Source organism: Ruegeria sp. AH12, assembly GCF_056541465.1.
Map to the genome: position 1 here is coordinate 113,524 of NZ_JBQFYL010000006.1, position 55,158 is coordinate 168,681.

The 55,158-nt window shown below is 57.8% G+C and carries 59 protein-coding genes (2 of these 59 cut by a window edge); 34 read left to right on the forward strand and 25 right to left on the reverse strand.

The genetic code is table 11. The features are described from left to right. The 3 genes in view from ACR0EL_RS11795 to ACR0EL_RS11805 are tightly spaced (at most 58 nt apart) and all read left to right on the forward strand, a layout consistent with a single transcriptional unit that may run on beyond the window. Nucleotides 1-449 carry the 3' portion of a histidine phosphatase family protein gene (locus tag ACR0EL_RS11795; RefSeq protein WP_480500074.1) on the forward strand. It extends 130 nt beyond the left edge of the window, so 449 of the gene's 579 nt are visible here — the last part of the coding sequence; the start codon falls outside the window, past its left edge; the stop codon is at nucleotides 447-449. Nucleotides 450-507: 58 nt separating this feature from the next. Next, on the forward strand, nucleotides 508-1,392 hold the full coding sequence (locus ACR0EL_RS11800) for a glutathione S-transferase (protein ID WP_480500075.1): 885 nt from the start codon (nucleotides 508-510) through the stop codon (nucleotides 1,390-1,392). Nucleotides 1,393-1,439: 47 nt separating this feature from the next. Continuing rightward, a complete protein-coding gene (locus ACR0EL_RS11805; RefSeq protein WP_480500076.1) occupies nucleotides 1,440-2,954 on the forward strand; it encodes a YifB family Mg chelatase-like AAA ATPase in 1,515 nt (504 codons plus the stop codon). On the opposite strand, the gene gshB is transcribed toward ACR0EL_RS11805, so the two are convergent. The 3 genes from gshB to rsmI form a co-directional block, all read right to left on the reverse strand. Further along, nucleotides 2,951-3,883 carry a glutathione synthase gene (gene gshB / locus ACR0EL_RS11810; RefSeq protein ID WP_480500077.1) on the reverse strand — a complete coding sequence of 311 codons (933 nt, stop codon included), beginning with the start codon at nucleotides 3,881-3,883 and terminating at the stop codon, nucleotides 2,951-2,953. The two genes, ACR0EL_RS11805 and gshB, sit on opposite strands and share 4 nt — an antisense overlap. 61 nt (nucleotides 3,884-3,944) lie before the next feature. Then, a complete protein-coding gene (locus ACR0EL_RS11815) occupies nucleotides 3,945-4,316 on the reverse strand; it encodes a YraN family protein (RefSeq protein WP_480500078.1) in 372 nt (123 codons plus the stop codon). Between the two features lies 1 nt (nucleotide 4,317). Further along, nucleotides 4,318-5,175 carry a 16S rRNA (cytidine(1402)-2'-O)-methyltransferase gene (gene rsmI / locus ACR0EL_RS11820; protein WP_480500079.1) on the reverse strand — a complete coding sequence of 286 codons (858 nt, stop codon included), beginning with the start codon at nucleotides 5,173-5,175 and terminating at the stop codon, nucleotides 4,318-4,320. 88 nt (nucleotides 5,176-5,263) lie between these two features. Between rsmI and ACR0EL_RS11825 the strand changes: the two genes are divergently transcribed. Genes ACR0EL_RS11825 through murJ form a run of 3 tightly spaced genes read left to right on the forward strand, consistent with a single transcriptional unit; the run spans nucleotide 5,264 to nucleotide 10,753 of the window. After that, nucleotides 5,264-6,436, forward strand: coding sequence for a penicillin-binding protein activator (locus tag ACR0EL_RS11825; RefSeq protein ID WP_480500080.1), 1,173 nt, complete (start codon nucleotides 5,264-5,266; stop codon nucleotides 6,434-6,436). Then, nucleotides 6,396-9,215, forward strand: coding sequence for a [protein-PII] uridylyltransferase (locus ACR0EL_RS11830; protein ID WP_480500081.1), 2,820 nt, complete (start codon nucleotides 6,396-6,398; stop codon nucleotides 9,213-9,215). The genes ACR0EL_RS11825 and ACR0EL_RS11830 overlap by 41 nt, the downstream gene beginning before the upstream one ends. Then, entirely contained in the window at nucleotides 9,212-10,753 is a 1,542-nt protein-coding gene (gene murJ / locus ACR0EL_RS11835; RefSeq protein ID WP_480500082.1) for a murein biosynthesis integral membrane protein MurJ, read from the forward strand. Before ACR0EL_RS11830 ends, murJ begins: the two co-directional genes overlap by 4 nt. Here murJ and ACR0EL_RS11840 read toward each other — a convergent pair whose 3' ends face one another. Further along, a complete protein-coding gene (locus ACR0EL_RS11840; RefSeq protein ID WP_480500083.1) occupies nucleotides 10,754-11,440 on the reverse strand; it encodes a rhomboid family intramembrane serine protease in 687 nt (228 codons plus the stop codon). It abuts the gene before it with no gap. Between the two features lie 86 nt (nucleotides 11,441-11,526). On the opposite strand from ACR0EL_RS11840, the gene trpS reads away from it, so the two are divergent. From trpS to ACR0EL_RS11905, 13 genes are all read left to right on the forward strand, one after another. Further along, complete coding sequence (gene trpS / locus ACR0EL_RS11845; RefSeq protein WP_353011910.1) at nucleotides 11,527-12,555, forward strand: tryptophan--tRNA ligase; 1,029 nt, start codon at nucleotides 11,527-11,529, stop codon at nucleotides 12,553-12,555. A gap of 58 nt (nucleotides 12,556-12,613) precedes the next feature. Then, nucleotides 12,614-13,477, forward strand: a complete 864-nt coding sequence (locus ACR0EL_RS11850; RefSeq protein ID WP_480500084.1) for a branched-chain amino acid aminotransferase — start codon at nucleotides 12,614-12,616, stop codon at nucleotides 13,475-13,477. A gap of 76 nt (nucleotides 13,478-13,553) precedes the next feature. After that, nucleotides 13,554-14,009, forward strand: coding sequence for a universal stress protein (locus tag ACR0EL_RS11855; RefSeq protein ID WP_170535882.1), 456 nt, complete (start codon nucleotides 13,554-13,556; stop codon nucleotides 14,007-14,009). Then, nucleotides 13,993-14,604: a DsbA family protein gene (locus tag ACR0EL_RS11860; RefSeq protein ID WP_480500085.1), complete on the forward strand. Its 612-nt coding sequence runs from the start codon at nucleotides 13,993-13,995 to the stop codon at nucleotides 14,602-14,604. Before ACR0EL_RS11855 ends, ACR0EL_RS11860 begins: the two co-directional genes overlap by 17 nt. Before the next feature lie 69 nt (nucleotides 14,605-14,673). After that, nucleotides 14,674-15,237, forward strand: a complete 564-nt coding sequence (locus ACR0EL_RS11865; protein WP_170535878.1) for a NifU family protein — start codon at nucleotides 14,674-14,676, stop codon at nucleotides 15,235-15,237. Further along, nucleotides 15,227-15,817: a tRNA (adenosine(37)-N6)-threonylcarbamoyltransferase complex dimerization subunit type 1 TsaB gene (tsaB, locus tag ACR0EL_RS11870; protein WP_480500086.1), complete on the forward strand. Its 591-nt coding sequence runs from the start codon at nucleotides 15,227-15,229 to the stop codon at nucleotides 15,815-15,817. The genes ACR0EL_RS11865 and tsaB overlap by 11 nt, the downstream gene beginning before the upstream one ends. After that, on the forward strand, nucleotides 15,814-16,233 hold the full coding sequence (locus ACR0EL_RS11875) for a GNAT family N-acetyltransferase (protein ID WP_480500087.1): 420 nt from the start codon (nucleotides 15,814-15,816) through the stop codon (nucleotides 16,231-16,233). The genes tsaB and ACR0EL_RS11875 overlap by 4 nt, the downstream gene beginning before the upstream one ends. A 152-nt stretch (nucleotides 16,234-16,385) precedes the next feature. Next, the gene (locus ACR0EL_RS11880; protein ID WP_480500089.1) at nucleotides 16,386-17,384 is read left to right on the forward strand and encodes a BMP family lipoprotein; all 999 of its coding nucleotides are present in this window, start codon (nucleotides 16,386-16,388) and stop codon (nucleotides 17,382-17,384) included. 91 nt (nucleotides 17,385-17,475) lie between these two features. Further along, nucleotides 17,476-19,005 (forward strand): ABC transporter ATP-binding protein, encoded by a 1,530-nt coding sequence (locus ACR0EL_RS11885; protein WP_480500090.1) that lies wholly within the window; start codon nucleotides 17,476-17,478, stop codon nucleotides 19,003-19,005. 3 nt (nucleotides 19,006-19,008) lie between these two features. Then, a complete protein-coding gene (locus tag ACR0EL_RS11890) occupies nucleotides 19,009-20,103 on the forward strand; it encodes an ABC transporter permease (protein ID WP_480500091.1) in 1,095 nt (364 codons plus the stop codon). Next, a complete protein-coding gene (locus tag ACR0EL_RS11895; RefSeq protein WP_170535868.1) occupies nucleotides 20,103-21,071 on the forward strand; it encodes an ABC transporter permease in 969 nt (322 codons plus the stop codon). Before ACR0EL_RS11890 ends, ACR0EL_RS11895 begins: the two co-directional genes overlap by 1 nt. A 256-nt stretch (nucleotides 21,072-21,327) precedes the next feature. Then, the gene (locus ACR0EL_RS11900; protein WP_170535866.1) at nucleotides 21,328-22,248 is read left to right on the forward strand and encodes a sulfite exporter TauE/SafE family protein; all 921 of its coding nucleotides are present in this window, start codon (nucleotides 21,328-21,330) and stop codon (nucleotides 22,246-22,248) included. A gap of 2 nt (nucleotides 22,249-22,250) precedes the next feature. Then, complete coding sequence (locus ACR0EL_RS11905; RefSeq protein WP_480500152.1) at nucleotides 22,251-23,018, forward strand: TIGR02186 family protein; 768 nt, start codon at nucleotides 22,251-22,253, stop codon at nucleotides 23,016-23,018. Nucleotides 23,019-23,023: 5 nt separating this feature from the next. On the opposite strand, the gene ACR0EL_RS11910 is transcribed toward ACR0EL_RS11905, so the two are convergent. From ACR0EL_RS11910 to ACR0EL_RS11940, 7 genes are all read right to left on the reverse strand, one after another. Continuing rightward, nucleotides 23,024-23,752 carry an SDR family oxidoreductase gene (locus ACR0EL_RS11910; protein ID WP_480500092.1) on the reverse strand — a complete coding sequence of 243 codons (729 nt, stop codon included), beginning with the start codon at nucleotides 23,750-23,752 and terminating at the stop codon, nucleotides 23,024-23,026. Then, complete coding sequence (locus ACR0EL_RS11915) at nucleotides 23,749-25,281, reverse strand: ATP-dependent DNA helicase (protein ID WP_480500093.1); 1,533 nt, start codon at nucleotides 25,279-25,281, stop codon at nucleotides 23,749-23,751. The genes ACR0EL_RS11910 and ACR0EL_RS11915 overlap by 4 nt, the downstream gene beginning before the upstream one ends. Nucleotides 25,282-25,342: 61 nt before the next feature. After that, a complete protein-coding gene (locus tag ACR0EL_RS11920) occupies nucleotides 25,343-25,981 on the reverse strand; it encodes an acyl-homoserine-lactone synthase (protein WP_353011941.1) in 639 nt (212 codons plus the stop codon). Between the two features lie 83 nt (nucleotides 25,982-26,064). Beyond that, a complete protein-coding gene (locus tag ACR0EL_RS11925) occupies nucleotides 26,065-26,784 on the reverse strand; it encodes a helix-turn-helix transcriptional regulator (RefSeq protein WP_480500094.1) in 720 nt (239 codons plus the stop codon). Continuing rightward, a complete protein-coding gene (locus ACR0EL_RS11930) occupies nucleotides 26,723-26,941 on the reverse strand; it encodes a hypothetical protein (protein WP_170535599.1) in 219 nt (72 codons plus the stop codon). Before ACR0EL_RS11930 ends, ACR0EL_RS11925 begins: the two co-directional genes overlap by 62 nt. Nucleotides 26,942-27,147: 206 nt before the next feature. Beyond that, nucleotides 27,148-28,434 (reverse strand): crotonyl-CoA carboxylase/reductase, encoded by a 1,287-nt coding sequence (gene ccrA, locus ACR0EL_RS11935; protein WP_480500096.1) that lies wholly within the window; start codon nucleotides 28,432-28,434, stop codon nucleotides 27,148-27,150. Between the two features lie 113 nt (nucleotides 28,435-28,547). Further along, nucleotides 28,548-29,936, reverse strand: a complete 1,389-nt coding sequence (locus tag ACR0EL_RS11940) for a 1-acyl-sn-glycerol-3-phosphate acyltransferase (RefSeq protein ID WP_480500097.1) — start codon at nucleotides 29,934-29,936, stop codon at nucleotides 28,548-28,550. A gap of 114 nt (nucleotides 29,937-30,050) precedes the next feature. On the opposite strand from ACR0EL_RS11940, the gene ACR0EL_RS11945 reads away from it, so the two are divergent. The 3 genes from ACR0EL_RS11945 (at nucleotide 30,051) to deoD (ending at nucleotide 33,219) form a co-directional block, all read left to right on the forward strand. Beyond that, nucleotides 30,051-32,048: a protein meaA gene (locus ACR0EL_RS11945; protein ID WP_480500098.1), complete on the forward strand. Its 1,998-nt coding sequence runs from the start codon at nucleotides 30,051-30,053 to the stop codon at nucleotides 32,046-32,048. A gap of 122 nt (nucleotides 32,049-32,170) precedes the next feature. Continuing rightward, nucleotides 32,171-32,488, forward strand: coding sequence for an H-NS histone family protein (locus ACR0EL_RS11950; protein ID WP_480500099.1), 318 nt, complete (start codon nucleotides 32,171-32,173; stop codon nucleotides 32,486-32,488). A gap of 17 nt (nucleotides 32,489-32,505) precedes the next feature. After that, nucleotides 32,506-33,219 (forward strand): purine-nucleoside phosphorylase, encoded by a 714-nt coding sequence (gene deoD / locus ACR0EL_RS11955; RefSeq protein WP_480500100.1) that lies wholly within the window; start codon nucleotides 32,506-32,508, stop codon nucleotides 33,217-33,219. A gap of 271 nt (nucleotides 33,220-33,490) precedes the next feature. Here deoD and ACR0EL_RS11960 read toward each other — a convergent pair whose 3' ends face one another. The 11 genes from ACR0EL_RS11960 to ACR0EL_RS12010 all read right to left on the reverse strand — a co-directional run bounded on the left by ACR0EL_RS11960 (nucleotide 33,491) and on the right by ACR0EL_RS12010 (nucleotide 41,464). Next, nucleotides 33,491-33,634, reverse strand: a complete 144-nt coding sequence (locus tag ACR0EL_RS11960) for a hypothetical protein (RefSeq protein WP_353011959.1) — start codon at nucleotides 33,632-33,634, stop codon at nucleotides 33,491-33,493. A 130-nt stretch (nucleotides 33,635-33,764) separates the two neighbouring features. After that, nucleotides 33,765-34,544 carry a succinate dehydrogenase iron-sulfur subunit gene (locus ACR0EL_RS11965; protein ID WP_480500101.1) on the reverse strand — a complete coding sequence of 260 codons (780 nt, stop codon included), beginning with the start codon at nucleotides 34,542-34,544 and terminating at the stop codon, nucleotides 33,765-33,767. A gap of 13 nt (nucleotides 34,545-34,557) precedes the next feature. After that, entirely contained in the window at nucleotides 34,558-35,184 is a 627-nt protein-coding gene (locus tag ACR0EL_RS11970; RefSeq protein ID WP_480500102.1) for a sulfotransferase, read from the reverse strand. Nucleotides 35,185-35,283: 99 nt separating this feature from the next. Next, nucleotides 35,284-37,092, reverse strand: a complete 1,809-nt coding sequence (gene sdhA, locus ACR0EL_RS11975) for a succinate dehydrogenase flavoprotein subunit (protein ID WP_480500103.1) — start codon at nucleotides 37,090-37,092, stop codon at nucleotides 35,284-35,286. A gap of 25 nt (nucleotides 37,093-37,117) precedes the next feature. Then, a complete protein-coding gene (locus ACR0EL_RS11980; protein ID WP_480500104.1) occupies nucleotides 37,118-37,489 on the reverse strand; it encodes a succinate dehydrogenase, hydrophobic membrane anchor protein in 372 nt (123 codons plus the stop codon). Nucleotides 37,490-37,500: 11 nt separating this feature from the next. After that, nucleotides 37,501-37,884, reverse strand: coding sequence for a succinate dehydrogenase, cytochrome b556 subunit (gene sdhC / locus ACR0EL_RS11985; RefSeq protein WP_480500105.1), 384 nt, complete (start codon nucleotides 37,882-37,884; stop codon nucleotides 37,501-37,503). 213 nt (nucleotides 37,885-38,097) lie between these two features. Continuing rightward, on the reverse strand, nucleotides 38,098-38,760 hold the full coding sequence (locus tag ACR0EL_RS11990) for a DUF1194 domain-containing protein (protein ID WP_480500107.1): 663 nt from the start codon (nucleotides 38,758-38,760) through the stop codon (nucleotides 38,098-38,100). 38 nt (nucleotides 38,761-38,798) lie between these two features. Then, entirely contained in the window at nucleotides 38,799-39,827 is a 1,029-nt protein-coding gene (locus tag ACR0EL_RS11995) for a MaoC family dehydratase (RefSeq protein WP_480500108.1), read from the reverse strand. Further along, on the reverse strand, nucleotides 39,827-40,033 hold the full coding sequence (locus ACR0EL_RS12000; RefSeq protein WP_353011982.1) for a DUF1737 domain-containing protein: 207 nt from the start codon (nucleotides 40,031-40,033) through the stop codon (nucleotides 39,827-39,829). Before ACR0EL_RS12000 ends, ACR0EL_RS11995 begins: the two co-directional genes overlap by 1 nt. 12 nt (nucleotides 40,034-40,045) lie before the next feature. Beyond that, nucleotides 40,046-40,600 carry an NnrU family protein gene (locus tag ACR0EL_RS12005; protein ID WP_353011985.1) on the reverse strand — a complete coding sequence of 185 codons (555 nt, stop codon included), beginning with the start codon at nucleotides 40,598-40,600 and terminating at the stop codon, nucleotides 40,046-40,048. A 6-nt stretch (nucleotides 40,601-40,606) separates the two neighbouring features. Further along, nucleotides 40,607-41,464 (reverse strand): HpcH/HpaI aldolase/citrate lyase family protein, encoded by an 858-nt coding sequence (locus tag ACR0EL_RS12010; RefSeq protein WP_480500109.1) that lies wholly within the window; start codon nucleotides 41,462-41,464, stop codon nucleotides 40,607-40,609. A gap of 179 nt (nucleotides 41,465-41,643) precedes the next feature. On the opposite strand from ACR0EL_RS12010, the gene ACR0EL_RS12015 reads away from it, so the two are divergent. Further along, entirely contained in the window at nucleotides 41,644-41,949 is a 306-nt protein-coding gene (locus ACR0EL_RS12015) for a hypothetical protein (protein WP_480500110.1), read from the forward strand. On the opposite strand, the gene ACR0EL_RS12020 is transcribed toward ACR0EL_RS12015, so the two are convergent. Beyond that, nucleotides 41,946-42,701: a sulfite exporter TauE/SafE family protein gene (locus tag ACR0EL_RS12020; RefSeq protein ID WP_480500111.1), complete on the reverse strand. Its 756-nt coding sequence runs from the start codon at nucleotides 42,699-42,701 to the stop codon at nucleotides 41,946-41,948. The genes ACR0EL_RS12015 and ACR0EL_RS12020 overlap by 4 nt on opposite strands. Before the next feature lie 161 nt (nucleotides 42,702-42,862). On the opposite strand from ACR0EL_RS12020, the gene mdh reads away from it, so the two are divergent. The 4 genes from mdh to sucD all read left to right on the forward strand — a co-directional run bounded on the left by mdh (nucleotide 42,863) and on the right by sucD (nucleotide 46,704). Beyond that, the gene (gene mdh, locus ACR0EL_RS12025; RefSeq protein WP_480500113.1) at nucleotides 42,863-43,825 is read left to right on the forward strand and encodes a malate dehydrogenase; all 963 of its coding nucleotides are present in this window, start codon (nucleotides 42,863-42,865) and stop codon (nucleotides 43,823-43,825) included. 307 nt (nucleotides 43,826-44,132) lie between these two features. Continuing rightward, nucleotides 44,133-45,326, forward strand: a complete 1,194-nt coding sequence (gene sucC / locus ACR0EL_RS12030; RefSeq protein ID WP_480500114.1) for an ADP-forming succinate--CoA ligase subunit beta — start codon at nucleotides 44,133-44,135, stop codon at nucleotides 45,324-45,326. An 81-nt stretch (nucleotides 45,327-45,407) separates the two neighbouring features. After that, nucleotides 45,408-45,809, forward strand: a complete 402-nt coding sequence (locus ACR0EL_RS12035; RefSeq protein ID WP_480500115.1) for a hypothetical protein — start codon at nucleotides 45,408-45,410, stop codon at nucleotides 45,807-45,809. Nucleotides 45,810-45,822: 13 nt separating this feature from the next. After that, nucleotides 45,823-46,704: a succinate--CoA ligase subunit alpha gene (gene sucD, locus ACR0EL_RS12040; protein WP_480500116.1), complete on the forward strand. Its 882-nt coding sequence runs from the start codon at nucleotides 45,823-45,825 to the stop codon at nucleotides 46,702-46,704. Between the two features lie 129 nt (nucleotides 46,705-46,833). On the opposite strand, the gene ACR0EL_RS12045 is transcribed toward sucD, so the two are convergent. After that, nucleotides 46,834-47,175 (reverse strand): hypothetical protein, encoded by a 342-nt coding sequence (locus tag ACR0EL_RS12045; protein WP_480500117.1) that lies wholly within the window; start codon nucleotides 47,173-47,175, stop codon nucleotides 46,834-46,836. Here ACR0EL_RS12045 and ACR0EL_RS12050 point away from each other — a divergent pair. The 6 genes from ACR0EL_RS12050 to lpdA all read left to right on the forward strand — a co-directional run bounded on the left by ACR0EL_RS12050 (nucleotide 47,156) and on the right by lpdA (nucleotide 54,382). Continuing rightward, complete coding sequence (locus tag ACR0EL_RS12050) at nucleotides 47,156-47,698, forward strand: DUF805 domain-containing protein (protein ID WP_480500118.1); 543 nt, start codon at nucleotides 47,156-47,158, stop codon at nucleotides 47,696-47,698. The two genes, ACR0EL_RS12045 and ACR0EL_RS12050, sit on opposite strands and share 20 nt — an antisense overlap. Beyond that, the gene (locus tag ACR0EL_RS12055; protein ID WP_480500119.1) at nucleotides 47,695-50,652 is read left to right on the forward strand and encodes a 2-oxoglutarate dehydrogenase E1 component; all 2,958 of its coding nucleotides are present in this window, start codon (nucleotides 47,695-47,697) and stop codon (nucleotides 50,650-50,652) included. The genes ACR0EL_RS12050 and ACR0EL_RS12055 overlap by 4 nt, the downstream gene beginning before the upstream one ends. Before the next feature lie 3 nt (nucleotides 50,653-50,655). After that, nucleotides 50,656-52,161: a 2-oxoglutarate dehydrogenase complex dihydrolipoyllysine-residue succinyltransferase gene (gene odhB / locus ACR0EL_RS12060; protein WP_480500121.1), complete on the forward strand. Its 1,506-nt coding sequence runs from the start codon at nucleotides 50,656-50,658 to the stop codon at nucleotides 52,159-52,161. A 2-nt stretch (nucleotides 52,162-52,163) separates the two neighbouring features. Next, nucleotides 52,164-52,433: a hypothetical protein gene (locus ACR0EL_RS12065; RefSeq protein WP_170535808.1), complete on the forward strand. Its 270-nt coding sequence runs from the start codon at nucleotides 52,164-52,166 to the stop codon at nucleotides 52,431-52,433. Nucleotides 52,434-52,513: 80 nt separating this feature from the next. Continuing rightward, a complete protein-coding gene (locus ACR0EL_RS12070; RefSeq protein ID WP_480500122.1) occupies nucleotides 52,514-52,924 on the forward strand; it encodes an MAPEG family protein in 411 nt (136 codons plus the stop codon). Between the two features lie 69 nt (nucleotides 52,925-52,993). Next, on the forward strand, nucleotides 52,994-54,382 hold the full coding sequence (lpdA, locus tag ACR0EL_RS12075) for a dihydrolipoyl dehydrogenase (protein ID WP_480500123.1): 1,389 nt from the start codon (nucleotides 52,994-52,996) through the stop codon (nucleotides 54,380-54,382). 21 nt (nucleotides 54,383-54,403) lie between these two features. Here the strand turns inward: lpdA and ACR0EL_RS12080 are convergent, their stop codons facing one another. Beyond that, entirely contained in the window at nucleotides 54,404-54,982 is a 579-nt protein-coding gene (locus tag ACR0EL_RS12080; protein ID WP_480500125.1) for a TetR/AcrR family transcriptional regulator, read from the reverse strand. Between the two features lie 102 nt (nucleotides 54,983-55,084). Here ACR0EL_RS12080 and ACR0EL_RS12085 point away from each other — a divergent pair, with 102 nt between their 5' ends. Beyond that, a protein-coding gene (locus tag ACR0EL_RS12085; RefSeq protein WP_353012031.1) for an NAD(P)H-dependent oxidoreductase crosses the window boundary here: on the forward strand, nucleotides 55,085-55,158 show its 5' portion. Its footprint extends 520 nt past the window's final position; only the first 74 of its 594 coding nucleotides appear in the window; its start codon is at nucleotides 55,085-55,087; its stop codon lies off the right edge, out of view.

Genomic DNA, 55,158 nt, shown 5'->3' on the forward strand with positions numbered 1-55,158 from the left:
CCGTCGTTGTCTCATCAGACCTATCGCGCGCCGTTGATACCGCATCCGCTATTCAAGGCGCACGCACACGCTTGCCGCATCATCGTGATTTGCGAGAGATCAATTTCGGAGCATGGGAACTGCGTGGTTTCAAGGAGATCGAGGCAGAAGACGCCGAACTGGCCTTTGCCTATTGGGACAATCCCGGTGACGTGCGCCCACCAGACGGGGAAAGCTGGAACCAGGTGCGCGCGCGCGTCGATCGCGCCGTTGACGCCCTCATCGCGGATCATCATGGCCGCGATATTGTGATCGTCGCCCATTTCGGGGTGATCCTGACGCAGGTTCAGCGGGCACTTGATCTGGACGGACAAGAGACCTTTGCCCATCGTATCGACAACCTGTCGGTCACCCAAGTGACCTTTGAGGGAACGGGCTGGTCCGCAGGGGCGATCAATCACCGTCCGTGATCCTACTGCGCACAAATCACTGATTTACCAATTGCCAACCCGTCGCCATCGTGGGCCCATGACCTATGATCTCTTTATCGGTGACAGGCTGTTTTCCAGCTGGTCCTTGCGCGGTTGGCTGATGCTAGAAAAGTTTGGCCTGCCCTATCGAAACCATATGATCGGGCTGTATTCCGGCACGATGGCGCAGGATATGCAAACCCTCGCACCCGCGCGGCTAGTGCCTGCCTTGCGCATGCCCGACGGAACGGTCGTGGGTGAAAGCCTGGCGATGGCCGAGACGCTCGCTGAATGCCATCCCGATGCCGGGCTTTGGCCAAAAGATGCGGCAGCACGGGCAACGGCCCGTTGGCTCTGCGCCGAGATGACCGCCGGCTTCAGCGCCTTGCGCGAAGATTGCCCCATGCAGTTGAAACACGCCTGGCAAGACTTCAACCCATCACAGGATACGCTGGCCGATCTGGCGCGTGTTGAAACGCTGTGGGCCCATGCCCGCCAGATATCCGGGGCTACAGATGGCCCGTTGTTCGGAGCCTATTCGCTTGCGGATGTGTTTTACACCCCGGTCGCAGCAAGGATTGTGGGCTATGGTCTGCCGGTGTCTGGTGCCAATCGCGACTATTGCCATTTTCTACTTGGGGAAAAATCGGTACGGCAATGGCGAGCCATGGGACTGACGGTTGAGTATGATCCATTTCCCTACAATCATGGCTCCGTTTCTTCACCCTGGCCAATTGGTGGTGTTTCAACTGCCAAAACTGTCGAAACCGGCCCTTCCTTGAATGCGCGCTGCCCGTATTCCGAGGAACCAGTGACGAATTTTCTGGAGCTCGATGGGCAATGCTGGGGTTTCTGCAACGCATTCTGCCGCGACAAAACTGCCGCAGACCCCGAGGCCTGGCCAAAATTCATCGCCATGCAAGACGCCGTTAACGATTCCTAAACCGCAACCATGGCAGCAACGTCCTGTTAACCAAGAACAGGATTGCCATGGTCGCCCGCGCCCATACTGTTGCGTTTCAAGGGGTTGATGCCCGCCCGGTTGAGGTGCAATGCGCCGTTTCGCCCGGACTGCCTGCATTTTCCATCGTGGGCCTGCCCGACAAGGCCGTCTCAGAAGCCCGCGACCGGGTGCGTAGCGCGCTAAGCGCCATGGCCATCGCGCTGCCTTCGAAACGGATCACCATCAACCTGTCCCCAGCTGATCTGCCGAAAGAAGGCAGCCATTTCGACCTACCCATCGCGGTTGCATTGCTGTCAGCGCTTGAGATTATCCCTGCCGACGCGGCAGAAGGAACGGTCGCTTTGGGTGAATTGTCGCTGGATGGGTCACTGGTTCCTGTTGTCGGGGCCCTGCCTGCCGCGATGACCGCCGCGTCCGAAGATCGCGCCTTGCTGTGCCCCCGCGCCTCCAGCGCCGAGGCGGCTTGGGTCGATGCAACCCAGGTGATCGGGGCTGGTTCATTGGGCGATGTTGTGCGCCACTTTTCGGGCCAGACGCCACTTGCTGCCGCAAAACCGGGCGAGGTGACCCTTGCAACCAGCCCACGTGATCTGCGCGATGTAAAGGGTCAGGAACGGGCCAAGCGCGCGTTGGAGATTGCGGCCGCCGGGCGGCACCATCTGATCATGATCGGCACGCCCGGATCGGGGAAGTCTATGCTAGCGGCCCGCCTGCCCGGGATTCTGCCCCCTTTGACCCCAGTCGAGGCTTTGGAAACGTCAATGATCCAATCTCTCTGCGGTTTATTGGACGAAGGCGGGATCAGCCGCGCCAGGCCTTTTCGGGAACCACATCACACGGCTTCAATGGCGGCGATTGTCGGCGGCGGTAAAGGCGCGAAGCCAGGTGAGATTTCCCTGGCCCATAATGGCGTGCTGTTCATGGATGAGTTCCCCGAATTCCCCCGTGCAGTGCTGGAGACCCTGCGCCAGCCGATTGAAACCGGCGAAGTCATGGTCGCCCGCGCCAATGCCCATATAAAATATCCCTGCCGCTTTATGCTGATCGCAGCAGCAAACCCTTGCAAATGCGGGTACTTGACCGACCCGTCCCGCGCCTGCTCGCGTGCACCCGGTTGCGGTGAGGACTACTTAAACCGCATTTCCGGCCCGCTGATGGACAGGTTTGACCTGCGGATCGAGGTGCCTCCGGTCGCGTTCACCGATCTCGATCTGCCGCCCTCGGGCGACAGTTCAGCCACCGTCGCCGCGCGCGTCGAACAAGCACGGGCGGTGCAGGCCGCCCGGTTCGAGGGCCACAATTCGGTACGTCAGAACGCCGACGTAGAAGGCAAGCTGTTGGAAGAAGTTGCGGCGCCCGATGCCGAAGGGAAAGAGCTGTTGCTTAAGGCCGCCGACCGCTTTGGCCTGTCAGCCCGCGCGTTTCACCGCATTCTTAGGGTCGCGCGCACCATCGCAGACCTTGAAGGTGCTCCCAATATTCGACGCCCTCACGTGGCCGAAGCGCTGAGCTTTCGCATCAGCGCCAAGGTGATGGCTTAAACTTTGGCCTCAATCGCCTGCCAGATCTTTTCGGCAATGTTTTCGCCATTGAACCGCTCAAGCTCTTGTATCCCGGTCGGGGAAGTGACGTTGATCTCGGTCAGATAATCTCCGATCACGTCGATGCCGACAAAAATCTGACCCTTTTCTTTCAGAAGCGGGCCGATTGCAGCGCAGATTTCCAGATCACGTTCAGACAGTCCGATTTTCTCGGGCCGACCACCCACATGCATGTTCGATCTGGTCTCACCTTCGGCCGGAACACGGTTGATGGCGCCGACGGCCTCTCCGTCCACAAGGATCACACGCTTGTCGCCATTTCTTACGTCAGGCAGGAATTTCTGCACAATCAACGGCTCAGGCGAAAAGCCGGTAAACAACTCATGCAGAGAGGTCAGGTTACGATCACCCGCATCCAAGCGGAACACGCCTGCGCCGCCATTGCCATAAAGCGGCTTCAAGATGATGTCCTGATGCTTTTCCTTGAACGCTTTGATGGTTTGCAAATCCCGCGCAATCGTGGTGGGCGGTGTCAATTCCGGGAAATCCAACACCAGCAGTTTTTCAGGATAATTGCGCACCCAAAACGGATCGTTCACCACCAGGGTCTGACCCTTGAGCCGGTCCAGCAGGTGTGTCGACGTGATATAGTGCATATCGAACGGAGGGTCCTGACGCAGCCAGACGACATCAAAATCGGCCAGATCAACTTCGCGCTCTGGCCCAAGTATCGCCGGGTCGCCGGGGACGCGCTGAACCGTCATATCCTGACCCCATGCCGTGATCCTGCCTTCTTGATAGGCCAATTGGTCCGGGCCGTAGAAGAACAGCTCATGACCCCTGGCCTGCGCCTCTTCCGCCAGGCGGAAAGAGCTGTCGGCATTGATGTCCACGTCCCCGATTGGGTCCATTTGAAAGGCGGTTTTCATGGCATGTCCCTCAACTTCATGCCAGATACATGGCCCAGCCGGCCAAGGGGTTCAATGGGGCTTAGGCCTGACCAAAGGCGTTTTCGATGATTTGAACAGCCCCCGAGTGATCAACCAGGGCGGCATCAAACCGGACATTTGTCAGTTGCCCGCCTGGTTCGTTTTCCAGAAACTGCGCGGCAGAGGCGCAAATTCGTTCCGTTTGCCGCCGCGTGATCCGGGCAGCGGCCCTGTCAAAACTGCTGCTTTTCTTCACTTCGATGAACACCAGCCCATCCGCATTACGTGCGATCAAATCAATCTCTCCACCTGCGCCGCGCCAGCGTCGATGCGCGATCGAGTATCCGCGGCGTTCATAGTCCATCGCCACCTGCAGTTCAGCGGCCTGACCTGAGTGATAAGAAACCGATCCCTGATCCGAGTGCTGCGCCATCTTAACCCTTTCCCAGTTTCAGAGCCTTTTGATAGATCGGGCGGCGCGGCAGTTCGTACATTTGCGACACCAGATCCGCCGCATCCCGTACCGAATGGGTTTGCAAGGCCTGTATCAATGCCTCTTCTACGTCAGACTCGTTAACGGTTTGCGAATGGCTTCGATCCACCAGTAGAACAACTTCACCTTTGACGGATTGGCCCTCATAGGCTTCCGAAAGCTCGCCCAAGCTGCCGCGCCGCACCTCTTCGAACTTTTTCGTCAATTCGCGGCAAAGCGCGGCTTGGCGGTCCGGTCCCAGAACGTCTGCCAGATCAGACAGACACGCCGCCACACGCTTTGGCGATTCGTAAAAAACAAGCGTGCCTGGGATATCACGCAGCGATTCGATGCGGCTGCGGCGCGCGCCAGACGCATTTGGCAAAAATCCCGCAAAAAAGAAGGCATCCGTAGGCAATCCGGCCAGCGTGAGCGCGGTTAAAACCGCCGACGGGCCGGGCGCGCAGGTCACGGTATAGCCGGCTTCGGATGCCTGCCGCCCCAGATCATAGCCGGGGTCCGCAATCAGTGGCATTCCAGCCTCGGACGCATAGGCCACTGAAAGCCCTCGTTCCAGCGCATCCATGATCTTGCCGCGCGCTCCTGCACCGCTGTGATCGTGATAGGCCTGAATACGCCGCCCCTCCAGTGGAACGCCATGAATCTCCATCAGTCTGCGCAGACTGCGGGTGTCTTCGGCTGCGATCATGTCGGCAGAGGCCAAGACGTCCAAAGCCCTGAGCGTAATGTCGCGCGCGGTTCCGACGGGTGTGGCAACAAAATACAGGCCCGCAGCCAATCTGGTCTTTTGGAAATTCAAAGCTGGACCCTCACCGCGTGACGTCTATTATCTCGGATCGACAGAACAGCGGCGTCGCGCGCTGCCGGATCAGGGAGTTTTCTTTTAGATGTTTACTGTTTGCAAGCCCGTAAGCAAACTGGCGAAAGCCGCAGCCGCGCTGGCCACCGCAGCATTTCTGGCGGCCTGTGAGCCCGGCGGCCTTGGCGGAGGTCCATCAATCGATACATCCGATCCCGTTCCCGTCGCCCTATTGGTGCCGCGCGGTTCAGGTCAGGCCGGTGACGCCGCATTGGCACAAAGCCTCGAAAATGCCGCTCGGCTTGCCATGTCTGATCTGCCCAACGTGAAAGTCGACCTTCGGGTCTATGACACGGCCGGAAATGCGAGCACCGCATCGACAGTCGCGCAACAGGCTGTGGCAGATGGTGCAAAGATCATTATTGGCCCGGTTTACGCGCAGGCCGCAAATGCCGCTGGCTTGGCCGTGTTGAACAAAAACGTCAATGTCCTGTCTTTCTCGAACAATACCAGCATCGCCGGAGGCAATGTCTTTGTTCTGGGACCCACCTTCCAGAACACAGCGAACCGGCTGGTGAACTATTCGGCCGCTCAAGGCAAAACCGGAACCGTGATCGTCTACAGCAACGACGCAGCCGGCCAGTTGGGGCAATCTGCAATTGCCTCTGCCTTAGGCAGCAGCCCGGTCAACAATGCGGGCACCGTTTCCTATGACCGCTCGCAACAAGGGGTGATTACCGCGGTGCCGACCATCAAGGCGACCGTCGATTCTTCCGGAGCGGACTCGGTCTTCTTGACAGCGACAACAGCCGGGGCGTTGCCTTTGCTGACACAGCTTTTGCCCGAAGCGGGCGTGTCCCCTGCTAAAACGCAGTTCATCGGCCTGACGCGTTGGGATATCCCGCCTCAAACACTTGAACTTCCAGGGGTTCAGGGGGGCTGGTTTGCCCTGCCCGACCCATCCAAGGCGCAATCCTATCGTCAGCGCTATAACGCGACCTATGGCGAAGCACCGCATCCGATCAGCGGCCTGGCCTATGACGGGATCGCCGCGATTGGCGCGCTGGTTGCACAAGGCAAATCCAATGCACTGACCGGAGCAGCCCTGACCCAGAGCGCCGGATTCCAGGGCGTGGGTGGCATTTTCCGCCTGCGTCCGAACGGCACCAATGAACGCGGTCTGGCCGTGGCCACGATCCAGAACAAACAGGTGGTTGTGATTGACCCTGCCCCACAAAGCTTCGCTGGCGCCGGTTTCTGACCGCCCCGGCCTGATCACAGCGCCTGATGCTGAACTGATCTGCCCCGCCAACGACATTTTCGACAGCGCCAATGTCACGGAACACTTGGCTGCTGCTTTTGAGACCTGCGCGGACAATACCGCCATGCGGGCAGAAACGGTGCGTATCCTGCGGGAGGCTCAAAAAGCAGGGCGCAAAGCGATTGCCGATGCCTTTGCAACGCGCCCATTTGAGGCGCGCCCCTTGACGCGTTCGTATACCTACCTAACCGATCAGTTGGTGGGCACAGCAATGCGCGTGTCCAGCGAACGGCTGCACCCGCTTGCCACACCCACGCAAGGCGAGCGGATCGCCGTTCTGGCGGTTGGTGGCTATGGGCGGGGCGAAATGGCACCCGCATCCGACGTGGATCTGCTGTTCCTGACGCCCTACAAGATCACCGCCTGGGCCGAGAGCGTGATCGAATCCATGCTCTATATCCTGTGGGACCTGCGGTTAAAGGTCGGGAACTCCTCTCGCACGATCAAAGACTGCCTGCGCCTCGGGACTGAGGACTTCACCATCCGCACAGCTATGCTGGAGCAACGCTATCTGGCGGGTGACAAGGCGCTGGCGGATGAGTTGGACAAACGGCTTAAATCTGAGCTGTTCAAAGGAACCGAGCGCGAGTTTATCGAAGCCAAGCTGCAAGAACGCGACGCCCGGCACCTGAAGCAGGGCCAGCGCTATATGGTCGAGCCCAATGTGAAAGAGGGCAAAGGCGGATTGCGCGACCTGCAATCGCTGTATTGGATCGCCAAATATATCTACGGTGTCCAGGACGTGGCCGAACTGGTGCCTTTGGGGTTGTTCACACCCGAGGAGTTCCAAACATTTGTCGAGGCCGAGGATTTCCTGTGGGCCGTTCGATCTCATCTGCATCTGGTGACCGGCCGGGCAACGGAACAGCTGACCTTTGACCTGCAAGTCGAAGTGGCCGAGCGCTTGGGATACAAAGACCGTGCCGGGCGACGCGCGGTTGAAGTTTTCATGCAGAGGTATTTCCGCGAAGCGACCCGCGTGGGTGAACTGACGCGAATCTTCCTGACCAAGCTGGAAGCGGCGCATGTGAAAGGTGCCCCGCTGCTGGAACGGATTTTCCGTCGACGCCCACGGGTCAAAGACGGTTACAAGGTTGTGCATGGGCGGCTGGACATTGCCGACCCAAATGCGTTTCTGTCTGACAAGGTCAACTTACTGCGCCTGTTTGAAGAAGGGCTGCGGACTGGTATGTTGATCCATCCCGACGCTATGCGCCTTGCCACCGCGAATTTGCACTTGATCGACGAAGACATGCGCAACGATAAAGAAGCGCAGCGCATCTTCCTGGACCTGATGCTCAAACACGGCAACCCCGAACGCGCCCTAAGGCGCATGAACGAACTTGGCGTGCTATCGGCCTTTCTGCCCGAGTTCGAGCCCATCGTGGCGATGATGCAATTCAATATGTATCACAGCTACACGGTGGACGAGCATACCATCCAGTGCATTACGAACCTGGCTCAGATTGAACGTGGCGAATTGGTTGAAGCTTTGCCATTGGCCTCATCGATTTTGGAAGGCGGCGTCAATCGCAAGGTTCTGTATGTGGCGCTGTTGCTGCATGATATTGCCAAAGGGCGACCCGAAGATCATTCGATCCTTGGGGCGCAAATCGCCCGCAAAGTGGCCCCTCGTCTTGGGTTGAACAAGACCGAATGCGAAACCGTCGAATGGCTTGTGCGGTATCACCTGCTGATGTCAGACATGGCACAAAAACGAGACGTCTCGGACCCGCGCACGGTGCGCGACTTTGCCAAGGCGGTGCAGACGGTCAAGCGGCTGGACCTGCTGACTGTGCTGACGGTGTGTGACATTCGCGGCGTCGGGCCAACCACCTGGAACAACTGGAAAGCCACTCTGCTGCGTGCGCTGCATGCTGAAACCAAACGCGCACTGGACACCGGACTGGAGGTCCTGAACCGCGCCAATCGTGGAGCCGAGGCGAAAAAGGCATTGCGGGCCAAACTGGCCGACTGGACCAAGACAGACCTCAAGACAGAAACCGGTCGTCACTATGCGCCTTACTGGCAGGGTCTGCCTCTGTCGGCTCATGTCGAATTTGCCGAGATGTTGCGCGCGCTGGAGATCAGTGGGGATCCAGGGGCAATGGAAATCCGCCTGCACCCAGACGAGGACCGCGATGCCACCCGTGCCTGTTTTGCGATGGGCGATCACCCCGGCATTTTCGCACGGATCGCAGGTGCGCTGGCATTGGTCGGTGCCAATGTCGTGGACGCGCGCAGCTACACCACCAAGGACGGCTATGTCACCGATGCGTTCTGGATACAGGATGCCGAGGGTCACCCATTCGAAGCCTCGCGCCTGCCGCGCCTGACGCAGATGATCCAGAAGACGCTCAAAGGTGAGGTGGTCGCCGGTGAAGCACTGAAATCCCGCGACAAGATCAAGAAGCGCGAACGCGCCTTCAACGTGCCGACCCATATCACCTTCGACAATGAGGGGTCCGAAATTTACACGATCATCGAGGTAGATACCCGTGATCGGACAGGGCTTTTGTATGATCTGACCCGTACGCTTGCATCCTCGAACGTCTATATCGCCAATGCGGTGATCGCGACCTATGGCGAACAGGTTGTAGATGCTTTCTATGTGAAAGATATGTTTGGCCTGAAGTACCACTCGGAAAGCAAGCAACGCGGGCTTGAGGCAAAGCTGCGTAAAGCCATCACCGAAGGCGCCGAGCGCGCGGTCTCATGAAGAAAATCCGGTTGTTTTCGGGCCTGTTCACGGTTGGGTTCTGGACCCTGGCCAGCCGTATCCTCGGGTTTCTACGAGAGATTCTGCTGACCGCCTACATAGGTCCCGGACCGGTTATGGATGCCTTTGTCGCCGCGTTCCGCCTGCCCAATATGTTCCGCCGGTTCTTCGCCGAAGGCGCGTTCAATGCAGCTTTTGTGCCGATGTTTTCGAAACGGTTGGAAGGCGATGAAAACGCCGAAGGGTTCGCACAGGATGCCTTCAACCTGCTGGGTGCTGCCGTATTGGCGCTGGTTGGCCTGGCGATGGTGTTCATGCCCGGTCTTGTCTGGCTGACGGCCGAAGGGTTTTATGGCGATGAACGGTTCGATCTGGCCGTCGATTATGGTTATGTCGTCTTCCCCTACATCCTGTTTATGTCCCTTGCGGCGTTGTTTTCTGGCGTTCTCAATGCAACCGGACGCTTTGCCGCCGCCGCTGCCGCCCCCGTTTTGCTGAACATTTTTGCGTGCACGGCCCTGATTTTCGGCGCGCTGTCCGGGGGTGAGATCATTCGCTGGCTGATCGCAGTGATCCCGATCGCCGGCATCGCGCAATTGGCGCTGGTCTGGGTGGCGACGGAACGAGCCGGCATCCGCATTCGCCCCGGCGTGCCCCGGCTCAGCCCCGAGATGCGCAACATGGTTCGCATCGCCATACCGGCGGCTTTGGCCATGGGTGTCACACAAGTCAATCTGGTGGTTGGACAACTGGTTGCTTCGAAAACCGAGAAAGCTGTCAGTTGGCTTTTTGCGGCGGATCGGCTGTATCAACTTCCCTTGGGCGTTGTTGGAATTGCTATCGGTATCGTCCTGCTGCCTGATCTGTCCCGCCGCCTGCGCGCGGATGACAAGGATGGCGCGCGCAACGCCTTTTCCCGCGCTGGGGAGTTCATGCTGCTGCTCACGCTGCCCTCAACCATCGCTTTTCTGATCATCCCGATCCCTCTGGTCTCGGTCCTGTTCGAACGGGGCCAATTCAGCCCCGAGGATACCGCCGCTACTGCGCTGGCCGTTGCCGTCTATGGCGTCGGGCTTCCGGCGTTTATGCTGCAGAAACTTCTGCAACCCCTTTTCTTTGCGCGCGAGGATACGCGGTCGCCCTTCCGCTATGCTGCCGTCGCCATGGTCATCAATGCGGCTTTGGCCTTCGGGCTATATCCGCTGGTCGGATGGATTGCGCCAGCGATTGCCGCATCCGCCGCTGGATGGGCCATGGTCGCTTTACTGGCCATTGGCGCCCGCCGCATGGGGGATGAGGCGCGGTTCGATGATCGGTTCAAACAGCGGGCCTGGCGGATTGTTGCGGCCTCGGTTGGAATGGGTGTCGTGTTGTTTGTTGCCATCCAGTTGTTTGGTTGGGCCTTCGCGTTGGCAGGCTGGCGTTATCTTGCCCTATTGGCTCTGATCAGCGTCGCAGCCGTAACGTATTTTGTGCTTGGATATCTGTTGGGGGCTTTCAAGCTGGCCGAGTTCAAACGCGCCTTGCGCCGGTCCTGATCAATCCCGCCGAATGCGGCCTCTGATCCGGGCCCAACCACCCGGTGCCAGAAAGAACGATAATCCGAACCCGGTGGCAAATCCGGCCAGATCGGCGATCCAATCCGGCGCACCGCCAAAGATCAATCGAAACAGAAACTGAATTCCCATCAGCACCGCAATCAATTGAAACGCCCTTGCCTGGTTCTCGCCCACCAAAGACAGCTTGCGCCACAAAAGCCATGTGAACGCGCCGATCAAGCCGTAGACTGGTGGAAACCCGCCAACCAGATACGCGCCAGGTGCCAGGATCAACGCATAAACCACAGCTGCGCCGACACCAGACAGCACAAAGATCAGCAACATCGCGACGCTGCCGAATACTTCGGCAACCATCTTGCCCATGGCTAGAACGAAGACGCAGACAAAGACGGATTGCGTGAAGTTGAACGAGACAAACGGATAGGTGACCAGACGCATAAGATAGTCGGTGCGCCACTGTCCTGTCTGCAACATCCGGTCAAACTGGCTGACAAAGAACGAATAACTGTCAATCGCCTGCGTGCGCCAGCCTATGGCCCCAGGCCCGCCGATCAGGCCGCGTTCGCCCAGAATAAAAGCCAGCTCGATCCCCATGATGAACAGAACCAGCGCCACGACGACAGGCGGCAGAGGGTTCACGGCGGGTGTATAATGCTCACTGCTCATCTGCCGGGCCTTTCGCGGCTGTTGACGTCCCTTACCCTCATGGGTAAGCGACGAGGGCTGACTTTTCCAGACGGGAGTTCCCTTCGATGACCCAGACCCAATTCACGCCGCGCGTGTTTTCCGGCGCGCAGCCTTCGGGCAATCTGCATCTTGGCAACTATCTCGGTGCACTTCGGAACTGGGTGCGGATGCAGAGTGACGAGTTTGAGACTATTTACTGCATGGTCGATCTGCATGCGATCACCGTCTGGCAGGACCCGGCCGAGCTGCGCCACGCGACCCGAGAGTTGTGCGCCGGGTACATCGCGTCTGGCCTGAACCCCGAAAAATCGATCCTGTTCAATCAAAGTCAGGTGCCGGAACATGCCCAACTTGGCTGGGTCTTCAACTGTGTCGCCCGGATGGGCTGGATGCAACGCATGACTCAGTGGAAAGACAAGGCGGGCAAGAACACGCAGAACGCCTCGCTGGGTTTGTTCGCGTATCCGTCGCTGATGGCGGCTGACATTCTGATTTACCACGCGACGCACGTACCGGTGGGGGATGATCAGAAACAGCATCTGGAGCTGACGCGCGACATCGCAATCAAGTTCAACAATGATTTTGGCGTGGATTTCTTTCCAATCACCGAGCCGGTGATCGAAGGGGCCGCCACACGTGTCATGAGCTTGCGGGACGGGTCCAAGAAGATGTCCAAATCCGACCCATCAGATATGAGCCGCATCAACATGACGGACGATGCTGACACCATTGCGAAGAAAATCCGCAAAGCCAAAACGGACCCGGACGCTCTGCCATCCGAAGCTGACGGTCTGGACGACCGGCCCGAGGCGCGTAATCTGGTCAATATCTACGCGGCCCTTTCGGATCAAAGCGTGGAACAGGTGCTGTCAGATGTGGGCGGCAAGCAATTCGGAGACTTCAAACCGATGCTGGCCGATCTTGCGGTCGAAAAGCTCTCGCCCATCTCGTCCGAGATGGCTCGATTGATGAATGATCAGTCCGAGATCGACCGCATCCTGGCCCGTGGTGCCGAACGCGCGCGAGAGATCACCGTGCCGATCCTGAGACAGACCTACGAGATCGTGGGAATGGTTGGCGCGTCGACGCGCTGATTGCACTGGACCTTCGCCTGACGCCCTCCTAGGTTTGCCCAAAGATTGGGAGGGCGTCATGGCAACGGGCAAAAACATCCGCACCTATTTCGAAGGGCAGTGGCATGATGGGGACGCGCCTATCATGCGCGCGGCAGATCATGGTGCATGGCTGGGATCCTCTGTCTTTGACGGGGCGCGCTATTTCAACGGCATGGCGCCAGACTTGCTGGCCCATTGCGCGCGCATCAACCGATCCGCCAAAGCGCTGATGCTAACCCCGACCGTAACTCCTGAACGCATGGTAGAATTGGTGCGTGAGGGGCTGCAAAGCTATGCCCCTGACAGCGCCGTGTACATTCGTCCGATGTATTGGGGCATCGATGGCGATCACACCGCAATCGTGCCGCAGCAGAACAGCACAGGATTTGCCATCTGCCTGGAGGAAATCCCGATGGCGCCCGAAACGGCCTCTGCCACGCTGACAACGACGCAGTTTCGGCGGCCAGTTCTGGAGTCTGCCGTGGTAAACGCCAAGGCCGGGTGTCTGTATCCCAACAATGCCCGCATGTTGGCCGAAGCGAAGGCCAAGGGTTTCTCAAACGCTCTGGTGGCGGATGCGATGGGCAATGTTGCCGAGACTGCAACCGCCAATATCTTCATGGCCAAAGATGGAGAGGTGTTCACCCCAATCCCGAACGGCACGTTTCTCGCCGGGATCACCCGCGCGCGCCATATCGCGAATTTGCGCGCGGATGGTGTCACGATCCATGAAACCATCCTGAGCTTTGATGATTTTCACGCAGCGGATGAGGTGTTCATGTCCGGGAACATGAACAAAGTGACGCCTGTGACTGCTCTGGACGATACGCAATATCAGATTGGCCCTATCGCGCGGCGCGCCCGTGCGCTTTATTGGGATTGGGCTGCAAGCGAAGGCTAACCGATCACCCGGTATTTGCCCGAGTTGCCAGCACGCATCTGGTCGGGCATGATCCCCGAAATGAATGAGGACCCCCATGCGCAAGTTTCTGGTCGTATTGGATGATAGCCGCGAATGCCTGAACGCGATGCGCTTTGCCGCCATGCGCGCCTCGCACACCGGTGGCGGTGTCACGATCCTGTCGGTGATCCCGCCGGATGAGTTCAACCATTGGATCGGCGTGGCCGAAGTGATGCGGGAAGAAGCGCGCGAGCGTATCCATGCGCATTATGAGGTGTTCGCCAAATGGATGCGCGACAAACAGGGCGTCGATCCTGAACTTGCGATCCGCGAGGGCGATCCCGTGCCTCAGATCATCGAACATGTCCAATCAGACCCTGAGATCGGGGTGCTGGTTCTGGGCGCAGGAACCGACAAGAAAGGTCCCGGCCCCCTGATCACCCAGTTAACCAAAAGCTCTGGCAGCTTGCCGATTCCGATCACGATAGTACCCGGCGATCTAAGCAAGGAAAAACTTGAGGAAATCACCTGATATGGTGGCAGGGGTCGAATTCTGGTTCGAATTCGCCTCGACCTATTCCTATCTCAGCGCCATGCGTATCGAACAGGCAGCCTCTGATCGCGGCGTAGTGGTCGATTGGCAGCCCTTTCTGCTGGGGCCAATCTTTGCGGAACAGGGGTGGACCACATCGCCGTTCAACCTCTACCCTGCCAAGGGCGCATATATGTGGCGTGATATGGAAAGGTTATGCTCCGCACGGGGCCTGCCATTTCAGAAACCCGACCCTTTTCCCCAGAATGGCCTGCGCGCGGCGCGGCTTGTTTTGGCAATCGACGACCCCGCTGATAAGGCCCGACTTGTATGTGCGGTCTACAATGCTGAGTTTGGAGATGGGCGCGATATCTCGAACGAAGCGACGCTTTTGGCCTGCTTGGACAAGGCCGGGTTATCGCCAGATTTGCTGCACCGAACCGCTGAGCCGGACATCAAATCCGCCTTGTTCCAGCAGACTGAACGCGCCAAGGAAAAGGGCATCTTTGGAGCCCCGAGTTTTTGCGTCGGCGACGAACTGTTCTGGGGTGACGACAGATTGAACGAGGCGTTGGACTACGCAACTCGAATTTAGAACCGTTCCAAATCTTGACTTCTACGAGCGCCACGCGCATATCAGAGGCATCTCAGATGGAGCTGCCCCATGTTCATTCAGACCGAATCCACCCCGAACCCGGCTACGTTGAAGTTTTTGCCCGGCCAGACGGTTCTGGAAGCGGGAACAGCGGATTTCCCAACTGCCGAAGCGGGTGAGAAATCCCCCTTGGCCAAGCGTATCTTTGGTGTCAGCGGTGTGACTGGCGTGTTTTTTGGCAATGACTTCGTCACGGTCACCAAATCTGACTCTGTGGAATGGGATCACATCAAACCCGCCATCCTTGGCGCGGTGATGGAGCATTTTCAGTCCGGCCAACCGGTCATGGGGGCTGACGCAACGGCGGCCTCGGGCCATGCGGAACACACCGGTGAGGATTCGGAAATCGTGGATCAGATCAAGGACCTGCTGGACAGCCGCGTCCGGCCTGCGGTTGCACAGGATGGGGGTGACATCACGTTCCACGGTTTTGACCGGGGCGTGGTTTATCTGCATATGCAAGGCGCCTGTGCGGGCTGCCCGTCTTCGACACTGACTCTGAAAATGGGCATCGAAAACCTGCTGCGCCACTATATTCCCGAAGTGACCGAGGTTCGCCCGGTTGCCGTCTGACCCAACAATATTGGCATTTGACACATCGGCCGCGCATTGCGCGGCCGCTTTGCTGCGGGATGGGCAAATCATTGTGTCAACCGCCGAGGCCATGTCGCGCGGACAGGCCGAACGGCTCATGCCGTTTCTGGAAGAGGTTTTGGAGCAAGCTGGCTGTATCTGGGCCGATCTTGACGCAATTGGGGTCGGTGTCGGACCGGGGAACTTCACCGGCATTCGAATCTCGGTCTCGGCAGCGCGGGGGCTAGCATTGGGGCTAGGTGTTCCGGCCGTCGGAGTTTCAGGCTTCGATGCCTTGGTCCAAATCGCACCAAGCGGTCAGATCGCGGCCATTCAGGCACCGCGCGAACAGGTCTATCTGCAGCAAGGCGACGGCCCAGCGCAACTGATGCCCAAAGTCGAGGCATGCACGCTTGGACAGCTGTTCTTTTGCTCCGATCCGGCAGCGCAGGCAGAGGCAATTGCCAAGGTTGCTGCGCGTCGCTGGAAAGACGTGTCAGACCTACCTGCCCCGCTGTATGTCCGGGCTGCTGATGCCGCGCCATCCAGCGATCAACCTCCGGTGCTCCTGGACGAATGACCCCACACGAGATGGCCCAAACGCATGCGGCTGCATTCACACAATCCCGCCCGTGGACAGCGGCAGAGTTTGCCGACCTGCTGGCAAACCCGTTTACGCACTGCGTTGGATCAAGTGATTCTTTCGCCCTGTTTCAGGTCATCGCAGATGAAGCGGAACTGCTGACGATTGCGACTCACCCCGCGTATCAGCGGCGGGGTCTTGGCCTGCAATGCATGGCGGACTGGCATGCTAAGGCCAAAACGCTTGGCGCAAAACGCGCCTTTCTAGACGTGGCCGCCGACAACCTGCCCGCAATTGCGCTGTATGAACGGTGCGGATACCGGCCTTGTGGGCAGCGAAAGGGCTACTATGCCCGAAAATCCGGCAAAAACTGCGACGCAATCATCATGGAACGCCTGCTGCACCTTAACTAAGACACAAATTTTGGACCAACTGGTCAAAAACCACTTGACCCTGCCGGTTGCAAACACCCTTAATTCCCGTCATCACAACGGTTATGCTCGCTCTGAGTGGGTAAACGGGGCTATCTTGGTTCCGGACCGACAAAAACCAACGGGAGTAAAAAATGACCCTGATGAAATCTTTGATGGGTGCCGCTGCGGCGGTCGCACTGACAGCTGGCGCAGCTCTGGCCGAGCCGGCGCTGATCTTTGACCTGGGCGGTAAGTTCGACAAATCGTTCAACGAGGCGGCCCATAACGGCGCTACTCGCTGGGCCGAGGAAACCGGCGGTACATACCGCGAGATCGAATTGCAATCTGAAGCCCAGCGCGAACAGGCGCTGCGCCGCTTTGCCGAAGCCGGTGCTAACCCGATCATCACCATGGGCTTTGCCATGGCCGATCCGCTGTCGGCCGTTGCCGGTGACTATCCTGACACCAAATTTGTCGCCGTTGACGTCACCTGGCTGGATGCCCCAAACATCCGTCAAATCGGATTTGCCGAGCATGAAGGGTCATATCTAGTTGGCATGATGGCCGCGATGGCATCGGAATCCGGCACTGTTGGCTTTATCGGCGGTATGGATATTCCTCTGATCCGCCACTTTGGCTGCGGCTATGCACAAGGCGCCAAAGCGGTGAACCCGGATATCGAAGTTGTTGCCAACATGACCGGCACCACCCCGGCAGCCTGGAACGACCCGGTTAAAGGGTCCGAGCTGACCAAGGCGCAGATCAGCCAGGGTGCTGACGTGATCTATGCAGCCGCAGGCGGCACCGGTGTCGGCGTTCTGCAAACCGCAGCCGACGAAGGCATCCTGTCGATCGGCGTGGACAGCAACCAGAACCACCTGCACCCGGGCAAAGTTCTGACCTCGATGCTGAAACGCGTGGACGTGGCCGTCTATGACGCGATGAGCGCGGGCGAAGGCCTTGAAACCGGCGTATTCGCAATGGGTCTGGCCGAAGAAGGCGTGGGCGTCGCAATGGACGATAACAATGCCGCGCTGGTCTCAGATGACATGAAAGGCGCGGTCGACAAGGCGCGTCAGGACATCATCGACGGCAATGTGACCGTTGTCAGCTACTACGAGAACGACAGCTGCCCAGCACTGCAGTTCTGATCTTTCGCGGGACGGAGGCTTGGCCTTCCGTCCCGTTTCCTCTCTGCCGCCATGTGCAAAGGCGGCCCTTTCGGCAACCCAAGGACAAGACATGACCGTCCCCGCCATTGAGCTCAAAGGGATTTCCAAAGCCTTTGGGCCGGTTCAAGCCAACAAAGACATTTCCATCAGCGTCGCTCCCGGCACGATCCACGGGATCATCGGTGAAAACGGTGCGGGCAAGTCCACGCTGATGAGTATTCTCTACGGCTTTTACAAAGCCGACAAAGGTGAGATTTGGATCAACGGCACCAAGACCGAGATACCGGATAGCCAGGCCGCTATCGCCTCGGGCATCGGCATGGTGTTTCAGCATTTCAAGCTGGTCGAAAACTTCACCGTTCTGGAAAATATCGTTCTGGGTGCCGAAGATGGCGGGCTGCTGGCCCCGTCTCTGGCCAAAGCCCGCAAAGAGCTGAAAGCGCTGGAAGAAGAGTACGAACTGTTCGTAGACCCCGACAAACGCATCGACGAGATCGGTGTCGGGATGCAGCAGCGGGTCGAAATCCTTAAGGCGCTGTATCGCAAGGCCGAGATTCTGATTCTGGACGAACCAACCGGCGTTCTGACGCCGTCTGAGGCGGATCAGCTGTTCCGCATCCTAGATCGGCTGCGGACCGAAGGAAAAACGATCATCGTGATCACGCATAAACTGCGTGAAATCATGGAAAACACCGATACCGTGTCGGTCATGCGACGCGGTGAGATGACGGCTACTGTGAAAACGGCCGAGACCAGCCCCGAAGAACTGGCCGAACTGATGGTGGGCCGCAAGGTACTGCTGCAAGTCGACAAAGTACCCGCCCAACCGGGCAAGCCCATACTGGAAATTGAGAACCTGCAGGTGTTTGACAGCGCAGGCGTTGAGCGCGTCAAAGGCATCGACCTGACCGTTCGCGCGGGTGAGATCGTCGGCATCGCGGGTGTTGCGGGCAATGGTCAGTCAGAACTGTTGGAAGTTCTGGGCGGCATGCGCCCCGGTCAGGGCTCGATCAAACTGAATGGCTCCCCGCTGGCGCTCAGCGGTGCCGGATCGGACGGGCAGGCGCGACGTGCCCAGCACATCGCCCATGTGCCCGAAGACCGCCAGCGCGAAGGGTTGGTGATGGACTTCCACGCGTGGGAGAATGTGGCCTTTGGTTACCACCGCGATCCCGCCTACAAGCGTGGCCTGTTCATGGACAACGCCGCCTTGCGCGCCGATACCGAAGCCAAGATCGCTAAGTTTGACGTGCGCCCGCCCGACCCGTGGCTGGCCGCCAAAAGCTTCTCGGGTGGCAATCAACAGAAAATCGTCGTTGCACGCGAAATCGAGCGGAACCCTGATCTGCTGCTGGTTGGTCAACCGACACGCGGCGTGGATATCGGCGCAATCGAATTCATTCACAAACAAATCGTCGCCCTGCGCGATCAGGGCAAAGCGATCCTGCTGGTCTCGGTCGAGCTGGAAGAGATCTTCTCGCTGTCTGACCGGATCGCGGTGATGTTCGACGGACATATCATGGGTGAACGTTTGCCTACCGAGACCGATGAAAAAGAACTGGGGCTGCTGATGGCCGGTGTTGCGGAAGAGGCCGCTTAAAGCATGGAAAAGATGCCTAAATGGGCCGATGTGGTTCTGATCCCGGTGATCAGCTTGCTGTTGGCCACGCTCCTATCGGCGCTGGTCATTCTGGCCATTGGTGAGAACCCGGTTGAAGCCGTGAACCTGATGGTTACGGGCGCGCTGGGGTCGACCTATGGCTGGGGCTATACGCTCTACTACGCAACCAACTTCATGTTCACCGGGCTGGCCGTGGCCGTGGCCTTTCATGCGCGGCTGTTCAACATCGGCGGCGAAGGACAGGCAATGCTGGGCGGTCTTGGCGTAGCCATGGTATGTCTGTATGTTCCCTGGCCGCATTGGAGTATTGCGCTGGTTGCCGCAGCTCTTGGGGCCGCCCTGTTCGGTGCGGCATGGGCCGCAATCCCTGCCTATCTTCAGGCCAAGCGCGGCAGCCATATCGTGATCACCACGATCATGTTCAACTTTATCGCTGCTGCCTTTCTGAACTACATGCTGGTCAATGTGATGCGTCCGCAGGGCTCGCAGGACCCGGCCACAGCACGGTTCCCCGAGGCGGTACATCTGCCGACGTTCCAATCCATGTTCTCAACCGCTGAGAACGTGATGTTCCGGGGCGCACCCGCCAATATCTCATTCTTCGTGGCGATCTTGGCCTGTGTCGTGGTCTGGGCCCTGATCTGGCGCACGCGCCTTGGGTATGAGATTAGATCCTATGGCAAAACCGAAACCGGCGCGGTCTATGCCGGGATTTCGCCGGTCCGGATCACCATCATTGCCATGCTGATCTCGGGCGGGCTGGCCGGCCTGATGGCCATCAACAACGTGATGGGCGAGGCGGAGCGATTGGTCCTGAACTCGACCGAAGGGGCCGGGTTCATCGGTATCGCCGTCGCGCTGATGGGACGCTCGCATCCGTTTGGCGTGTTCCTTGCCGCGCTACTGTTTGGCTTCCTGTATCAGGGTGGGGCCGAGCTGGCCCTTTGGACCTCGATCCCGCGCGAACTGATTGTCGTCATTCAGGCGCTGGTTATCCTGTTCACAGGGGCGCTGGACAATATGGTGCGTATGCCGCTTGAAAAGCTGTTCCTGGGTCTGCGGAAGGGGGCGGAGTGATGGAGTTCTTTATCACCCTCATTCAGGTCCTCGATTCGACCATTCGCCTTGCGACACCTCTGCTGCTTGCCTGTCTGGCCGGGCTCTATTCGGAACGAGCTGGCATCTTCGACATCGGGCTTGAGGGCAAGATGCTGATGTCTGCCTTCTTCTCGGCAGCCGTTGCAGCAGTGACTGGATCAGTCTGGCTGGGCCTTTTGGCAGGTATCGGTGCGTCGCTTATCTTGTCGGCCTTGCACGGCGTGGCGTCGATCACCTTCCGCGGCAATCAACTGATATCGGGTGTGGCGATCAACTTTCTGGCCTCGGGGCTTACCGTTCTGATAGCGCAAAGCTGGTTTCAGCAAGGCGGTCGCACCCCGTCCCTGTTTGGCGGAGGCCGCTTTGAACCGATCGAGTTCCCCTTTGCAGAGGCGCTAAGCAACGTTCCGGTCATCGGTCCGATCTACTCGGAGCTTCTATCTGGGCATTCAATACTGGTCTACGTCGCCTTCCTGATGGTGCCTCTCACATGGTGGATCCTATATCGCACCCGGTTTGGCCTGCGCCTGCGCGCGGTGGGTGAAAACCCGGCAGCGGTCGACACCGCAGGCGTTTCGGTCGTTGGCTTGCGGTTTGCGGCCGTTGCCATCTGCGGCATCCTTTGCGGGATTGCTGGGGCGTATCTTGCTACGGCCTTGCAGGCGGGTTTTGTCAAAGAAATGACAGCCGGTCGCGGGTTCATCGCATTGGCAGCTCTGATCTTTGCAAAATGGCGCCCATGGCATGCTATGTGGGCGTGCCTGTTGTTCGGTCTGCTACAAGCCATCGCCCTGCGGTTCCAGAACATCGATCTGGGCGGGGTCGTGATCCCGGTACAGGTGATGGACGCCCTGCCCTATATCCTGACCGTGGTGATCCTGGCAGGCTTTGTCGGCAAGGCTGTTCCCCCACGTGCAGGCGGCGAACCCTATGTGAAGGAACGCTGATAGGTCCAGTTTGGAACAAATTTGGGTCCTGTTCGCTGCAAAGCGGCATGCGGAGTTGATTTTGCATGCCGCAACCGCTCTAAGAGGGTATGAACCTCTGGTCTCGGATAGAATTCACAGCTCGGCGGCCTTGGCACGCTGTTGACGTTGGGCTTGTGACTGTTCAGAACTCGGGTCGAATCCAGTTACCAACCCGTTCCCGCCGCGACAGCATTGCATCGTTGCGCAATCGTTTCCGGCGCGCCTAGAAGAAACCATGCAAATATACCTTCCCATTGCCGAAGTCTCTGTAAATGCCTTTCTTCTACTCGGGCTGGGGGGGATGGTCGGCATCCTGTCCGGTATGTTTGGCGTTGGCGGGGGGTTCCTGATGACCCCACTGCTGTTCTTTATCGGCATTCCCCCGGCGGTCGCTGTTGCAACCGAAGCCAACCAGATCGTCGCGTCTTCGTTTTCGGGTGTTCTGGCGCATCTTCGACGAAAAACCGTAGATTTGAAGATGGGCACGGTGCTTCTGGTGGGTGGCCTTATCGGGGCCGCCGTGGGTGTAGTGATCTTCAACTATCTCAAAAGCCTGGGCCAGGTCGATCTGTTGGTCACCCTCTGCTACGTCGTCTTTCTGGGCGTCATCGGCAGTCTGATGTTCGTCGAAAGCCTGCGCGCCCTGCGGCGGGTGAAGAAAGGCACAGGTGGGCCTGCCAAACGACGCCAACGTGGCTGGGTGCACTCGCTGCCTCTGAAGATGCGCTTTCGCACCTCTGGCTTATATATCTCGGTCATCCCGCCGGTTGTCGTCGGGCTGTGTGTTGGCATCTTGTCCGCCATCATGGGCGTGGGCGGAGGATTTATCATGGTTCCCGCCATGATTTATCTGCTGGGCATGCCGACGAAAGTTGTGGTCGGAACATCATTGTTCCAGATCATTTTCGTCACCGCCTTCACAACCATGCTTCATGCCACGACCAACTATACGGTCGACATTGTACTGGCCGTTCTGTTGCTGGTGGGCGGCGTGATCGGCGCGCAGATCGGTACCGTGATCGGAGCCCGTATGCCTGCCGAACAACTGCGCGTTCTTCTGGCGGCTTTGGTCCTTGTGGTCTGTGGCAAGCTGGCGCTTGATCTGCTTCTGGAACCGAGCGAGCTATACTCCCTCGGCGCAAGCGGAGGGCATTGATGATGGTCCGCGCGTTCTTTGCCGCCCTTTGTCTGATGTGCTTGCCTGCCGCCGCTGCAGAGGAACAGGTGGTTCTTGGGCTCAGTCAGGATCGCGTCGCGATCACCGCGAATTTCGACGGGTCCGAGATTCTGATCTTCGGCGCCATCAAACGCGAGGCCCCGATCCCCGAAGGTCCCCCGGTTGAGGTTATCGTCGCCTTGGCAGGCCCATCAGAGCCGATCACCGTGCGCCGCAAGGCGCGCCGGCTTGGGATTTGGGTCAACACCGACAGCGTGCTGGTCGACCTTGCGCCCAGCTTTTATGCGGTCGCCACCAGCGCACCGTTTGACGATATCATCACCGACACCGAAGACCTGCGCTATCGCATCTCTATTGAGCGGGCCATTCGGTCTGTTGGCGCCGCGATGAATATTCAAGGCGCTCAGGACTTTGCCGAAGCTGTCGTGCGCATTCGGGAAAGCGAAGACCTGTATTCCATCCGTGAGAATACGGTGGCAGTGGATGAACAAACACTGTTTCGCACCTCGGTTGCGATGCCTGCAGACCTGACCGAAGGTGACTATGTGGCGCGTATCTTTCTGACAAGAGACGGCGAGGTCGTGTCGCGCTATGAGACAACGATTGACGTGCGAAAAGTGGGTCTGGAGCGGTTTCTTTATACCATGTCGCGCGAGCAACCGGTGTGGTATGGCCTGATGTCGCTGGTCATCGCAATCGTAGCGGGTTGGGGTGCCTCAACCGCGTTCAGATTGCTGCGCGAAAAGTAAAAAGCCTAACCCCTGCCGATATAAGGCATGGTGGTGGCCATCACTGTCATGAACTGGACATTCGCCTCAGGCGGAAGGTTGGCCATATGCAGGACCGAACGCGCGGCATCCTGAACATCCATGGTCGGGTCGGGCGTTTCGCCGCTGGCAATGGCCGCATCGACCAGACCCTGAACCATCTGCGTGCGGGCATTGCCGATATCAATCTGACCGCATGCAATGCCGAAACGGCGCCCATCCAGAGACAGGCTGCGCGTTAGCCCTGTGATCGCGTGTTTGGTGGCGGAATAATGTACCGAGTTCGGACGCGGCACGTGAGCCGCGATGGAGCCGTTGTTGATGATGCGACCACCTTGCGGGGATTGGTTGCGCATGGTTCGAAACGCCGCCCTGGCACACAGGAACATGCCGTTCACGTTCACATTGACGCTGTGGAACCAATCCTCCAACGCGATTTCATCGATCGTGCCGCCGGGTGCGAAAATTCCGGCATTATTGAACAGCACATCCAACCGACCGGTTTGATCCTCAAACGCCTGAAAAGCGTGATCGACGGCCTTGGAGTCCGTGACATCCGCAACCAGCGGTATCGCATGCGCCTGACCTTCGGCAATTGCTGCCAACTTGTCAGCACTGCGAGCCAGCAATCCTACTGTCCAACCTTCGGCCAGAAACAGCTCTGCCGTGGCCTGGCCAATGCCCGAACTCGCTCCGGTGACTATGATTGTTTTCACGTCTCTTCCGCCTCCAGCGTCAGTGAGGCTGCCGGGATAGCCTTCAGGTCATCAACACGCAATGGATGTGTGGGTTTCGATAACCGGTTTCGGACAACCCAGATCAACCGCTCCTGCGCCCGTGTGATCGCCACATAGGCCAACCGTTTCCAAAGGGGTTGCCCGGCCTCTGTCCGGCCCATACGGGCCGCTGCATAGATATCTGGCGCAAAGACTTGCACCGTATCCCATTGTGATCCCTGCGCCTTGTGGATTGTCACTGCGGCACCATGCAGAAAAGTTGCACCCATGCGAGCCGCATAGGGGATAAAAGGTTCTTCTTCATCCGGTTGTTCAATCTGCACAATCGAGGCGGCACTGACCTGCGGGTCTTCTGCCCCCATTACATGCAGGCGCGAAAACCCCGGTTTGCGCCCCGGTCCCAGATAGATGACCTGAGCGCCTTTGATCAGGCCGCGCGCCTCAAGATCCAGCCGCTTTTTGCGATGTTTCAGCGGTAGCTCAATACCGTCACAAATCAGAGGCTCACCTTCCAGCAATTCGGTATCCGGCGCACCATGGACCCGGCGGAAGGCCTGGATCAGCCGAATACGTGTTGCATTGCGCCAGACCAGAACCGGGCTGCGCGCCATCAGGTCGACCTCGACCCTTTGCCCCCACACCACACGGTCATCGCGGCGCGCGGTGTCTTCGACCATCCGCTCGAAATCTTCAAACCCCATGGCCGGGTCCGCCAGCGCGTGGGCCAGATCGAGGATCGGATTGTCGGCATCCTGCCGGTGGACCCGGTGCAATTCCAGCTTGCGCGGCTCGGGCAGGGTTTCAAACACCATGCTGCCGGATTGATTGACAGGGGCCAGCTGCGCCGGGTCACCAAACATCAGCAAGGTCGGAAAAATCTCTTTCAGGTCTTCAAACTGACGGTCATCCAGCATCGAGGCTTCGTCAACAAAACCGATATCCAGCGGCTCATCCCGACGTTTCCAACCGGTGATGAAATCCGACCCTCGCAACCCAGCTGCAGCCAGTGCACCGGGGATCGACTTGTTGTTTTCATAAAAGGCTGCTGCGCGATCCAGCGCCTCATCAGTCAGGCCTTCAATCTCGGGTCGTTCGCCATTTCCGGCCAGCCATTCCGCGATGCGCTCGTATTCCGGATCATAAACGGGTGTATAGAGGATGCGGTGAATGGTGGTGGCGGGCACGCCGCGCAAGCGCAGCACACTGGCGGCCTTGTTGGTCGGGGCCAGAATCGCAAGCGTCCGCTTGTCCCGGGATTTGCGGCTTTCATAGTCGCCCGAGACGATCTGAACACCGCTTTCTGCCAATGCCTTGTAAAGTTCCGCCAACAGTAGGGTCTTACCCGAACCGGCCTTACCAATCACGGCCATCACACCAGACTTACCGGCCCCCGGCGGCTTCAGCAAAGCGTCATCTTCCAAGTCTACACCGGCTTGGCGCAGCATCTCGGCGATGCTGTCATAGGCGGCGGCCTGGTCTTCAGAAAAGGTCACGTGCGGCAAAGACATGGCGCGACCCTACAAGGCCGCGCCAGCCATCACCAGATATGGAATGGTGTTTTCGCGTTCGTTATGCGGACAAGGCAAACCGATGGTGTTTTCCGGGACCAAACGCCGTTTTGAACCACAGTCTGGACAGCTCGCGCGGTATACCCGCCCGCGCCGCAACACGATTGCAATCATCCGCAGAATAAGGCCACAAGCCCACAGAGATCTGATCGCGCCCGGCGCCTTCGGTGCCCAGGACAATCGGTGATGAACCAATCATCCGGTAGATCCGGATCATACGGGCATCAAAGACACCAGCGATATGGGTCAGACCAAACCCTTCCATCATCTCACCACCGCTGAGCATAATGGCGCCGGCTGTATGCGGGCTGGCCGTTCGAGACAGACAAAACCGCGTCACCTCCCAGATCAGTGGGCTGCAAATCGGTTCCCCCTCGTTCAGATGACCGAATACTTCGTTGATCATCACCGGTCCGGTGGTCGGCAAAACCCGCATTGAACCACCGTGACTGCCATCGGGTTCTTCCCAAATGACATAGAGCGGGTTGAGATCATCGTATTGATCCCGCTCTTCCCCTTTTGCATTCACGTGAACATCCCAACCCAATCGGGTTTTGAACTGATCCGCGCGATCCAGAAACATCCCCTCGGCCAGAGTTGGAAATTTATGCAACTCGTCGGCATACAGATAACGCAACATGACTTTTTCCCCTTGTCGTCCTGTGCAGGAACGAAAGGGGTACAGAGTCGTGGTTAATTATCTGTTTTCAGGTCGCACGGGGCTTAAACCACTATTAATCCTCGGCTAAGTGCCGTGGCGATCGCATGGGTTGTGTTTTGCGCGCCCAGCTTTGCGCGGGCGCTTTCAATGTAAACCCGCAGCGTATGTTCAGAAATCGATAAGGAATGCGCCACCTGCGCACGGCTATAGCCCAAAGCCAGCAATGTCATCGCGTCGATCTCACGCGGGGACAAGCTGCGTGTCGATTCGGGTTGCCGATCCGTTTCAAACTCCAGTGCCTTGCGGTTGATGAAATGGGCCACCAGAATCAATTCGCGCCCATAATCTGCAATGAAGTTTTGCCAGGTTTTATCGTCACAGCTGTGATTGACAGTAAACAGCGCGAACTGCCCATTAGGCCCACGGATCGGGATCGAATATCCCTGATTGCCAACCCCATGATCCAGCGCGTCCTGCAAGAACGCCTTTGACACTTTCCCAGACCAGTCCAGAGACTTCCAATCAACCGGATGAAATCGTTGAAAACAGCCCAGAATGACAGGGTCGATACGGTGATAGTTTTTTTCCCGGTACCGTGCGTCCCAGGCATCAGAATAGGTTGTACAGCCGTATTGATCTCCGGCCCCGTCAACCCAGTGGTATGTCAGATGTTCGATCTTCAGATGATCGCGTAGTCGAAAGGCAACGACGCTGAGCTCGTCAAGCGTGCTGGTGTTTTCCAAATCCTGCAGGATTTGACTCAAATCGAGTTTTGTTGCCATCCGCCGGCGCCTGTGCCTTATCCTTGATGGACGCGATCTCGGCGGCGGCGATCAGCCGGGTGTCATCCAACTGTTCAGCCAACGCGGTCAACCCATTCGCAACTGCGAACGCGTTGAGGTCCGACAATACGTCCAAAATCCACTCATTCTGCGCCATCAGGGTCTCTCTGAAACAGTTAACGAACAGTTAACACAACCATAACATGTGTGATGTTTTTCAGCCTATTCACTGGTTTCTACTCCCCAAAAGCAGCGAGGGTTGGTTCTGCAACCCGTTGATAGCATTAAATCTGGTCCAAAAAGCAAAACACCCGCGAACCGAAACGGTGATTCGCGGGCGCTGAAAGTCGACTTGTGGATGACTTATCCGCGCGCGTCCAGAACCTCTTCCAACGTGCGCATGCCAGTACGTGGCGCCTGAACAAGGACCGACATGTTACCGGGCTTATGCTCGTTTCGCAGCATTTTCATATGCGCCTCGGGCAGGTCGTTCCACGTAAACACTTCGGACATGCACGGGTCCAGACGACGCTCGACCATCAGCTTGTTCGCGGCCGCCGCCTGTTTCAAATGCGCAAAGTGCGAGCCCTGCAAGCGCTTCTGGTGCATCCACATGTACCGCACGTCGAAAGTACAGTTGAACCCGGTGGTTCCGGCACAAATCACGACCATACCGCCCTTTTTGACCACGAAGGTCGACACGGGGAAGGTGCTTTCGCCAGGATGTTCGAACACCATATCAACATTGTTGCCTTTGCCGGTGATGTCCCAGATCGCCTTGCCGAACTTGCGGGCCTCTTTGAACCACTCGGCATATTCCGGAGTATTGACCGTGGGCAGCTGGCCCCAGCAGTTGAAATCCTTGCGATTCAGAACGCCCTTGGCACCCAGGCCCATGACAAAGTCACGTTTGCTTTCGTCCGAGATCACGCCGATTGCATTCGCACCTGCGGTATTGATCAACTGGATCGCATACGAGCCCAGACCACCCGATGCGCCCCAAACCAGAACGTTCTGACCGGGTTTCAGATCGTGCGGCTCGTGCCCGAACAGCATCCGATAGGCGGTGGCCAGCGTCAGCGTATAGCATGCAGCTTCTTCCCAAGTCAGATGCTTGGGGCGCGGCATCAGCTGTTGCGCCTGCACGCGAGTGAATTGACTGAACGAGCCGTCAGGCGTTTCATAGCCCCAGATGCGCTGGCTTTGCGAGTACATCGGATCGCCGCCATTGCATTCCTCGTCGTCGCCATCGTCCTGATTGCAGTGGATCACCACCTCATCGCCGACCTTCCAGCGCTTGACCTTGTCACCCACGGCCCAGACGATCCCCGACGCATCCGAACCAGCGATATGATACGGGGCCTTGTGGCCGTCAAACGGGCTGATCGGCTGACCCAGTGCGGCCCAGACGCCGTTATAGTTGACGCCCGCCGCCATCACGAGGACCAGAACCTCGTTGCTGTCCAACTCGGGCACATCAACCACTTCCTGCTGCATCGCGGTATTTGGTTCTCCGTGACGCTCTTTGCGGATCGCCCAGGCGTACATCTGCTTGGGCACAAACCCCATCGGAGGGATTTCCCCCATCTCATAGAGATCCTTTTCGGGTGCCTCGTACGACGCGATACCGCTTTCGGTGTCCAAAGCCATGCTGGCCTCCTTCTCTCAATACCTTTGCCGCGCCGCAGAATCGCGCGCGTCTCAAAATGTGAATATTGGCGCTTGAGTAATATTGCAACCGCTTTTGCGTGAAATTTGAAATTTTATGACCCAGCAGATGCAGAAAATTCCTTCGCATCTGCAGTATTCCCAGAAATCACACGCGCCGGAACGGATGCCGCGTAATAGTTTTGAAGATCGACGCGTTGATCTGACAGGCTGAAGATACCTTCATCATGGCTCAGGATTCGACGCTCGACCAGTTGATCTAGTGCATCATCCACCGCCTCGCCATTTTCGGACAGTCGATCGTCATCTGCCTTCATCAACCCTGCAATGCGCGCTTTCAATTCTTGCTCGGACAACGGACCATTGTCACGTAGCAACGCACAGGCAGCCGGTGCAGGGACCACGGGGATCGCAGCGCCAATGCGCTTCATGAGTTCGCGGGCCAGATCTGTCATCAAATCGCTCCGGCCTTCCTCACTGAACTGTTTCAGCGAAATCGGCTTGCCATATCTTACAGATGCCATGCCAAACCGCTTGTAACGGCCTATCAAGCGGCGCCAGATCTGTTTCAAAATCCAGCGCGTGATCACCCCGATCCGAGCGTGAAATCGCCGTTCAGACCCCAATGCGGCACGGGTCAGGATCGTATCCTCTAGAACCCGGTCGTAGTTCAGGGCGACGGGCACAAACACCACATCCCGACCTTCGGGCGAAGTTCCATCAATGATGTATTTCAACAGGCCCAGCTTTGGCCGCCCCAAAGCGCCGGTCAGGCTAAGCCCCCCTTCCGGGAACATGGCTTGTGTCACCCCGGCCTCGGTCGCGTGACGGACATAGCTGGCCAGAACCTGTCGATACAGGTCGCTGCCAGACTTACGACGGATAAAATAAGCCCCCATGGCCCGGATCAACCGGCTGAGGGGCCAGACCCGCGCCCATTCACCCACCGCATAAGACAGCGCGGATTGCTGCGCAGCCAGATAGGTGACCAGCACATAATCCATATTGCTGCGATGGTTCATGACAAAGACGACTGTCGCTTCTGGATCAATCCTCTTGATCGCTGCTTCGTCCATATAGCTGAGGCGGACATCGTAGAACGTGTTGCTGAGCAGGCGGGCAAGACGAATGGCGAAGCTGAAATAGATAAAGGTCGAAAAAGATGGCGCGATCTCGCGCGCGTAGCGACGCGCCTGTTCAAAGGCCACCGCTTCGGGGAGGCCTTCTTCATGCGCATGCTGCTGAACGGCCTGGCCAACCTGAGGATCATAAATTAGCCGCTGGATCATGTCGTGCCGCCGCGCCAGTTTAAACGGCTGGATCGGTCTTTGCAGGCGTTTGTTCAAACGCGATACAGCACGTTCCAAACGACGCCGAAAAAACCAGCGCACCGAGGGGAACAGAAAATGCGAGGCAAAGGTGACCATGGCAAAGACCACGATCAACAAAAAAAGCCACAGCGGAAGCTCCACGGTCTGAGTCATGTCAGCACAGTGCCACTAATCGGAGCGGCTCACAATCTGAACAAACTTGAAATGCCGCAACGCAGCGAATTGACATGACCTGAAAATTGCGCTTTAGAACCCCTAGACGTAATTTTGTTACCCTTCGAGACACGAGGCCCGACGATGACGCAGACGCAGAAAGACCGCCCTTGGCTGATCCGAACCTATGCCGGTCATTCCACCGCCAAAGCCTCGAACGCGCTGTATCGCGGAAACCTTGCCAAAGGTCAGACCGGCCTGTCGGTGGCCTTCGATCTGCCGACGCAGACCGGCTATGACAGTGACCACACGTTGGCACGGGGCGAGGTTGGCAAAGTGGGCGTGCCGATCTGCCATCTGGGTGACATGCGGGTTCTGTTCGACCAGATTCCGTTGGAACAGATGAACACTTCGATGACGATCAATGCGACAGCCCCTTGGTTGCTGGCGCTGTACATCGCGGTGGCCGAGGAACAGGGTGCCGATGTCTCGAAACTGCAAGGCACAGTTCAGAACGATCTGATCAAGGAGTACCTGAGCCGCGGTACGTATGTGTGCCCACCCAAACCGTCGCTGAAGATGATCGCGGATGTGGCCGAGTATTGCTATACGCACGTGCCCAAATGGAACCCAATGAACGTGTGTTCCTATCACCTGCAAGAAGCCGGCGCGACACCTGAACAAGAACTGGCTTATGCACTGGCCACTGCCATCGCAGTGCTAGATGAACTGCGCCCGCGCGTTCCGGCCGAGGATTTCCCGGCGCTGTGCGGACGGATATCATTCTTTGTGAACGCCGGTATCCGCTTTGTCACCGAGATGTGCAAAATGCGCGCCTTCGTCGACCTTTGGGATGAGATTCTGCAAGAACGTTACGGCGTCGAGAACCCGAAATTCCGCCGCTTCCGCTATGGCGTTCAGGTGAACTCGCTGGGATTGACCGAGCAGCAGCCGGAAAACAACGTCTATCGCATCCTGATCGAGATGCTGGCCGTAACCCTTTCGAAAAAGGCCCGCGCCCGCGCGGTGCAACTGCCTGCTTGGAACGAGGCGCTTGGCCTGCCGCGCCCATGGGATCAGCAATGGTCGATGCGGATGCAGCAGATTTTGGCCTATGAGACCGACCTGCTGGAATACGGTGATCTGTTTGATGGCAACCCCGCAGTCGACGCCAAAGTCGAAGAACTGAAGAACGGCGCGCGCGCCGAACTGGCGAACCTGGATTCGATGGGCGGCGCCGTCGCCTCGATCGAGTACATGAAATCCCGCCTTGTCGATTCCAACGCCGAACGCCTGAACCGGATCGAGCGCAACGAGACAGTTGTTGTGGGGGTTAACAAGTGGATCGAGGGTGAACCCTCGCCCCTGCAAACCGAAGATGGCGGGATCATGGTTGTTGATCCGGCTGTCGAGCAGGAGCAGATCAACCGCCTGAACGATTGGCGCGCTGAGCGCAACGATACTGCGGTTGCCGCCGCCCTGGCCGCGCTTCGCGAGGCTGCGCAGAACGGTACCAATGTGATGGAACCCTCAATTGCGGCAGCAAAGGCGGGTGTCACCACCGGCGAATGGGCCGAAGAAATGCGTAAGGTCTATGGCACCTATCGTGGTCCGACCGGTGTGTCAGGCTCCGTCTCAAACAAAACCGAAGGTTTGGACGATCTGCGCGCTGCCGTCGATACAGTTAGTGACAAGTTGGGTCGCCGCCTGAAATTCCTGGTCGGCAAACCCGGACTGGACGGCCATTCGAACGGCGCGGAACAAATTGCCTTCCGCGCACGGGATTGCGGCATGGACATCAGCTATGAGGGTATCCGCCTGACGCCCGAAGAGATCGTCACCGCCGCTGCCGAGGACGACGCGCACGTCATCGGGCTGTCTATCCTGTCTGGCAGCCACTTGCCCTTGGTCGAAGACGTCTTGTCCCGCCTGCACAAGGTGGGTCTGGATCACATCCCAGTCGTTGTTGGCGGAATTATTCCGGATGAAGATGCGGAAAAGCTTAAGGCCATGGGTGTCGCCAAAGTCTATACCCCCAAGAATTTCGAATTGAATTCGATCATGGGAGATATTGTCGAATTGGTGGATCCGCAAAACCTTGCCGCAGAATAACGGACATTTAATCCAGTAAATTCCCCGTTTCTATTCCCAATTCTTTGGAGTTAGGGTATCGCGTTGCGTGAATGCGCACGCGTCTTTGCGTAAAGCACCAAAATACTGGACGGAGAATACCAATGGGGATCAATCTTGAAGAAATGTCGCGGAAAGAGCTGTTGTCTTTGCGCGACAATGTCGAAAAAGCGCTGATAAACGCTGAGAAACGTGAACGCAAAGAAGCGCTGAAAGCGGCAGAAAAAGCCGCGGCTGAGTTTGGCTTCTCGCTTTCTGAATTGTCCGATGACGCACCACGCACCGCTAAGGGCACTAAGGCAAAAGCAAAATATCGCAACCCGGCCGATCCGGCACAAACCTGGACAGGTCGCGGCCGGAAACCGCAATGGATTCATGATGCGCTGAAATCTGGCGCAGATATTTCCGATCTGGAAATCTAAGCAAGGTAGGTGCCGAAATGACAATTCATATTGGCGCAGAAAAAGGTGAAATCGCAGAAACCGTCCTTTTGCCCGGCGATCCGTATCGGGCAAAATGGGCGGCTGAAACGTTTCTGGACGACGTCAAGCAGGTCAACAATGTTCGGGGCATGCTGGGCTTCACCGGCAGCTGGAAGGGCCATCCGGTGACGATCCAGGGCAGCGGCATGGGGATGCCGTCGCTTTCGATCTATGTGAATGAACTGATCCGGGATTATGGCGCGAAAACACTGATCCGGATCGGGTCATGCGGCGGGATGCAAGATAGCGTAAATGTGCGCGATGTCATTTTGGCAATGACGTCGACAACGCTCAGCACACCGTCGCGCGGGATCATGAAAGAGCTGAACTTTGCCCCCTGCGCGGATTGGGGCCTGCTGCAAGCGGCAGCTGCGGCAGCCAAAACCAAAGGCACGCCCACCCATATCGGCGGCATCTATTCATCGGATGTGTTCTATGACGAACGCCCCGATCTGAACGAACAGATGGTGCGCCACGGCATCTTGGGCGTCGAGATGGAAGCCGCTGAGCTTTACATCCTTGCAGCCCGGCACAAATGCCGGGCACTGGCCGTTCTAACCGTGTCTGATCATCTGCTGACCGGTGAGGCCCTGCCCTCATCCGAGCGCGAAAGCAGCTTTGGCGATATGGTCGAGATTGCCCTACACGCCGCGTTTCCGAACGCGGGCTGAACTAGAACGGGCAGAGTTGGCCTCTGCCCGATTTCTATTGGCCTGAAGACTGTCGTAAACACTGGGTCGGGCTATCCGAGCTTTCCGTCTTTGCACCACAATAGGCGCAGACCCACAAACCTTCATCGCGATATTGCCGCCATCGGCATTCTCGCGTCAGCGAGGAGGTGCGGGATCGCCAAAAGAAATACGCAAACACCCCGGCGGCCAGAAGAAGCAATAGAATGGGCATGTCTCTGTTTCGCCCATTCTATCCGTCGATGGCAAGCCTTCAGGCTGCGTTTGCGTACTCAAAAAGCTCGGGTTCACGCGACTGAACAGTCGACGGCTCTGGCGTGTAGTAAGCCCATGCCTGTTCTAGCATTTCCAACGCTTCCTTGGCGGTTGGTTTTGGGGTTTGTGGTGTTGTTTTCATCGGAGTGATCCTGACTTGATCCCATCACTCCTCCCTATGGCAAATCTAGGGTGTTTTGCGCCCGTCGACATCGGTTGATTTCGCAACAGGGACATGCGCTTGCCGCAACTCGGCAAGCGCGATTTTTCGGTCAAACCGAACGTTCAACCATCATCTTTTTGATCTGCGCAATCGCCGCCGCCGGGTTCAAGCCCTTGGGGCAGGTCTTAGCGCAGTTCATGATCGTGTGGCAGCGGTACAGCTTAAAGGGATCCTCCAGCTCATCCAGACGCTCACCCGTGGCTTCATCACGGCTGTCGATAATCCAGCGATAGGCGTGCAGCAAAGCTGCGGGGCCAAGATAGCGGTCGCCGTTCCACCAATAGCTCGGGCACGAGGTCGAGCAGCTGGCGCACATCACGCATTCATACAGGCCGTCCAGTTTCTTGCGGTCTTCGATGGACTGCTTCCACTCTTTCGCGGGACGGTTGGTTTTGGTTTCCAGCCACGGCATGATCGAGGCATGCTGCGCGTAGAAATGCGTCAGGTCGGGGATCAGGTCCTTGACCACCGGCATATGCGGCAGCGGATAGATTTTCACGTCGCCCTTGATCTCATCCATGCCGTAGATACAGGCCAGCGTGTTGATCCCGTCGATATTCATCGCGCAGGAGCCACAGATCCCTTCGCGGCACGACCGGCGGAAGGTCAGGGTCGGATCAATCTCGTTCTTGATCTTGATCAGCGCGTCCAGAACCATTGGCCCGCAGGTATCCATATCGACGAAATACGTGTCGACACGCGGGTTCTGGCCGTCATCGGGGTTCCAGCGGTAAATCTGGAACTTGCGCAGGTTTTTCGCGCCCTCCGGTTTGGGCCAGGTCTTACCGGTGGTGATCCGGGAATTCTTGGGCAGGGTCAGTTGAACCATGTCAATTCTCCATTCAGCCTGTCCGGGCGCGATCAGATGCGCCGCGATTATGATGCCCCCAATGGGCAATGTTCACGTCAAAATCCGGGGACAGCCAGTCGGCAATGGCCTTTGGTTCGTCCCGGTCAATGTCAAAGCGCAGAAACCTTGGGTTTCCGGCGAAATACTTCTGCACCTCAGCATGATGCACGTCACACATACGGCGCCAACCTTGCTTGACGTCGTCGGCGGTCTGGCCGTTGGCTTTGCAGCACCGTTCCAGATATCCGCCATTGCTGTGGCGCGCGCGTGAGGCGATCCAATCGTCCACATTGCGCGTGTTCAGCAGGAAATAGGCGTCTGGATATGCGGCGTGCAATTCGCGGAAAAACCGTGTGCCATCCAGCATGAAACGCGCGTTCACAAAGGAAATGTCGGTAAATGCCCGAACAGCACCAAACCCATCCAGTGGTTTGCGGCCCATGGCGATATTGGTCATCATGCGATGCGCCAGATTATCGCCCTGCTGATCCACCCAATGCACCGACGGAATACCACTGTCCTGAAACAGCCTGTGGAACGACGTCGTCGCGCAGCGGTTTAAACCGATCAGAATGATTTTCGGATCGGTTTGGGCAGAATGCAGCACCTCGACCGTCATGACCGCCTCCGGGCACCATGCGGAGTCAAACGGCGGAAGGTCAGGGCGTTGTCCTTGGGTATGTGGCGTTCGCACACCATTGCCTGGTCAATACGCTCCTTAGAAGGTCCGCGCCTTAGGCGCGATTTTCTTGAGGCTGATGCCGCCTTGATCCTCGTTTGTCAGCGGATCAACGATCACCGGACGATAGCTGAGGTCCACCTTGGTGCCGTCAACACGGCTAACGGTGTGAACGCGCCAGTTTTTGTCATCCCGCTCGCTGAAATCCTCATGGGCGTGCGCACCACGGGATTCCTTGCGCGCTTCAGCCCCGACAATAGTGGTCAGAGCATTTGGCATCAGGTTGGTCAGCTCCAGCGTCTCCATCAGATCACTGTTCCAAACAAGCGAGCGGTCGGTGACTTGCAGATCGTCCATCTTGGCGGCAATCGCGGTCATCTTTTCGACCCCTTCGGCCATGGTTTTGGCGGTCCGGAAAACGGCTGCGTCAGCCTGCATGGTTTTCTGCATCTCAAGTCGCAGATCAGCGGTTGGGATCGCGCCACGGGCGTTACGCACAGTATCAAAGCGATCAAAGGCTTTGTCGACCGATGCCTGGTTCAGAACCGGGTTCGGAGCCTCGGCATCCACAACCTTACCGGCGCGGATCGCAGACGCGCGTCCAAAGACCACAAGGTCGATCAGCGAGTTCGAGCCCAGACGATTGGCACCATGGACCGAGGCGCAACCAGCTTCACCAACGGCCATGAGGCCCGGCACTACGGCGGTCGGGTCATCGGCGGTCGGGTTCAGAACCTCACCCCAATAGTTGGTCGGGATACCACCCATGTTGTAGTGCACGGTCGGCAGGACAGGGATCGGTTCCTTGGTGACATCCACGCCTGCAAAAATCTTGGCGCTTTCCGAAATGCCCGGCAGACGCTCGGCCAAAGCTTCGGCAGGCAGGTGCGACAGGTTCAGGTGGATATGATCGCCTTCGCCGCCGACACCGCGGCCTTCGCGGATTTCCATCGTCATAGAACGCGAGACATAGTCGCGCGGCGCGAGGTCCTTGTACTGAGGCGCATAACGCTCCATGAACCGCTCGCCTTCCGAGTTGGTCAGATAGCCACCCTCGCCCCGTGCGCCTTCGGTAATCAAACAGCCCGAGCCGTAGATGCCGGTCGGGTGGAATTGCACGAATTCCATATCCTGCAAGGCCAGACCCGCGCGGGCGACCATACCGCCACCGTCGCCGGTGCAGGTATGGGCCGAGGTGGCGCTGAAATACGCCCGGCCATAGCCGCCGGTCGCCAGCACAACCATCTTGGCGTTGAAGACATGCATTGTGCCGTCGTCCAGCTTCCAGCAGACAACGCCCTGACACTGCCCATCCTCGGACATGATCAGGTCGATGGCGAAATATTCGATGTAGAACTCGGCGTTGTTCTTCAGCGACTGGCCGTACAGCGTGTGCAGGATCGCGTGGCCGGTCCTGTCGGCGGCGGCACAGGTGCGCTGCACGGCGGGGCCTTCGCCAAACTCGGTCGTGTGGCCACCGAACGGGCGCTGATAAATCTTGCCTTCCTCGGTCCGACTGAAGGGCACGCCGTAGTGCTCCAGCTCATAGACCGCCTTGGGCGCTTCACGCGCCAGGTACTCCATTGCGTCGGTGTCACCCAGCCAGTCCGAGCCCTTGACGGTGTCATACATGTGCCACTGCCAATGGTCCGGGCCCATGTTGGACAGCGACGCGGCGATCCCGCCTTGCGCTGCAACCGTGTGCGAGCGGGTCGGGAAAACCTTGGTTACACAGGCTGTACGCAGGCCTTGCTCTGCCATACCCAGCGTTGCGCGCAGACCGGCGCCGCCTGCCCCGACAACCACGACGTCATATTCGTGGGTTTCATATTCATATGCTGCTGTCATTATCTCTGATCCTTACCGCGCGTCGTCACAGGGCCAGCTTGACGAGGGCAAACAGCCCCGCAGCCATCAGCGTGTAGCCAAACGCCCACATCGCAACGAGTGTGATCTTTTCCGCGATCCCGTGCACGTAGTCCTCGATGGTTTCCTGCGCCTCATACATGAGTTGCAACAGACCAACGACCAGTGTCAGTGCAGTGATGATGGCCGGGAAGGGTCGGGCGAAATAGGCCAGAACCTCTTCGTAGGTTCCGCCGATGCCATAACCAAAAGTGAAGATGAACAGGGGCACCAGAATGGCCAGGATCATCGCCCGAACCATGGTGCGCCAATGGGTTTGCGTTCCGGATTTCCCAGCGCCCAGGCCTTGCGCGCGTTTGCGGTCGGTAAGGTATTGCATCGCCATCCTCCTTACACCAAAGCCATGGTTATGATGGTCAGAACGGTCGCCCCGACAAACATGCCAATGCCCATCTTTTCGGACACCGAAACATCCAGGCAATAGCCGAAATCCCAAACCACGTGGCGCAGACGGCCCAGCGTGTGATACCACAGCGCCCAAACGCCACCGGTCAGGATAAGCTGACCAAACCAGCTGCGCAGAAAGCCGTCGATGCCAGCAAATGCGGCCTCAGACGTGGCAGCAGCAAGCAACCACCAAACAACAAGTGCGGCGATTGCGAACACCGCAAGAGCGGACAGTCGAACCATGATCGACGATATCGAGGTCATCTGTGGACGATAAATCATTATGTGTGGCGAGAGCGGGCGGTTGCCCCGATTGACATCGGCCATGGCGGCTCCTCTTACTTTGGCTACTTGTCGTTTTACCGGTTTTTGGTGGTCTGTCACGTGCTGCACCCGCAAAAACAGGTAAAATTACCGCAAAATGGATGATTTCTTCAAAATGTGATCACGCAAATAAAAGCCGTGATCACAAATGACATTCAGCGCTGCCTATGTTAGCGATTTCAGTAGGAAAGCAATGTGATCACGAATCTGCCTTGCCTATTTCAAGTCGGCTGATTGCTGTGTTACCTCTCGCAGCAGCTTTTTTCGAATACGTTCAGGGTAATCAGCAAACCCGGCGGCAGACACAACAAAAGCACCCTCGCCCACGATGACATTCTCAAAGAAATAGGCCGTCAGATCCGGTTCAGATTCTTCGATGGCAATCGCATTCACGGTTACGCCACGGGCACGCAGCAGGCGATGGATCTGACTAGGCTCGACCCCTTCGTTCGAGACCCCATCGCCAGAAATATCTATCAACAAACGTTTGCAATCGTCCACAGCATCAAAGCTGGCCAGCGTCATTTCTAACGCTTCGCCTATAGCCGTTGAGAAGTTTCGCCAGATGCGTGGATCTTGCGCGACTTGGCTGGCAAACCCATCCAGTGCGTCGAAACTATCGATCCGAGTCCAGGGAATAGTTACCCGCTGACGCGATGCACCGGTCCATTGCACCAGCATCAACCGCGCCTGCCCGCGCACCAGTGCTTCGGACACAATCGGGTCGCGCAGCCCCGCCGCCAGCCCATCCATCTGGGTGCGATATTCGTCACTGTCGACCGACCCCGAAACATCGACAGCCAAAGCCAATGCCAAATCGCAAGACCAAGCGGGTGGTGCTAAACACAGGCAAGCGATCAAGGCGCGAAACAGGATCATAGCAGTACCCTAGCATGTATCGCAGGGTCTGCACGAAATCACATTGGCATGAGCGCCCAGTAGTCCAGATCCAACAGAACCTGCGACTGGTACTTGCCGTCTTCATTGCGCAACTCAAACGGCGCACCGCCTTTGGTGGCAACCAATCGCAAGCGGATAGCCCCGACGCCGGGAACGCTGGTTTCGGCTTTGTCCAAAACCTCTGACCAGGCCTTGATGGTATCACCCGCAAAACAAGGATTCGCGTGGGCGCCACCGTTCAGGCCAACGATCATCTGCGCATTTGCCAACCCGTTAAAGGACAAGGCTCGCGCCATCGAGATCACATGACCGCCATAGATCAATCGTCCCTCGGGTCGGAAGGTGAGGTCAAAATGCACTTTGGCCGTGTTCTGCCACAGACGAGTGGCCAGCATATGTTCAGCCTCTTCGATGGTCACTCCATCCACATGGTCGATTGTCTCACCGATTTCATAGTCACCCCAGCGATGGGGCTCGCCCGCCAAGGTGAAATCATAGTTCGAAAAATCCAGCCCCTCGGGGATCACCAAATCTTCCGGTGCCAAAACCTTTTTCAGGTCGGGTACAACGGTTTCCGGCGGCGGCGCATCCGGGTTCGACTTTCGAACCATAACCCAGCGCACATAGTCGATCACCACCTCGTCCAGCTGGTTCAGACCACGGGTACGCACCCAGACCACGCCCGTTTTGCCGTTCGAATTCTGCTTGACCCCGATCACCTCAGAGATCGAGCGCAAGGTGTCGCCGGGATAGACCGGCTTTATCCAGCGGCCCTCGGCATAGCCCAGATTGGCCACCGCGTTCAGCGAGACATCCGGTACGGTCTTGCCGAACACCACATGAAACGCCGCCAAATCATCAAACGGACTTTCCTGTAACCCACAAGACCGCGCAAACTCGTCCGAGGAATAAAGCGCGTGGCGCGCCGGATAGAGCGCGTGATACAGCGCCCGCTCCCCATCCGTCACGGTACGGGGCACCGCATGGGGCAGGACCTGCCCAACGGAATAGTCCTCGAAAAAGCGACCCGGATTGGTTTTTGCCATTATTGCTGTCCCAGTTTCATGTCAGGTGAATAATCGCCATCGACCTCTTTGGTCACGGCCTGCGCACAACGCATGACACCGTTTTCCGCGTCAAACGCGTAGGATGGGTCGCCATACAGGTCCCACCCTTTAGCCAGCGCATCTGATACTTTGTGGCAGAACGCGGAGGTGTCTTCCTCGGTCAGCAATCGATAGAGCTTTGCCATTACTGGTTCCCCCTATCCACCAAATGGGGATGGGCCGACCAACCCGTGGATATATCCGATGATGCCAAGCAAAACGATTGAGGCAACAAAGAACATCGCATCCTTGCCGTATGTACCGGGTTCACCCGGCGTCCAATCAGGTTCGGATTTGTTGATCACAATGACTTCAACGACGGCCCAGGCCAAAAGACCGCCGAACAAGACAATCGAGGCCAGATCGCCATTCACCAGCAGATGCGCAAACGCCCAAAGCTTGAACCCTCCCAGCATCGGATGGCGCATCTTGTTCAGCAGACGGCCTTTCTGGCCAGCCGGGCTCATCATAAAGATCGCGATCAGAACCAGCAGGTTGTTGACGTGGATCAGGAAGGTCGGTGGCGCCCAGACATAGATGAAATCGGTCATGCGGTAGCCGAAGATCATCAGCAGAATCGAGGCAACCAGCGCCAGCGCCACCACGCCTTTGCCTGCATCGCCCATTGCTGCCCGCTGTTCGGGCACCACGCGTTTGAAAAGATGCGCGGCCCACCATAGTGCCACGCCCAAAATCAGAAGAACAAAGCCCATGCTGGCTTACCCCGCTTGCAAAGCTGAAATCGCCTCTGCTTTTGCCAGAATTTCGCGGGCAGTTACAACATGCAGGTTCTCAACAATCCTGCCATCAACAACGGCGACGCCCTGCCCCTGCGCCTCGGTCTCTTCAAAGGCGGCGATCTGGCGGCGCGCCAGGTCAATCTCGGCCTCAGACGGGGCAAAGGCGGCGTTGGTCACTTCAACCTGCGCCGGATGGATCAGGGTCTTCCCGTCAAAGCCCATATCCCGGCCTTGCGTGCATTCGACGGCCAGACCTTCGGTATCTTTGAACGCGTTATAGACCCCGTCCACGATAATCAGGCCTTCGGCCTTTGCAGCCAGCAGACATAGGCCCAGCGAGGTCATCAACGGCAGACGATCAGGGCGGAAACGGGTCTGAAGCTCTTTGGCCAGATCGTTGGTACCCATCACAAACCCGGTCATCAGGGGATGGGCGGCAATCTCGGCTGCGTTTAGCATACCGCGTGGCGTTTCCATCATCGCCCAGATCGGCAGATCACCGGTGATGGCGCCCAGGGCATCCACATCCGCGGCGGAGTTCACTTTTGGTAGCAGCACCACATCCGCGTCCATATCGCTCAAGGCCTCAGCATCCGCACGGCCCCATTCGGTGTCCAACCCGTTGATCCGAACGATCTTGACCCGCGCGCCATAGCCACCGGCAGCCAACGCCGCCTTCAGCGTTTCGCGTGCGTTGGGTTTTTCGTCAGCGGCTACCGCGTCTTCAAGATCGAAGATAATCGCATCCACGGGCAGAGTGCGTGCCTTGTCCAGCGCCCGCTCTCTCGAGGCTGGAATATACAAAACCGAACGATACGGGCGTTGACGCGGGTCCATTGACCTCTCCCTGAGCAATAATGTTGCGCGGAATGGGGCATTTTTTAAGAGAAACTTCAAGGTCAAATTTGCCGCATCGCAGCATAAGCGCCTATTCGTGACGCAACGCACTTTGGTTTAACCAAATCTCCCGCCCTTGTTCGCAAGCTGGTCCTCAGATCAGACAGAAGGGGCCAGAGATGAAGAAATCATTTTTGAACATGACGATCGGGCTGGGGATTATGGTGCTGACCGCACAGCACGTGAACGCGCAGAGCCGCAACTGCGCCCCGCGCGCAGACATAATCAAACGCCTGTCGGAAGGGTATGGCGAAACACGTAAAGGGATCGGGATTGCTGGCCAGGGCGCGGTGATGGAATTGTTCGCCTCTGATGAAACAGGTAGCTGGACCATTACCGTCACGCTGCCGGATGGCGCAACCTGCCTTGTCGCCTCGGGACAGTCCTATGAGACTTTGGCCGAAGCCTTGCCGCCAAATGCCTAAGCCAAAGCATCCCAGATGAGTTTGCAGCCGGTCAGCGTCAGCAGAACATAGGTAATCCTGAAAAACACCTGTTCGGACAGCATGAAATGCGCCCGAACCCCAAGCCATGCACCTAAAAGTGCGAAAGGCGACAGCAGAAGGTTCGCCCAAGCGGTGTGCCATGTGAAAAGGCCCAGATAGGCGTAAGGTACAAACTTCACGATGTTGACGACCCAAAAGACCAGTACGGTCGAGGCCTGAAACTGGGTCTTTGTTAGGCGCTGTGATAACAGATAAACGGCGGCGGGCGGGCCGCCAGCGTGGCTGACAAAGCTTGTGAAGCCCGCCACCAATCCGGCGAACAAACCTGCCGATGGCGGCAACTGCCTCGTGAAACCGCCAATCCAGCCCTTTGCACGCGCCACATGCCAGATCACAAACCCGATCGAAATCGCACCTATCAAAAGGCGTAAGACATCGTCATTGGTCGCGCGATACAGAACCGTTCCCAATATCACGCCGGGTATTGCCCCCAGTATTAGCAGGCGTGCACTTGGCCAATCCCAGCGCTTCCAGTAGGGTTTCAACGTCGCCAGGTCGATGATCATCAGGATCGGCAGCATCAGCGCCAGCGCCTGACCCGGGCTCAGGATGATGGCTAGAATCGATGAAGACGCGAAGGCCACGCCCGACCCGAACCCGCCCTTGGAAATACCCGCGAAGATGACCGCAGGGATCGCCACGGCAAAAAACATCAAATTCAATTCGAACATGTGGCAGCCTGCGAATTGGCTTGTCTCACTAGCCGTTTAGCGCAACCACCAAGGGCAAGGCAAACGGTATGCGGTTGCATGCCGCGCCGCACAGGCCTTGCGTTGCGGCGTTTAAAGGACTAGCACAACCGCGATTTCAAAACCGACCGGAGATATTCCAAATGGCCAGACCCAAGATTGCGCTGATCGGCGCGGGGAACATCGGCGGCACGCTTGCGCATCTTGCAGCTGTCAAAGAACTGGGTGACGTAGTCCTGTTTGACATCGCTGACGGGCTGCCCCAAGGCAAAGCGCTCGACATCGCCGAATCCGGCCCGTCCGAAGGGTTTGACGCGTCGATGTCCGGCAGCAGCGACTATGCCGATATCGCAGGCGCGGACGTCTGCATCGTCACCGCTGGTGTCGCCCGCAAGCCGGGCATGAGCCGCGATGACCTTCTGGGCATCAACCTCAAAGTGATGAAGTCGGTCGGTGAAGGTATCGCCAATCATGCACCCGACGCGTTCGTGATCTGCATCACCAACCCGCTGGACGCGATGGTCTGGGCCCTACGCGAATTCTCGGGCCTGCCGCACAACAAAGTCTGCGGCATGGCGGGCGTGCTGGATTCGGCGCGTTTCGCGCATTTCCTGTCGGAAGAATTCAACGTCTCAATGCGCGACGTCACCGCCTTCGTTCTGGGCGGCCATGGCGACACCATGGTACCTTCGGTACGGTATTCGACCGTTGCCGGTATCCCGCTGCCTGATCTGGTTCAGATGGGTTGGACAACACAAGAGAAGCTGGACGCTATTGTTCAGCGTACCCGTGACGGTGGCGCTGAAATCGTTGGTTTGCTGAAAACCGGTTCGGCATATTACGCACCGGCTACTTCGGCAATCGAAATGGCCGAAGCCTACCTGAAAGACCAGAAGCGCGTTCTGCCTTGTGCCGCCTACTGCAATGGTGAGCTGGGTGTTGACGGGCTTTATGTCGGCGTTCCAACCGTGATCGGTGCCGGTGGTGTTGAGCGTATCGTCGACATCAAGCTCAACGAAGACGAGCAGGCTGGTTTCGACAATTCGGTCAACGCCGTGAAGGGCCTGATCGATGCATGCAAAGGCATCGACAGTTCGCTGGCATAGGCTTACTGAAAGCTTCCAAGAACCGGCCCCCGTGCGGGCCGGTTTTTTTGTGCCAGGCCCGTCCGCCATGTTGCAGATGTTTGCGCAACCGTCGCAAACCCCCTTTTTTGAATATGTTTTCCGCATGTGCATTGTGGGATTCGAATCAAAACCAAGGGCCTGTCAATTTGTGATCACACGCCAAAAAAGCGTGATCACAAATAGTGAAAATCTTCGTGAAAAACCTCTTTGCTGTCAAAAAACCCTTTAAACTTGCCGGCTAGACACCCCTATAACGGTTTAATCGTAGTCAGACGGGACAGTTTCGATGAATATTCACGAATACCAAGCCAAAGCGCTTCTTCGCAGCTATGGCGCTCCGGTCTCCGACGGTCGCGCGGTTTTGCGCGCCGAGGAAGCCAAAACCGCAGCCGGTGAACTGGATGGCCCCCTTTGGGTTGTCAAAGCACAGATCCACGCAGGTGGACGCGGCAAAGGCAGCTTCAAAGAAGCGGATGCCGGTGAAAAAGGCGGCGTCCGTCTGACCAAATCGGTCGAAGAAGCCGCCGAAGAGGCCAAGAAGATGCTGGGTCGCACGCTGGTGACGCACCAAACCGGCCCCGCAGGCAAGCAGGTCAACCGCATCTATATTGAGGCCGGCTCAGGCATCGAACGCGAATTGTACCTGGCCCTGCTGGTGGATCGTCAGACCAGCCGCATTTCGTTTGTCTGCTCGACCGAAGGCGGCATGGATATCGAGGAAGTGGCCGCCGCCACCCCTGAGAAAATCCTGTCCTTCTCGGTCGACCCGGCCACTGGCTATCAGGCCTATCATGGCCGCCGAATTGCTTTCTCGCTGGGTCTGGAAGGCGCGCAGGTCAAGCAATGCGTCAAACTGATGAACCAGCTTTATAACGCCTTCGTCGAGAAGGATATGGAGATGCTGGAGATCAACCCCTTGATCGTGTCGGACAGCGGCGACCTGAAAGTGCTGGACGCCAAAGTCGGTTTCGACGGTAACGCGGTCTACCGCCACCCGGATATCGCCGAGCTGCGCGATACGACCGAGGAAGACCCCAAGGAACTGGAAGCCAGCAAATACGACCTGAACTACATCGCGCTGGATGGTGAGATCGGATGCATGGTCAACGGTGCCGGTCTGGCGATGGCGACGATGGATATCATCAAGCTCTATGGAGCTGAGCCTGCCAACTTCCTTGACGTGGGAGGCGGTGCGACCAAAGAGAAAGTGACCGAAGCGTTCAAGATCATCACCTCGGACCCGAACGTCAAAGGCATTCTGGTCAACATCTTCGGCGGCATCATGCGCTGTGACGTCATCGCCGAGGGCGTTGTCGCCGCGGTGAAAGAGGTCGGCCTGCAGGTTCCGCTGGTCGTGCGTCTGGAAGGCACGAATGTCGAGAAGGGCAAAGAGATCATCAACACCTCTGGCCTGGACGTGATCGCGGCGGACAACCTGAAAGACGGTGCCGAGAAGATCGTGAAGGCGGTTAAGGGGTGAACGCCGATCCGGGGCATTAGTCCCGGCAAACGCTCCGGTGGAGCGTTTGAGGCGCGAACGGGCGGAGCCCCGGAGAACTTGATGCAATATGTAGAAGCCTTCAATTCACTCGGTTACGACGTGCCCAATCCTCGCCAGGATTGGAGCGCCGCGAAAGATGATGGAGTCTGCATCACGCTCTGGAAATCCGAAGTTCAATGGGCCCCTGCACCTCCGCGCCTTGATCTTTGGACACGGGCGACACCCGGCACGACCGATTGGGAAAACCTACCCGGACACAAAAAGCGTGCGAACCACCTTGAGCGTGCGGTTTCGGAGTTCGATGGTTGGGTCGATGTGATCGTAGTCAATGGTGTTCCCGGACAAGGATATGGCGCTGCTGATCCTTGGTTGCCCGCGCAGCGCGCAAACCATGGCTGGCGCATTCAAAAATTCGATAAGGCGACGGGCTTCTTTTCCGTCGCCGCAGAGAAACTGAAATAGGAGACTCCAAAAAATGGCAGTCCTCATCGACGAAAATACCAAAGTGATCTGTCAGGGCTTTACCGGCTCGCAGGGCACATTCCACAGCGAACAGGCCATCGCTTATGGCACCAAGATGGTCGGCGGTGTAACGCCCGGCAAAGGCGGGATGGAGCATCTGGGCCTGCCCGTGTTCAACTCGGTCCACGAGGCCAAGCACGTAACCGAAGCCAACGCCTCGGTGATTTATGTGCCGCCGCCTTTCGCGGCTGACTCGATCCTTGAAGCGATTGATGCCGAGATGGAAGTGATCGTCTGCATCACCGAAGGCATCCCGGTTCTGGACATGATGAAGGTGAAGCGCGCGCTGGAAGGCAGCAAGTCGCGCCTGATCGGCCCGAACTGCCCCGGTGTCATCACGCCCGACGCCTGCAAGATCGGCATCATGCCCGGCCACATCCACAAGCGCGGTTCGGTCGGCGTAGTATCCCGCTCGGGAACGCTGACCTATGAGGCCGTCAAGCAGACCACCGATGTGGGCCTCGGCCAGTCCACCTGTGTGGGCATCGGCGGCGACCCGATCAAAGGCACCGAGCATATCGACGTACTGGAATGGTTCCTGGCTGACGACGAAACCAAGTCGATCATCATGATTGGCGAAATCGGTGGCTCGGCCGAAGAAGAAGCCGCGCAATTCCTGGCGGATGAGGCCAAGAAAGGCCGCAAAAAACCCACGGCGGGTTTCATCGCAGGCCGCACAGCCCCTCCGGGCCGCCGCATGGGCCACGCGGGCGCGATTGTCGCTGGAGGCAAAGGCGGTGCCGAGGACAAGATCGAAGCCATGCGCTCGGCCGGTATCGTCGTGGCCGAAAGCCCGGCACAGCTGGGTGAGGCTGTGCTGGAAGCGATTGGGTAAGTGACCAAAGACCGGGCATATGCTTGTAGGGCAGCGCCCGGCCCGAGGGTGGGCGAGAAGCGCCCGCCCTTCTCGTATTTGATATATCTATATACTCTGCTCTTGGCGATACTATTTGCATTCTCTGCATCAGGGCCCGCCGAAGCAAAAGAGTGTAGTGTTCTTATCGGCTGGACCAACGGAGGGCAATTCCTCCGGGATGAGACCTGCGAAACGCACCACATCGCCAAAGAAAAAGGGTTTTCCGAGCTTAATTTGTCCGCAAGCAAAAAGTACCATTTTCGGTTTCGAGCAAATAAAGGCTCCACCAAAGATATGATCATAAAACGGGTTGGTTATGTTTGCGGGTTGGTTGGCAGCGACCGAGCTGTTTTCAACGCCAATCGAGGCAAGCAGAACGGTATTGTCGTTTCTTTTTCGTGTGGTGGAATACTTGGGTGAGTGACTAGATATGACCTTCTCCGACGCCATCCGCACCTGCTTCTCGAAATTCTTCACCTTTTCAGGTCGCGCCTCGCGGCCCGAATACTGGTTCTTTTTCCTGTTCATCGTGATCTGGAGCGTCATTGCCGGGATCATCGATGCGCAGTTCTTCACCCAAGTTGCGGTGACCGAAACCGAAACATCCAAATCCGTCGCAGCTACGTCCTCCCAACCGGTGCAAAGCATCGTCAGCCTGATCGTCTTCTTCCCCCATCTCGCCGTCGCTTGGCGGCGGATGCATGATACCGGGCGCAGTGGCCTCTACGCTTTGCTGCCAATCCTGCTGATCCTCGGGGCCTTTGCGACCCTGTTCTTCGGCATCGGGCTCGCCTCCAGTTTCCAGCATGGCGGCAATCTGGACATCCTGTTCACCCGCGCCACGCTGCTGATTGTCATTCCGACACTGCTGATCCTGTTTGTGTCGCCCCTCCTGGTGCTGTGGTGGCTGTCCCGCCCCAGCCAACCAGGCACCAACCAATACGGTCCCAACCCATATGAGGTAGCCCAATGACCGAACATACGCCCAACACTGCCTTTCATGCCTCTAGCTTCATGCAGGGGCATAATGCCGAGTATCTGGAGCAGCTTTATGCCCAGTACACAAAAGACCCCAACGCGATAGATGCGGCATGGGTCGAGTTCTTTCGGCAGATGGGTGACGCCACACCGGATGTTCAGAAAGAGGCCGAAGGACCATCCTGGGCACGCACCGACTGGCCGCCTATGCCGACAGATGATCTGACGGGCGCGTTGACAGGTGAGTGGGCCGAGATTGATGCCAAGGCCGCCGGCAAGAAGATTCAGGAAAAGGCAGCCGACACCGGTGTTCAGGTCAGCGAAGACCAGATCAAGCGCGCCGTGTTGGACAGCCTGCGCGCCCTCATGCTGATCCGGGCCTATCGGATCCGGGGCCATTTGGCGGCTGATCTCGACCCGCTGGGCATGCGGGCGGCCAGCACCCATCCGGAGCTGGACCCGAAAACATATGGCTTCACCGATGCCGACATGGATCGCCCGATCTTTATCGACAATGTTCTGGGCCTGCAGATGGCCAGCATGCGCCAGATCGTCGAGATCGTGAAACGCACCTATTGCGGCACTTTCGCGCTGCAATACATGCATATCTCGAACCCGGAAGAAGCCGCCTGGCTGAAAGAACGCATCGAAGGCTATGGCAAGGAAATCCAGTTTACCAAGGAAGGCCGCAAGGCGATCCTGAACAAGATGGTCGAGGCCGAAGGGTTCGAGAAATTCCTGCATGTCAAATACATGGGCACCAAGCGCTTTGGTCTGGACGGGGGCGAAAGCCTGATCCCCGCGATGGAGCAGATCATCAAGCGCGGCGGAGCCTTGGGTGTTCAGGACATCGTCATCGGCATGCCGCACCGTGGGCGTCTGAACATTCTCGCCAATGTGATGGGCAAACCCTACCGCGCGATTTTCAACGAGTTTCAGGGCGGCAGCTTCAAGCCCGAAGACGTGGATGGCTCGGGCGATGTGAAGTACCACCTCGGCGCCTCCAGCGACCGTGAGTTTGACGGCAACAGCGTGCACCTGTCGCTGACTGCCAACCCCAGCCACCTTGAGGCCGTGAACCCGGTTGTTCTGGGCAAGGTCCGCGCCAAGCAGGATCAACTGAACGATACCGACCGGACCAAGGTGATGGGCATTCTGCTGCACGGCGATGCGGCCTTTGCTGGTCAGGGTGTGGTCGCCGAAGGGTTCGGCCTGTCCGGTTTGCGCGGGCACAAGACCGGCGGCACCATGCATATCGTGGTGAACAACCAGATCGGTTTCACCACCGCACCGCACTTCTCGCGCTCCAGCCCCTATCCCACAGATATCGCGCTGATGGTCGAAGCTCCGATCTTCCACGTGAACGGCGACGATCCCGAAGCGGTTGTACACGCTGCCAAAGTGGCAACCGAATTCCGCCAGAAGTTCCACAAAGACGTGGTGATCGACATCTTCTGCTATCGACGGTTTGGTCACAACGAGGGCGATGAGCCCATGTTCACCAACCCGATCATGTACAAGAAGATTAAGACGCATAAGACGACGCTATCGCTGTACACGGAACGTCTGGTCAAGGACGGGCTGATCCCCGAAGGCGAGATCGAGGATATGAAAACCGCCTTTCAGGCCCGCCTCAACGACGAGTTCGAAGCCGGAAAGGACTATAAACCCAACAAGGCCGATTGGCTGGACGGGCGGTGGTCGCATCTGGACAAAAACAAAGACGAATACATGCGCGGTGAAACCGCCATTTCGCCGGATACTTTGGCCGAGATCGGTGCTGCACTCTCGCGCACACCGGATGGGTTTGCGATGCACAAAACCGTTGGCCGTCTGCTCGAACACAAGAAACAAATGTTTGAGACCGGCAAAGGTTTCGACTGGGCGACTGGAGAAGCTCTGGCCTTTGGCTCATTGCTGACCGAAGGCTATCCCGTGCGTCTGTCGGGTCAGGATGCCACGCGCGGGACCTTCAGTCAGCGCCATTCTGGATTCATCAATCAGGAGAATGAAGAGCGTTACTATCCGCTCAACAACATTCGCGCGGGTCAGTCGCAGTACGAAGTGATCGATTCGATGTTGTCGGAATACGCGGTTCTGGGTTTTGAATATGGCTATTCACTGGCCGAACCCAACGCGTTGACCCTCTGGGAGGCGCAGTTCGGCGATTTCGCCAATGGTGCGCAGATCATGTTCGACCAGTTCATCAGCTCGGGCGAGAGCAAATGGTTGCGCATGTCTGGTTTAGTTTGTTTGCTTCCGCACGGCTTTGAAGGTCAGGGCCCGGAACACAGCTCGGCGCGACTGGAACGGTTCCTGCAGATGTGCGGCCAGGACAACTGGATCGTGGCAAATTGCACGACGCCTGCGAACTATTTCCACATCCTGCGTCGGCAGCTACACCGGACCTTCCGTAAGCCGCTGATCCTGGTGACACCCAAGTCGCTGCTGCGCCACAAGCTGGCTGTCAGCACGGCTGAGGAATTCACCACCGGCTCCAGCTTCCATCGCGTCTTGTGGGACGATGCGCAGCATGGCAATTCGGATACGAAGTTGGTCAAGGACGACAAGATCAAGCGGGTCGTGATGTGTTCCGGCAAGGTTTATTATGACCTGCTGGAAGAACGTGACGCACGTGGCATCGACGATGTCTACCTGATGCGAATTGAACAATTCTATCCGTTCCCTGCGCATTCTCTGATCAATGAGCTTGAGCGTTTCAAAGGCGCTGAAATGATCTGGTGTCAGGAAGAACCCAAAAATCAGGGTGCCTGGACCTTTATCGAGCCCAACATCGAATGGGTCCTGTCCCGCATCAAAGCAAAACACACACGGCCACTCTATGTCGGCCGCGCCACATCGGCTTCGCCTGCGACGGGTCTGGCCAGCCAACACAAAACCCAACAACAAGCGCTGGTGAACGAAGCGCTGAGCATTGAAGGAAAGTAAACGATGACGATTGAAGTTCGTGTTCCCACGCTTGGCGAGTCAGTAACCGAAGCCACAGTTGCGACATGGTTTAAGAAACCGGGCGATGCGGTCGCAGTGGATGAAATGCTGTGTGAGCTTGAAACAGACAAGGTCACCGTCGAAGTCCCCGCCCCCGCCGCCGGTGTGATGGGTGAGATCGTTGCTGCCGAAGGCCAGACGGTTGGCGTCGATGCGTTGCTGGCCACCATCGCAGACGGTGACAGCACTGCGGCTGCCCCCGCGGCCGCAGCGCCTGCCCCTGCAGCATCGCCCGCGGCTTCGGCGGGCAGTGTCGACGTGATGGTGCCAACACTGGGCGAGTCCGTGACCGAGGCAACCGTGTCGACCTGGTTCAAACAGGTTGGCGACAGCGTCGCGCAGGACGAAATGCTATGCGAGTTGGAAACCGATAAAGTCTCGGTCGAGGTGCCTGCCCCCGCAGCGGGCGTTCTGGCAGAGATTGTGGCCCCCGAAGGTACAACTGTAGATGCCTCGGCGAAACTGGCGGTGATATCGGGTGCAGCGGCTGGTGCGGCTCCGGCGGTTGCCGCAGCAGCGACCGCCCCTGCAGCAGCCAGCACCGGCAAAGACGTGGCGAATGCCCCCTCTGCTGAAAAAGCCATGGCCGAGGCTGGCCTGTCCGCTGATCAGGTCACTGGGACCGGTCGTGATGGCCGGATTATGAAAGACGATGTGGCGCGTGCTGTTGCAACCGCTGCTACCCCGGCCCCCGCACCTGCGGCAGCGCCTGCTCCGGCCCCACGTGCGCCGGTTGCGGCCAGCGACGCTGCGCGCGAGGAACGGGTCAAAATGACCCGCTTGCGTCAGACCATCGCAAAGCGCCTGAAAGACAGCCAGAACACCGCAGCGATGCTGACCACCTATAACGAGGTCGACATGACCGAGGTGATGGCCCTGCGTAGCCAGTACAAGGACCAGTTCGAGAAGAAGCACGGTGTGCGTTTGGGCTTTATGTCCTTCTTCACCAAGGCCTGCTGCCACGCGCTGAAAGAAGTGCCCGAAGTGAATGCCGAGATCGACGGTACCGACATCGTCTACAAGAACTTCGTCCATATGGGTGTAGCCGCCGGTACACCGACAGGACTGGTGGTTCCAGTCATCCGCGATGCCGACAGCATGTCCTTTGCCGCGATCGAAAAAGCGATTGCCGAAAAAGGCAAACGCGCCCGTGACGGCAAGCTGAGCATGGAAGAGATGCAAGGTGGCACCTTCACCATCTCGAACGGCGGTGTCTACGGCTCACTGATGTCCTCGCCGATCCTGAACCCGCCGCAATCGGGCATCCTTGGCATGCACAAGATTCAGGACCGTCCGATGGCGATCAACGGTCAGGTGGTGATCCGCCCGATGATGTATCTGGCGCTGTCCTATGACCATCGGATCGTCGACGGCAAAGGCGCGGTAACCTTCTTGGTCCGCGTCAAAGAGGCTCTGGAAGACCCGCGCCGCCTGCTGATGGACCTGTAGCTATGGCAACGCATATTCTCTGGCAGGCCGATGTCGCAGATTTCGATGTCTGGCTTAAGGTGTTCCGCGAGGATCAAAAGATGAGAGAGGCCGCGGGTATCCGCGACCTCCACATCTGGCGTGACCCCAATCTGAAAGATCACGCAGTGGCCTTGTTTGAAGTCACTGATCTGGAGCGTGCGCAGAATTTCATCGAGTCCGAAGAACTGGCCATGCATCACGAACGCGGCGGCGTGGCCCATATTCAGGTTAAGATACTGACACCCGTTTGAATGCGACTGCCGCTGGACATAGACCCCAAGTATGGCCCGGGCGCGACGACGTCGGGCCACACAACAAAAGTTTCTCAAGCGTGACCCCTGAACTCACAGCCCTGACATTGGCCGCACTTTTGCAGGTTGTTCAGTATGTGGTGATGGCAGTCCCCGCGAATCTGGAACTCGGACCCGGCAAGACTACGTCTGCCCGCGACCGAAGCCGCTTGGGCGGCGGGTTGGAAGATCAGCTTTCCAAAACAACTGCGCGTCTGTACCGCGCGTTGAACAATCACTTCGAAGGGCTGATCCTGTTTGCTATCGCCTGTGTCGTCGCCACACTCAGCGGGTCATCCGGTGGCTTCACGACCACCTGCGCGTACATCTATCTGGCTGCGCGCGTCCTGTATGTGCCAGCATATTACTATGGCCTCAGACCCTGGCGCACACTGATCTGGTTGGTCGGATTTCTGGCCACAACCCTCATGCTTTTGGCGGTGTTATTGTGACCCCGCTGTTGTACAAATTGTTCATAGGCCCAAACCCTGTGACAGCCCGACTTCTCAAGGAGACCCCTCATGGCAAACTATGACGTCATCGTAATCGGAGCAGGCCCCGGCGGCTATGTCTGCGCCATCCGCTGCGCCCAGTTGGGCCTGAAAACCGCCGTGGTCGAAGGACGTGAGACGCTGGGCGGCACCTGCCTGAACGTAGGCTGCATCCCATCCAAGGCGCTATTGCATGCCAGTCATCAATTGCACGAGGCCGAACATAACTTCGCCAAAATGGGTCTGAAGGGCAAAAGCCCTTCGGTCGATTGGAAGCAGATGCAGGCCTACAAAGAAGAGACAATTGAAGGCAATACCAAGGGCATCGAGTTCCTGTTTAAGAAGAACAAGATCGACTGGCTGAAAGGCTGGGGCTCGATCCCGGCTGCAGGCCAGGTCAAGGTGGGTGACGAATTGCACGAAGCCAAGAATATCATTATCGCTTCGGGCTCGGAACCGGCTTCACTGCCTGGCGTCGAAGTGGATGAAAAGGTTGTTGTGACCTCGACCGGTGCGCTGTCGTTGGGCAAAATCCCCAAGAAAATGGTCGTGATCGGGGCGGGCGTAATCGGCCTGGAACTGGGCTCGGTCTATCAGCGCTTGGGGGCTGAGGTCACGGTGATCGAATTCCTCGATGTAATCACTCCGGGCATGGACCCTGAGGTGCAGAAAACATTCCAACGTATCCTGAAGAAGCAGGGTCTGAAATTCGTGATGGGGGCCGCAGTTCAGAAAACCGAAGCCACTAAGACAAAAGCCAAAGTCACGTACAAACTGCGTAAGGATGACAGCGAACATGTGATCGACGCAGACGCCGTACTGGTTGCCACCGGTCGCAAGCCGTTCTCAGACGGTCTGGGGCTGGATGCTCTGGGCGTCGAAATGACACCGCGTGGTCAGATAAAGGTCGGTGCCGACTGGCAGACCAATGTACCCGGTATTTATGCCATCGGCGACGTGACCGAAGGCCCAATGCTCGCGCATAAGGCCGAGGATGAGGGCATGGCCGCAGCCGAACAGGTCGCGGGCAAGCATGGTCATGTCAACTATGGCGTCATTCCGGGTGTGATCTACACCTGGCCCGAAGTTGCCAATGTTGGCGAGACCGAAGAGACGCTGAAAGAACAGGGCCGTGCCTACAAGGTTGGCAAGTTCATGTTCATGGGCAACGGTCGCGCCAAGGCGAACTTTGCCGCCGATGGGTTCGTCAAGATTCTGGCCGACAAGGACACCGACCGTATCCTGGGTGCACATATTATCGGCCCGGCGGCCGGTGATCTGATCCATGAGGTCTGCGTGGCGATGGAGTTTGGTGCCTCCGCAGAGGACCTCGCCCTGACCTGCCACGCCCACCCGACCTATTCCGAAGCCGTGCGCGAGGCGGCACTGGCCTGCGGTGACGGACCAATCCACAGCTAACGCTCATGACCCCGGCCGCGATCAGCGCGCTGGGGTCAGCCACGCCTGCAGATAGGTTTCCAGTCTGTCGGTAAATGTCGTCGCAGAATGCAGCGCGCAGAATCTCAGAGACATAGCCTGAATCGCAAAAGCCTGCACGCCCTCGGCCAATAGCTCTGATGGCACATCCTTGCGCATCTCGGCGGCATCAAGCCACATCATCACCACTCGAAAATACCGCTCAAAGCAATACGCGATGGGCCCGATCTCCGCGATGGCGGCGGCCCCAGAATATCGGATCAAAAGATCGAAGACATACCGCTCGGACGTCATGAAACTATGAACCGGTTCAAGGGCGGTGATGATCTCGGCGACGGTACCGGGCTTTGGCCCGTCGTCAGCCTGATCCAGACAGGCATTCAACTTGTCCGCGATCATGATCTCCATCAACGCATCTTTGTCGCGGAAATGGGCAAAGAACGTGCCTTTGGCGACGCCAGCCAGTTGCACCACCTCTTCGACCCGCAGGGCCTCGTACCCGTTTTTCTGAACCAGCTCTTCCGACACCGCCATCAGGCGGGCGCGGGTTTTCAGTGTGCGTTTCTGAACTGTCTTTTGCATGAGCCCAGATTGCATATTTTTTGACCACGGTCAAATTTATTATTGACCGTGGTCATTTTTTGGTTCTATAAGATGACCACGGTCACTTTTAGGAGAATCCCAATGCACCCGAAGAAAATTCTGATCCTGGACGGGCACCCCGGTGAAAACAGCCTGTCGCGCACCTTTGCGCAGAC

Excerpts from the sequence above, each read along its gene's own strand:
- ACR0EL_RS11800 (WP_480500075.1), top strand. The coding sequence starts at position 508 with ATGACCTATGATCTCTTTATCGGTGACAGGCTGTTTTCCAGCTGGTCC.
- ACR0EL_RS11805 (WP_480500076.1), top strand. The coding sequence starts at position 1,440 with ATGGTCGCCCGCGCCCATACTGTTGCGTTTCAAGGGGTTGATGCCCGC.
- gshB (WP_480500077.1), bottom strand. The coding sequence starts at position 3,883 with ATGAAAACCGCCTTTCAAATGGACCCAATCGGGGACGTGGACATCAAT.
- ACR0EL_RS11815 (WP_480500078.1), bottom strand. The coding sequence starts at position 4,316 with ATGGCGCAGCACTCGGATCAGGGATCGGTTTCTTATCACTCAGGTCAG.
- ACR0EL_RS11825 (WP_480500080.1), top strand. The coding sequence starts at position 5,264 with ATGTTTACTGTTTGCAAGCCCGTAAGCAAACTGGCGAAAGCCGCAGCC.
- murJ (WP_480500082.1), top strand. The coding sequence starts at position 9,212 with ATGAAGAAAATCCGGTTGTTTTCGGGCCTGTTCACGGTTGGGTTCTGG.
- ACR0EL_RS11840 (WP_480500083.1), bottom strand. The coding sequence starts at position 11,440 with ATGAGCAGTGAGCATTATACACCCGCCGTGAACCCTCTGCCGCCTGTC.
- trpS (WP_353011910.1), top strand. The coding sequence starts at position 11,527 with ATGACCCAGACCCAATTCACGCCGCGCGTGTTTTCCGGCGCGCAGCCT.
- ACR0EL_RS11850 (WP_480500084.1), top strand. The coding sequence starts at position 12,614 with ATGGCAACGGGCAAAAACATCCGCACCTATTTCGAAGGGCAGTGGCAT.
- ACR0EL_RS11855 (WP_170535882.1), top strand. The coding sequence starts at position 13,554 with ATGCGCAAGTTTCTGGTCGTATTGGATGATAGCCGCGAATGCCTGAAC.
- ACR0EL_RS11865 (WP_170535878.1), top strand. The coding sequence starts at position 14,674 with ATGTTCATTCAGACCGAATCCACCCCGAACCCGGCTACGTTGAAGTTT.
- ACR0EL_RS11875 (WP_480500087.1), top strand. The coding sequence starts at position 15,814 with ATGACCCCACACGAGATGGCCCAAACGCATGCGGCTGCATTCACACAA.
- ACR0EL_RS11880 (WP_480500089.1), top strand. The coding sequence starts at position 16,386 with ATGACCCTGATGAAATCTTTGATGGGTGCCGCTGCGGCGGTCGCACTG.
- ACR0EL_RS11885 (WP_480500090.1), top strand. The coding sequence starts at position 17,476 with ATGACCGTCCCCGCCATTGAGCTCAAAGGGATTTCCAAAGCCTTTGGG.
- ACR0EL_RS11890 (WP_480500091.1), top strand. The coding sequence starts at position 19,009 with ATGGAAAAGATGCCTAAATGGGCCGATGTGGTTCTGATCCCGGTGATC.
- ACR0EL_RS11895 (WP_170535868.1), top strand. The coding sequence starts at position 20,103 with ATGGAGTTCTTTATCACCCTCATTCAGGTCCTCGATTCGACCATTCGC.
- ACR0EL_RS11900 (WP_170535866.1), top strand. The coding sequence starts at position 21,328 with ATGCAAATATACCTTCCCATTGCCGAAGTCTCTGTAAATGCCTTTCTT.
- ACR0EL_RS11905 (WP_480500152.1), top strand. The coding sequence starts at position 22,251 with ATGGTCCGCGCGTTCTTTGCCGCCCTTTGTCTGATGTGCTTGCCTGCC.
- ACR0EL_RS11915 (WP_480500093.1), bottom strand. The coding sequence starts at position 25,281 with ATGTCTTTGCCGCACGTGACCTTTTCTGAAGACCAGGCCGCCGCCTAT.
- ACR0EL_RS11920 (WP_353011941.1), bottom strand. The coding sequence starts at position 25,981 with ATGTTGCGTTATCTGTATGCCGACGAGTTGCATAAATTTCCAACTCTG.
- ACR0EL_RS11925 (WP_480500094.1), bottom strand. The coding sequence starts at position 26,784 with ATGGCAACAAAACTCGATTTGAGTCAAATCCTGCAGGATTTGGAAAAC.
- ACR0EL_RS11930 (WP_170535599.1), bottom strand. The coding sequence starts at position 26,941 with ATGGCGCAGAATGAGTGGATTTTGGACGTATTGTCGGACCTCAACGCG.
- ccrA (WP_480500096.1), bottom strand. The coding sequence starts at position 28,434 with ATGGCTTTGGACACCGAAAGCGGTATCGCGTCGTACGAGGCACCCGAA.
- ACR0EL_RS11940 (WP_480500097.1), bottom strand. The coding sequence starts at position 29,936 with ATGACTCAGACCGTGGAGCTTCCGCTGTGGCTTTTTTTGTTGATCGTG.
- ACR0EL_RS11950 (WP_480500099.1), top strand. The coding sequence starts at position 32,171 with ATGGGGATCAATCTTGAAGAAATGTCGCGGAAAGAGCTGTTGTCTTTG.
- deoD (WP_480500100.1), top strand. The coding sequence starts at position 32,506 with ATGACAATTCATATTGGCGCAGAAAAAGGTGAAATCGCAGAAACCGTC.
- ACR0EL_RS11960 (WP_353011959.1), bottom strand. The coding sequence starts at position 33,634 with ATGAAAACAACACCACAAACCCCAAAACCAACCGCCAAGGAAGCGTTG.
- ACR0EL_RS11965 (WP_480500101.1), bottom strand. The coding sequence starts at position 34,544 with ATGGTTCAACTGACCCTGCCCAAGAATTCCCGGATCACCACCGGTAAG.
- ACR0EL_RS11970 (WP_480500102.1), bottom strand. The coding sequence starts at position 35,184 with ATGACGGTCGAGGTGCTGCATTCTGCCCAAACCGATCCGAAAATCATT.
- sdhA (WP_480500103.1), bottom strand. The coding sequence starts at position 37,092 with ATGACAGCAGCATATGAATATGAAACCCACGAATATGACGTCGTGGTT.
- ACR0EL_RS11980 (WP_480500104.1), bottom strand. The coding sequence starts at position 37,489 with ATGCAATACCTTACCGACCGCAAACGCGCGCAAGGCCTGGGCGCTGGG.
- sdhC (WP_480500105.1), bottom strand. The coding sequence starts at position 37,884 with ATGGCCGATGTCAATCGGGGCAACCGCCCGCTCTCGCCACACATAATG.
- ACR0EL_RS11990 (WP_480500107.1), bottom strand. The coding sequence starts at position 38,760 with ATGATCCTGTTTCGCGCCTTGATCGCTTGCCTGTGTTTAGCACCACCC.
- ACR0EL_RS11995 (WP_480500108.1), bottom strand. The coding sequence starts at position 39,827 with ATGGCAAAAACCAATCCGGGTCGCTTTTTCGAGGACTATTCCGTTGGG.
- ACR0EL_RS12000 (WP_353011982.1), bottom strand. The coding sequence starts at position 40,033 with ATGGCAAAGCTCTATCGATTGCTGACCGAGGAAGACACCTCCGCGTTC.
- ACR0EL_RS12005 (WP_353011985.1), bottom strand. The coding sequence starts at position 40,600 with ATGGGCTTTGTTCTTCTGATTTTGGGCGTGGCACTATGGTGGGCCGCG.
- ACR0EL_RS12010 (WP_480500109.1), bottom strand. The coding sequence starts at position 41,464 with ATGGACCCGCGTCAACGCCCGTATCGTTCGGTTTTGTATATTCCAGCC.
- ACR0EL_RS12015 (WP_480500110.1), top strand. The coding sequence starts at position 41,644 with ATGAAGAAATCATTTTTGAACATGACGATCGGGCTGGGGATTATGGTG.
- ACR0EL_RS12020 (WP_480500111.1), bottom strand. The coding sequence starts at position 42,701 with ATGTTCGAATTGAATTTGATGTTTTTTGCCGTGGCGATCCCTGCGGTC.
- mdh (WP_480500113.1), top strand. The coding sequence starts at position 42,863 with ATGGCCAGACCCAAGATTGCGCTGATCGGCGCGGGGAACATCGGCGGC.
- sucC (WP_480500114.1), top strand. The coding sequence starts at position 44,133 with ATGAATATTCACGAATACCAAGCCAAAGCGCTTCTTCGCAGCTATGGC.
- ACR0EL_RS12035 (WP_480500115.1), top strand. The coding sequence starts at position 45,408 with ATGCAATATGTAGAAGCCTTCAATTCACTCGGTTACGACGTGCCCAAT.
- sucD (WP_480500116.1), top strand. The coding sequence starts at position 45,823 with ATGGCAGTCCTCATCGACGAAAATACCAAAGTGATCTGTCAGGGCTTT.
- ACR0EL_RS12050 (WP_480500118.1), top strand. The coding sequence starts at position 47,156 with ATGACCTTCTCCGACGCCATCCGCACCTGCTTCTCGAAATTCTTCACC.
- ACR0EL_RS12045 (WP_480500117.1), bottom strand. The coding sequence starts at position 47,175 with ATGGCGTCGGAGAAGGTCATATCTAGTCACTCACCCAAGTATTCCACC.
- ACR0EL_RS12055 (WP_480500119.1), top strand. The coding sequence starts at position 47,695 with ATGACCGAACATACGCCCAACACTGCCTTTCATGCCTCTAGCTTCATG.
- odhB (WP_480500121.1), top strand. The coding sequence starts at position 50,656 with ATGACGATTGAAGTTCGTGTTCCCACGCTTGGCGAGTCAGTAACCGAA.
- ACR0EL_RS12065 (WP_170535808.1), top strand. The coding sequence starts at position 52,164 with ATGGCAACGCATATTCTCTGGCAGGCCGATGTCGCAGATTTCGATGTC.
- lpdA (WP_480500123.1), top strand. The coding sequence starts at position 52,994 with ATGGCAAACTATGACGTCATCGTAATCGGAGCAGGCCCCGGCGGCTAT.
- ACR0EL_RS12080 (WP_480500125.1), bottom strand. The coding sequence starts at position 54,982 with ATGCAAAAGACAGTTCAGAAACGCACACTGAAAACCCGCGCCCGCCTG.